We start from the raw sequence: 57,671 nt of genomic DNA, 5'->3' as shown, positions 1-57,671 counted from the left end.
AGTCAGAGGCGGGAATACTGTTTCCAATCGGGAAAATATCCCCTGCTTCATTAGCTTGGCGGTGTTGGGCATAGCGCCCTCTGCGACAAACTTTTTGACCAAGTCCGGCATAGCAGCGTCCAGACCAAGGAACAAAATTTTCTTTTCCATAATGCCCTCCTTTTCTGATCTGAGGCCTAATTTATATGGCCTCGTAGGTAGTTTATGGGGCAGCCTAAGCTGCCTGTTGATGTGGTGTTACGAAAGTTGCGTAGTGCAACACCTCCAAAAAACGGGCGCAATATTCGTCAAAATGCTTGGTTGATAAAGTTTTAACAATATATTTTCTGTAATATTAACGGATGAGTGGATAATATCACTGTTTTTTTCGTTTTGTCAATGAGAAAAAACGCAAACGTTTGCCTAACGATGCGTTGGCGTTGGTTGCCATCCTGGAAAGTTTGTAGTAAAATAAAACGCATAGTGCGGCGACAGTGTTGAAGCCGATTAGTAAAGGAGCATTTGGATGAGCATTAGAGAAATTGCGCGGCGGGCGGGAGTATCGCCCTCTACGGTCTCTCGCATTGTCAACAGCAAAAATGTTTCGGCGGCCAGCCCGCAGACACAGGAGCGGATCTGGGCAGCTGTACGGGAATTGGGTTATGTCCCCAATCAACATGCCAGACAGCTAAAGCGTCCAGAGCTGGATCAGAAGCCCCAGAATCAAAATCTGGACTGTGTCTATGCCCGTACTATTGGCCCCTATTTGGATCCCTTTTTTACGGTGCTAATGCGGGCAGCGGAGATTACCGCCTTTGATGCGGGGTATAATCTTCGCTATCATTACTCTGTGGCCGATATTCAGGATGGAAAAGCCCCGTTTACCGACACTAACTCTGACTCGGCCGTAGTCCTGGGCCGCATCGAGCCTCGTTCTCTCAGCCTGTTAAAAAAGTGGTATAAAAATATCGTCAATATTGGGCAGAACTCTGCGCCTGATGGGATCTTCGATCAGGTGATCTGCAGTGGTTACCAGGCAGTCCGCACCTGTGTGGAGTACCTGCGTTCGCTAGGCCATAAAAAGATCTGTTATATGGGGGAAACGGACAACGAGCAGCGATTTCAAAGCTATCTGGACGCCATGGCCGATCTGGAACTAGGTGACCTGACCCCCTATGTGGCACGCTGCTTGTTTAACCCAACCGATGGGTATGAGGCTACCAACCGGCTGCTGGACAGCGGGGTGGAGTTTACAGCCATTTTGTGTGCCAACGATATGAATGCTGTGGGCGCTATGAAAAGTCTGCGGGAGCATCGGCTGAAGGTTCCCCAGGATGTCTCTATTATCGGTATCAACGACATGGAAACTGTCTGCTATCTGGATCCTATGCTTACGACCATCCATGTCCCTCTGGAGGAGATGGGACATCTTGGAGTAAAACTGTTGATTGACCGCATTGAGGGCGGACATACATCATCAATAAAAGTGGACGTTCCGTTTACGCTGATTCAACGGGAGTCTTGCGGTCCGGCCAAAAAACGCTATTAATGGAAGAGGACCGGCCGTGGCGCTCTATTGCCCGGCTGCTCTGTATGAAGCAAAGAGGCAGCAATCAACTCCATATGTCTCCTTATTGTCCAGATCGCCTCTCTGCTATAGACTTTCACTACTGAATTTGTACCCGAAATCTCTCCCTGTTCCTGCGCATTATGATCGCCGGCAGGTGTAGGCGGCCGGTAGAACAAACCATCAAATGATAGGGAGAAAAATCATTTCGTTTTAAGAGCAATGGAAAAAGCGTGCCGTTTTTGCGGCACGCTTTTCCTCACTTTCGCCTTTTGATCTCGGTTATTTCACTATAAGATTATCTCGAACAAAGCGGCATACTGAATATACAAAGATTACATCCACACCTGTTGTGGACAGATGATTGGGAAGATCATAGGTTGCGAGAAGAAAATCAAACAGAGTATGAACACTCGGCAGAAGGCTTAAATTCAATACAACGATCTCTCGTATGTATAAGCGCAACTCAGAACGAAACATGGCACACACAGAATCCAAATGAAAAAGCCCCTGGCAGATACCGCATTTGCGGTATCTGCCAGGGGCTCAGACTCCTCGATAAATGTTCCCTTATATCAAGGGGTACCTGTCCGGTCCCAGGGTATATTTCACGCCTGTCCCGCCAAAGCGATGGCCCGGTCAAGGATGCGGCCCGCCGCCGCCTCTTTAGACAGGAGGGGAAGCTCCTCTACCCGGTCCCGTGTGATCAGGGTGATGACGTTGGTATCCACCCCAAAGCCGGCTCCATCCACCTTCAAATTATTGGCGCAGATCATATCCACGTTTTTCTTTTCCAGCTTGACCCGACTGTTTTCCAGCATATCGCGGGTCTCCATGGAGAAGCCGCAAATGATTTGGTCCGGGCGGCGGTGCTCTCCCAGGTGCTTTAAAATATCCTGGGTGCGTTTCAGCGGAATAGACAGATCGCCCTCTCTCTTTTTCACCTTGTCGTCGCTGTAATCCGCGGGGGTGTAGTCGGCCACGGCGGCGGCCTTAAAGATGAAGTCCGCCTGCTCCTGGCGGCTGGTCACAGCCTGGAACATATCTTGGGCGGATACTACCTCCACGACCTCCACAAAGGGGGGGGGGGAGATGGAGGTCGGACCGGACACAAGGGTGACCTGCGCCCCCCGGAGCATAGCCGTTTTGGCAATGGCGTAGCCCATCTTGCCGCTGGAGTGGTTGGTCAGATAGCGGACAGGGTCCAGAGCCTCCTGGGTGGGGCCGGCGGTGACCAGCACTTTTTTTCCCGTCAGGTCATGGGGCAGAGCGATGGCCCGCAGGATATGCTGGATCAGCAGATCAGGCTCAGGCAGCTTGCCAGACCCCACCGCCCCGCAGGCCAGCCGGCCGGAGGCGGGGGAAATGACTTCCCAGCCATAGTGACGCAGAAGGTCCAGATTGTCCTGAGTCACTGGGTTTTCCAACATATGGGTGTTCATGGCCGGAGCGATCAGCTTGGGGCAGATGCAGGCCAGCACCGTGGTAGTCAGCATATCGTCGGCCAGCCCGTGGGCCAGCTTGGCGCACACATTGGCGGTGGCGGGGGCGATGAGGACCAGGTCCGTCCGGTCGGCCAGGGCAATATGCTCCACCTGGTGGGCGAAATTGCGGTCAAAGGTATCCACCATACAGCGGTTGCCTGTCAGCTGTTCAAAGGTCAGGGGCGCGATAAATTGGGTGGCGTGCTGGGTCATCACCACCTCCACATTTGCGTGGAGCTTTACCAGGGCGGAAGCCAGATAGGCGGCCTTGTAGGCGGCAATGCCGCCGGTGACCCCAAGCAGGACGGTTTTTCCCTTCAGCATGGTGAACTCTCCTTTTGCGTTCAAATCAGTGTCTATTATACAAATTTCCTGCCGTGGTGTAAAGAGAAAAGGTCGGGAGAAAACGGAAAGGGACCGGGGGCGTATTCCTCCGCTCCGTCGGACAAAGTCCGTAAGTGCCTCACCCCCGGACCCTGTTATACGGGGGACGCACAGATGGGGGGCGGCAGCCCCTAGAGACCTTTGGCGCCTTTCCGTCTCTGAAAAGGCACCCAGCGGAGGTATGACAGGCTGTCAAAATTTTTCCAAGGCCCATCGGAGATACGGCAGGCGATCACATGGCGCCGCCTCTACAGCCTTATCAAATATCATATAGTCAAATAATTTTAAGCACTAATTATGCACTAAAAATAAATTTATAATAAGTTCAAAAGATATGCTTTGTTTATTAAATCAGAAAGTAGGCAAAGCATATGGCTGATAAAACCCATTTAAGCATCCGAATGGATGAAAAGCTACATGACAAGTTCAGATATGTAGCCGGAGCAGAGGGACGTTCTATGAGTGGTCAGATTTTGTATCTGATCCAAAAATGTGTTCGTGACTTTGAAAAAGAGCATGGCCCTATCCCTGAGGACGAGCTGAAGTGAGGGTGGGCGAGGCACTGCTGGACCTGCTCTTTCCGCCCAAATGCCCCTTTTGCCAGCGGCTGCTGCATGACCCACGGGCTCCCCTGTGTCCCAACTGCCAGGCCAGCCTGCCGTGGCTGACCGGAAGGGCGGGGGAGCGGCGGGTGGACTTTACCCAGGGCTGCTGGTCTCCGCTGGCCTACCAGGCCCAAGTGCGGGAGGCGGTCCAACGATATAAGTTTGCCCCGGCTCCGGCCTATGGCCGGCCCTTTGGCCTGCTGATGGCCCAGTGTGCCAGGGACCAGGGAGTGGAGGCGGAGCTGGTGACCTGGGCGCCCCTGTCCAAAAAGCGGCGGCGCAAGCGGGGCTTTGACCAGGGGGAACTGCTGGCCCGGACCGTGGGGGAATGCTTGGCGCTCCCTGTGCTCCCTCTGCTGGAAAAGAGCCGGCATACAGTCCCTCAGTCCAGTCTGCCCGATGGAGCGGCCCGTAGGGCTAACGCCCTGGGGGCCTATTCTCTGCTGCCGGGAGGGAGAATAGAGGGCGGGCGGGTGCTGCTGGTGGACGACGTGGTTACCTCCGGCGCCACCCTGAGCGAGTGTGCCCGTCTGCTGTGCCAAGGGGGTGCCAAGCAGGTCCTGTGCCTGACTTTAGCCCAGGCGGGAGAGGGTGGGGATAAATTAGAAAATAATAGAAATAATGGTTGAAAAGCCGGCGATCAGCCGTTATAATGATAGACGGCGGCAAATAGGTTTTGCCGATTTGGCTATACTATAATTGACAAAATAACTTGGCCCTGGCTGGCGGTCCGGGCCAGTGATGAATCAAGATAAGGTGGACGAAACTATGGGGCTATTTAGCAAAGATATCGGTATCGATCTGGGTACCGCTTCTGTTTTGGTATACATCAAGGGCAAGGGGGTCGTCCTGCGGGAGCCCTCTGTGGTGGCCATGGATAAGAACACCGGCAAACTGCTGAAGGTGGGTACCGAGGCCCAGGCCATGCTGGGCCGCACCCCCGGCAATATCGTGGCCATGCGTCCCCTGCGGGAGGGCGTCATCTCCGACTATGACATGACCGAGCGGATGCTCAAGGAGTTTATTAAGAAGGTGACCACCTTCTCCCTGTTTAAGCCCCGCCTGCTCATCTGCGTGCCCTCCGGCATCACCGAGGTGGAGGAGCGCGCCGTTGTGGACGCGGGCATCCAGGCTGGTGCCCGCAGAGCCTACCTCATTGAGGAGCCTGTGGCCGCCGCCATCGGCGCGGGTATCGACATCACCAAGCCTGATGGCCACATGGTGGTGGACATCGGCGGCGGCACCGCCGACATTGCCGTCATCTCCCTGGGCGGCGTGGTGGAGTCCGCCTCCATCAAAATCGCCGGTGACAAATTCGATGAGGCGGTTGTCAAGTATATCCGCAAGAAGCACAATGTCCTTATCGGAGACCGCACCGCCGAGGAACTGAAAATGACCATCGGCTGTGTCTTTCCCCGCCCGGAGGAGGTCACCATGGAGATCAAGGGGCGCTGCCTGATGACTGGTCTGCCCCGTGTATTCTCCGTGTCCTCCAGCGAGATGATCGACGCCTTTGAGGAGGTGTCCAGCCGCATCCTGGAGGCCATCCACGGTGTGCTGGAGCGCACGCCCCCGGAGCTGGTGGCCGATATCTCCACCAACGGCATCGTCATGACCGGCGGCGGCTCCCTGCTGTGGGGCTTTGACAAGCTGGTGGAGTCCCATACCGGCATCGAGACCCATGTGGCCGACGATGCCATCTCCTGTGTGGCCCACGGCACTGGCAAGAGCCTGGACAGCCTGGACCAGATGCAGGATGGCACCATGAACCTGTCCCGCCGCAAGCAGATGAACTATTGATGAGAATGAGTGTCCCCGGCCAGACTGGGCTGGCCGGGGATTTTCTAGCTCTTTTTTAGGCGGAGGAAGAGGACCGCGCACACCAGAGCGGCGGCCAACTCGGCGGCGGGCAGCGCCAGCCAGAGTCCCCATACACCCCAGAGGGCGGACAGGAGCAGGGCGGCCGGCACCACCAGGAACAGGCCCCGGAGCAGAGAGAGAAGCTGGGCGGGCAGGGCCTGCTGGGTGGCGGCGAAGTAGGTGGCGGCCATGATGTTGACGCCGGCCAGAGGGGCGGACAGGAAATAGAGCCGCAGTCCCTCCACCGCGGTGGCGGCCAGCACGGGGTCCCCCTCGCTGTTAAAGAGGGCGGCCACCTCCGGGGCGAACAGGGCCAGCAGGATATAGATGACCCCGGCCATCGCCAGGCAGGCGGTCAGGCCGTATCCCAGGACACGCCGGGCCAGGTCCGGCCTGCCCTGGCCGTGGGACCGGCTGATGAGGGGCTGGGCCCCCTGCGCCACCCCGGTAAAGACGGCAATGACCACCAGGGCCAGGTTGGCCACGATGCCGTAGGCCGCCACCCCCACGTTGCCCAGCAGGGACAGCATAAGGGTATTGAACACCAGCATGACGATGCCGGAGGACAGCTCGTTGACCAGGGAGGGGAAGCCCAGAGAGCAGGTGGCTCTGGCGGTTTTCCAATGGAGCCGGGTCCGAACCAGGTGGAAGCCGTTTCGACGGCGGAGCCGGTGGAGCAGCAGGATGGCCATACTGATGACAGGGGCGATCCCCGTGGCCAGCACAGCGCCGAAGATTCCCATATCCAGGGGGAAGATGAACAGATAGTCCAACAGGACATTGGACAGGCTGCCCACCAGCATGGCTAGGGAGGCCAACTGAGGCGCCCCGTCGTTCCGGACGAAGGCGAGGAGGGTGTGGTTCAGGATAAAGGCAGGGGAGAACAGGAGAATGACCTTCAGGTAGGTATGGGTCATGGCAAAGACCTGCTGATCCGCGCCCAGGAGAAGGGTCAGGGGACGGGAGAGGAACAGTCCGGAGGCCACATAGACCAGAGCGGCCGCCAGGGCCAGAAATAAGGTGTTGGTGAAGATGGCGCCCGCCTGCTCTCCACCGTCCCGCCCCCGGTGGACGGCGTATTGGATGGCACCGCCCATTCCCAGCATCATGCCGGTGCCCATCACCAGGCTGACGATGGGCAGGGCCAGATTCAGGGCGGCCAGGCCCTGGGTGCCCAGCCCCCTGGAGACAAAAAAGGTGTCGGCCAGGATATAGCAGGACAGCCCGACCATCCCGGCCACGTTCAGGGCGGCGTAGCGGAGAAAATCAGAAAAAAGTTCGGTGGTTTTCATCAGGTACCTCCTAAGACCGGGCCCGGCGGGGGGCACAAAAAAAGCGCCAGCCCCTTCTATCTTCAACGGCCTAACGATAGAAGGTCTGACGCTTACACTCTTCCCCGGCGGCAAGAGCAAAGTTAGATATCAGTGTGCTATGATACCAGATGGGAGGCCCTGTGTCAAGAGCCGGAGCCCGCTGCCCTTACAGCTCGCTTTTTGGGGAAAATTGTGTTATACTGAAACTCCCAGAACGGGAGAGACACCCCTCGGGGATTCTGTGACGAAGAGAGGCGCTGAGTATGGAGAATGTTCAAGAAGTCCTGTCAAACGTCGCCGGCACCTTGAACCTAAAGACCTTGTCCTGGGATGCGGCGCTCCGGGTGGTAGTGCTGGTCCTGGTGGGTATGGCGGTCATCCGTGTCCTGATGAAGCTGGTGGACCGCCTGCTGGAGCGGTCCAAGTCCCTGGCCTCCCTCCACGTGTATATCCGCTCCATGGTCCGTGTTGGGCTGTGGTTCTTGCTGGTGCTGATGGCAGCGGGGTCCCTTGGCATCGACGTGACCTCCATCATCGCCCTGCTGAGTGTGGCCGGACTGGCTGTCTCCCTGGCCCTGCAAAACACTCTGTCCAACCTGGCGGGAGGGATCATGCTGCTGGTGACCAAGCCATTTCAGGTGGGGGACTATGTGGAGGCGGACGGAGTCGGCGGGACCATCGCGGCTGTGGATCTGTCCTATACCACCTTTGTCACCGTGGACAATAAGGAGATCTTTGTGCCAAACAGTCAGCTGTCCGCCGCCAAGATCGTCAATTACTCCGCCCTGGGCCGGCGGCGGGTAGAACTGACCGTCAACGCGTCCTACGACGCGCCTACACAGACGGTCAAAGAGGCTATCCAAGAGGTGCTGGACGCGATTCCCCAGATACAGCCTGATCCCGCCCCGGCCATCTGGCTATCTGCCTACCAGTCCAGCAGTATCCAGTATGTGGTCCGGGTATGGACTGCTGCCGGGGATTACTGGGACGTGTACTACGCCATTCAGGAGGGCCTGCGGGAGTCCTTTACCCGCCACGGGATCGAGATGACCTATGACCATCTGAATGTCCATATCCTGGAGCGATGAACGCCGCTTAGGCCAGCCGCACCCCCAGTCCGCGGGGCCTTCAAGGCATAGCCAGCCCGTGGAGAAAGCCGTCCAGCTGGGGCGAGAGGACCTCGCCAGCGATGATGGTGTTTTTATAGATCAGCAGGTTTACCTGTACGCCGGCTTCTCCCGTCGGGTAGTTGGTGATCTCATAGGTATAACGCTTGGCCCGCTTTCCAGCGTACTTTTCCAGGTCAAAGCCCTGGCCGGACTGGAGGGCGAGGTACTCATTATAGCTCTCGTCCATCTCCTTGGGAATGAGCATCTCCTGGGTAGCGATAGGCTCTGGGGATACCTGCCAGCCAAAGTCGGCCAGATAGGCCACCCGGTCCTCGTTCGTCTTGACCCCTTTGGGGTCTGGGACAGAGGGCGAGGCCACCTCCCGGACGGCGGAGGTGCCCAGATTCAGCACCAGGGCGCAGCAGCAGGCCATAGCTGCCAGGGCCACCCCAAAGGCCAGCTTCCGCTTGGGGACCTTCGCGGTCACGATCAACACAGCGCATTTCTCCTTTCGTCGGCTCGTTCTCCCTTCACCATATGCGCCAAGGGACGAGGTTATACCCGAAAGGAGACAATAAGGGGCCCCAGCTTAGGATAGGGGCCTCCAGAGATTCACAGGACGGCTCTAACCGGCTCTGAGAGGCGGCGAGGCCCGGTACAGCCATAGGGGAGGGGAAGGATATGCCGCTGGAACGGCTGGATAAGATACTGGCCTCCACAGGCCGCTGGTCCCGGCGGGAGGTGAAGGACCTGGTCCGCCAGGGCCGGGTACAGGCGGGGGGGATGCCGGCCGCCCGGCCGGAGGACAAGTTCGACCCCGCCCGGGACGAGATATCAGTGGATGGGCAGGTGGTGGACTGCGCCCCCTTCGTCTATGTGCTGATGAACAAGCCGGCTGGTCTGCTGTCCGCCACAGAGGACCGGCGGCAGAGGACAGTGCTGGACCTGCTCCCGGAGCATCTGCGCCGCCGGGGGCTCTTTCCCGTGGGCAGACTGGATAAGGACACAGTGGGCCTGCTGCTGCTCACGGACGACGGCCCGCTGGCCCATGAGTTGCTCTCCCCCAAAAAGCATGTGGACAAGGTATACTACGCCCGGGTGGAAGGGCAGCTGAATGAGGAGGACCGCAAGGCCCTGGCCTCTGGTATGGTTTTGGGGGATGGATCACAGTGCCTGCCCGCCCTGCTGGAGCCCCTGGGGCGGGGGAACGAATGTCGGCTTACCTTGCGGGAGGGGAAGTACCACCAGGTGAAGCGGATGCTGGCCGCGCGAGGTAAACCAGTGGCCTTTCTGCGGCGCCTGTCTATGGGCCCACTCTCCCTGGGAGAAGAGCTGAAAGAGGGAGAATGGCGCCTTCTGACGGAGGCGGAAGTGGAGGCATTGCAAAGGATTCGGAGCGGCAGTTGAGCCTTTTGGTCGTTTTTCACAAAAAAATAGAGAAAACCTCTTGCCAAACAGGGGGGGCAGCCGTTATAATAGAAGCAGTGTTCAAAGAGATTTTAGGAGGGATCGATGTGTCAAGCAGGATGTTCCAGAGCGTCGTGCTCCAGATGAAGGACAGTGTCAATCGCACAGTGGGTGTCATCGACGCTGATGGGATGGTGGTCGCTTGCAGCGAATTGACCTGCATCGGAGAGCATTGGTCTGGCGCTGTGGTCGCCGTGAATGGGGCTGACAGCAGCATCGCCTATTTTGAGGGGAAGACCTTTAAGCCTCTCGCGGGCTGGGGAGCCCAGTTCGATTACGCTGCCTTTGTCAAGGGAGAGGACGAACTGGCCGCCTCCCTGTGCGCAATGGCGGTGGTGGCCTTTAACGGCGCAAAGACTTACTACGAGGAGAAGCATGACAAGGCTACCTTTGTCAAAAATATCATCTCAGACAACATTCTGCTGGGGGACATCTATACCCAGGCGAAGGAGCTCCACTTTGTATCTGAGGCGCCCAGGGCCGCTTTCCTGGTTCGCCAGTTGGGGCCTGCCGATGTTACCACCATCGACGTGATCCAGGGCCTGTTCCCCGATAAGCAGACCGACTTTGTCATCTCTATCAACGAGACGGATGTGGCCCTGATTAAGCAGCTGCCTGAGGGGGCCGATGCCAGAGAGCTGCAGAAAATCGCCAAACAGATCGCCACTGCCGTTACCCAGGAACTGGGTATCAAAGTGGTCATCGGCATCGGAACCGTGGTCAATCACATCCGAGATCTGGCCCGCGCCTATAAGGAGGCCGGGGTGGCTATTGACGTGGGTAAGGTCTTTGAGAATGAGAAGACCATTATTAACTATGAAAACCTGGGCATCGGCCGTCTAATCTATCAGCTGCCCACCATCCTGTGCCAGATGTTCCTCCAGGAGGTCTTTAAGAAGAACCCCATTGACGCCCTGGATCAGGAGACTCTGTTGACTATCAACAAGTTCTTCGAGAACAACCTGAACGTGTCTGAAACGGCCCGGAAGCTCTTTGTCCACCGAAATACCCTGGTGTATCGGCTGGAAAAGATTAAGAAGCTTACCGGACTGGACCTGCGGGAATTCGACGACGCTATCACCTTCAAGGTGGCCCTGATGGTCAAAAAATATCTTATTTCCCGGGGCATTGAGTCCTAAGAGAGCTGAGATAAAAAGCCGGGACCGACTTTTGTCGGTCCCGGCTTTTTATCCAATTCTTGCCCCACATGGGGCGGACGAAGAGTTGGGAAAAGACCCTCAAAAAATGCGGGGATAACCAGTCGGACGGGAGAGAAAGAAAGAAGAACTTTACTGATTTTGTCATTTACATAACACAGGATTTGTGGTACACTTTACTTTGATTACAACAGTCAGGGATGGAGATGGCGTTGCTTTTTTCTGTCGACTCTTGACAGGGAAAGGTTACAAGTGTAAACTATGAAGCGCGTCCCAACAAAATAGGCTGTCAAAGGTCTGGTAAAATATCCTCTGGAAAGAGGAGGAGCGGAGATAACATGATACGTCTGATCGATGTACATAAAGAATATGACAATGGAACTAAGGCGCTGAAGGGCGTGAATCTGCGGATTGACGACGGGGAGTTTGTCTTTCTAGTAGGGCCCTCTGGGTCGGGTAAGTCCACGGTAATCAAGCTGATCACGGCGGAGATTGCGGCCACTGAGGGGCGGCTAATGGTCAATGGCTACAATTTGAATAACATCAGTCCACGCCAAGTGCCCTATATGCGCCGGACGCTGGGCATCATCTTTCAGGACTTCCGCCTGATTGAAAAAAAGACAGTCCACGAGAACCTAGCCTTTGCCATGCGGGCCATCGGTGCCTCCAATCGGGAGCTGCGGCGGCGTATCCCCTATGTGCTCCAACTGGTGGGGCTGGAGCAGAAGGCTGACCGCTATCCTGGACAGCTCTCCGGCGGCGAGCAGCAGCGGGTGGCCATCGCCCGGGCGCTGGTCAATAACCCCAGCATGATCATTGCCGACGAGCCCACGGGTAACCTGGACCCCCAGCGATCCCTGGAGATCATGGTGCTGCTGGAGCGCATCAATGAGCTGGGTACTACCGTTTTGGTGGTTACCCATGAGAAAGCGTTGGTCAACCGCTTTGCCAAGCGGGTCGTGGCCATCGAGAACGGACGTATCATCAGCGACGAAACGGGTGGGTACTACAATGGCGAGAAAGTTTGACGCGGGATATTATTTTAGCGAGGGGTTCCACTCCATTTTCACCCACGGCTTCATGTCCTTTGCCGCTGTGTGTATGATCGTGGCCTGTCTGCTGATTATGGGCTCCTTCTCTCTGCTGGCGGTGAACCTGGACCATATGCTGGGTGACCTGGAGGCGGAGAATGAGATGCTGGCCTATATTGACGAGAACTATACGGAGGAGCAGGCTCGGTCCATCCAGCCGGAGATCGAGACACTGCCCAATGTGACAAAAGTCACCTTCGTCAGTCGGGAAGAGGCTCTGGAGGATTACAAAGAGGGACGGGAGAACAACCCCCTGCTGGACGACCTGCCTGACGAGGTGCTGCGGGACCGCTTCCGCATCCATGTGGAGAACCTGGAGCAGATGGAACAGACTGAAGCCGCGGTAGAGCAGGTCACGGGCGTGGCCAACGTTCGAGCGGCAATCGATATTGCCAACGGCTTTGTGCTGGCCCGGAATATCGCCACCGGTGTAGCTGTTGTGCTGATCGGGATTCTGTTGGTGGTGTCCCTGTTTATCATCGCCAATACCATCAAGTTAGCCACCTTCTACCGCCGGGAGGAGATCGCCATCATGAAGATGTGTGGCGCCACCGATGCCTTCATCCAGTGGCCCTTCGTAGTGGAGGGCCTGATCTTAGGCCTGACAGGGGCTCTGCTGGCCTTCTTTGCCCAGTGGGGCATTTACCAGCTGGTGGCAAAATTGATTATCCAGGGCAACGGGTTGTCTCTGGTGACAATGGTCAGCTATACCTCTATGATTCGATACATTCTGGCCATTTTCTGCGGCACCGGAGCCCTGATCGGCGTATGCGGTTCTCTGCTGGCCATCCGGAAATTTTTGCAGGTCTGAGATAGGAGAGAAACTTATGAAGCATCAGAAAAAGCAACGTATCATGATGGGGGTACTGGCCGGTTTTTTGGCCCTGATGATGCTGTTGCCAATCTTGGCTCAGATATTGATTCACTGAGCGGATAGACCTGGGAGGAAATACTGTGAATAAGAGAAAGACCGTATTTCGCCGGGTGGTGACACTGGCGCTAGCGTTGGCTATTCTGCTGCCCCTTACAGGGCCCTATTCGGTGCCTGAGGCGTCGGCCGTTACCCAGGATGAGATCGACGACCTGAAAGAAGACGCCAGCGCCCTGGCAAACCAGAAGAAAGATTTACAGGCCCAGCTGAAGGACGTTCGGGCGGACAAGAACGCCGCCCAGCAGCAGAAGGACCTGATCGAGCGGCAGATCAACGTGATTCAGGAAGAAATAGACAACATGACTGCTCAAATCGAGAAATACGGCCAGCTCATCCAGGAGAAGGAGGTGGAGCTGGCCCAGGCGGAGGCGGACGAGGCGGAGCAGTACGACCTGTTCTGCCGCCGTGTTCGCTATATGGAGGAGGAGGGCGAGGTGTCCTACTGGTCCGTCCTGTTTTCCTCCGCTGACTTCAGCGATTTGCTGGACAACTTCATGATGGTGGAAGAGATCATGGAGTATGATAACAAGGTCATGGACGACCTGATTGCCATCCGGGAGCAGATAGAGGTGGACAAGGCTGAACTGGAGCAGGCCAAAGCCGCCCAGGAGGAAGCCCGCAAGGAGCAGGAGGCCGCCAAGAAGGAGCGGGAGGCCCAGGAGGCAGAAGTAGATAAGCTCATTGGCGAGATCAGCTCCCAGGAGGATCAACTGGAGGCCATGGAGGCAGAGCTGCAAAAGGCCGCCAATGCTCTGGATGCGGAGATCAGAAGAAAAGAGAAGGAGATGGCCGCCCAGATATCTGGTGTGCAGAGCGAGTCCGGCTTCCTGTGGCCCCTGCCTGGGTACACAACGCTGTCGTCCCTCTTCGCCGGACGCATCCACCCCATCACCGGCAAGAGGCACAATCACACGGGCATCGACATCCCAGCGCCCAAAAATACCAAGATTCTGGCCTCCAAGAGTGGTGTGGTCACCACCTCCACCTATAACAGCTCCTACGGCAACTATGTGGTGGTCTCCCACAGCGATGGGACTAGCACCCTCTACGCTCATATGAATAAGCGGGGCGTCAGCGAGGGGCAGACGGTGAAGCAGGGAGATGTGGTGGGCTATGTCGGTACCACCGGTTCCTCCACCGGCAACCACCTACACTTTGAGATCCGGGTCAACGGCACCCGAAAGGACCCGGTCAACTACTTTAAGGATATCCCCCTCTATGTCCGGTCCGGGGGTACCACCAAACGGTTGAACTGACAATAAAAAGCCGCCTCCCGGTATCGGGAAGGCGGCTTTTTAGCGGCGCCGTGGAAAAATGGAAATTTTCCTTGCGCCTGGGGCCCCTATCCTGTATAATACCAACGATAAAATGGGAGGTACAGGGGACTTTATGGTCCTGTGGGAGCCATCCCAGATACGAGGTGGACAAACTATGCTCCTTGCCATAGATATCGGCAATAGCAATATCGTCATCGGAGGTATTCAGGACGACCGCATCGCCTTCGAGGCTCGGATCGCTACCGACCACATCAAAACCTCGGACCAGTATGGGGTGGAGATCAAAAATATCCTATCCCTCTTTGATGTGAAGCCGTCGGACATCGACGACTGCATCATCTCCTCCGTGGTGCCTCCAGTGTTCAACTCCGTACGAACCGGTGTGGTCAAGCTGATCCGCAAACAGCCCATGGTGGTGGGGCCGGGGATCAAGACCGGGCTGAATATCCAGATGGACGCCCCCGCCCAAGTGGGCAGCGACCGCATTGTGATCGCCGTGGCTGCCCTGGCGGAGTACGAACCTCCCCTGACCCTGCTGGACCTGGGCACCGCTACCACCATTGAGGTGGTGGACCGGGGCAATACCTATGTGGGAGGATGTATCATCCCCGGCGTTCGGGTATCTTTGGAGGCGCTGACCTCCCGCACGGCCCAGCTTCCTGGAATCCGGCTGGACCGGCCCAAGAAGGTCATCGGCAAGAACACAGTAGACTGTATGCGCAGCGGCATTATGTACGGCACCGCCGCCATGCTGGACGGGATGCTGGACCGGGTAGAGGAGGAACTGGGCTATTCTACCACCGTGGTGGCCACCGGAGGCATGGCGCAGTTTATCGCCCCCCTGTGCCGCAGAGAGATGACACTAGAGAAGGATCTGCTGCTGAAGGGGTTGAATATCCTCTACAAAAAGAATCTCCAGGAGCGGAGAAAAGGAGAGGAATGAGGTAGAAGGTCCCGACCGATTAAATTCTATGAACCTAGCGATGTGTGGCTGGGAGGGAGGCTTGTGTCAGCCACTGGCATCTCTACCAACGGGGGACCACTGCGAATCCGAAGAGAGCAGGATAAAGCGCCTCCCTTCGTCAAAGTGACGAAGGGAGGCGCTTTTTTACGCGAACAGATCGATAAAGTAATGTTTATTATACTTCTCTGATTGGAAAATATAAATAGCCTTTTCCTGTTGCTGGGTCAGTATAATCGTGAACTGCTCCGACCAGAGAAATGCCCTCCTGATTCATTTGTCCAATGATTTTTTCAAACACCCCCCTATGGTTTTCAGCAACTATATACTCATAACTTGGTATTGTCCATTTTACCCATCCATCAGGTGCTTCTGCGCTATCAACACATTCTACCCCTGCCAGATACAAGCCTTTACGAAAGCCATCTTCCCACGGCTTAAATGAGTGAGAAATATCAGACATAGCACCCCATATTCCCACAATACTCCCATTTGCGTCTCTCTTTGCCAGATGCGCTACCTCACTAAAATTACTATTTGCATCATTCCACAATTTTTGAATAAATCCTTCGCCGTCTAATGTTGAGCCCTCTTTTCCAATGACAACAAATTTTTCCTTTATTACTTTCATCATTCTGTATCTCCTCAGATTCAAAGTTATTGGCAAAACAATTCCATCCTTTGAATATCTGCGATTTTGATTGCCTCGCAACTGATAGGAATGGAGCTATTTTCATAAAATCCATTGCGTACAGAACCATCTTTGAAATATACTCTTACAAACTTGCCATACATATCTGCATATTGCTCATGGAATGCTTAATTTCAGAAATAGATTCGCGTCCAAATAGAGGTTTATCTTTTTGGTTACTTTATCATATTTTCCTGTTTTATTCAATTCATAGTGAAATCGACGGAGTCAGGTCCCATTTGTCCAAAGGGGAATAGGGATGAGAGAGCAGGCCCCTTGACAGATGGGGAGAAATCCCATATAATAGGGCCCAACAAAAGCGATGCGGAAGAGAAGTATCCGGGTAGAACGGTGCAGAGAGGGCGCGGCTGGTGAAAGCGCTCCGGGAACCCCGGTGAAGTGGCTTCCAAGCTCCGCCCCAGAACGGTAGTAAGGGGCGGCGGTCCCCGCCGTTATGGGATCGAGCGCGGGCGCTGTGCCCGAACTCAGGTGGTACCGCGGTTTTTGATCGCCCTGAGCCAACGGCTTGGGGCGTTTTTATATTCCGAAAGGAGCAGAGCTACGCATATGAAGATCACCAATGAGACTGTCTATGACTGGGGAGCTTATGTGGCCATGAACCGCATGGTAACCCGGGCCACCCACAGGGGTCAGAGCATCGCTCTCCGGGTCCTGTTCGCAGCTCTGGCCCTGCTCCTCCTGTTTGCCGCACGCTTCCAGTTTACCGGCATCCTCCAGGTCCTGCTGGCCCTGCTGGGCGCTGTAATTCTGCTGTGGACCCTGTTTTTAAATCAGCTGAGGGCCCTCCTCATGGTGAAGCTCATTATGAAGGGAGTGAAGGTGTTCACCAACACCTTTGACCAGGAGGGGTGGACCGTCGCCGGCGTGGGCGGCGGCGAGCAGCGGATGTCTTATGACGACATCGCCTCCATCCTGGAGGGGGACCGCTACTTCATCCTCCTGGAGGACAGCCGCCGGGGCTATATTCTGGACAAGAGGACCTTCGCCAGCGGCGAGCTGGAGCGATTCCGTTCCCTGATCCAGAGCAAAACAAAAAAGACCATTCAGAATGTCTGATTTTAGAAAGTAGGAGAAACGCTATGAGTATTGAACTGCCCAAGGTCTACGAGCCCCAGGAGGCCGAAGGCCGCATCTATGAGAACTGGGAAAAGGCGGGGTGCTTTAAGGGCCGCCGGGACCCGAAAAAGAAGCCGTTTACCATCGTCATGCCGCCCCCCAACGTGACAGGACAGCTCCATATGGGGCACGCCATGGACTGCACCCTTCAGGACATCCTCATCCGCTTCAAGCGGATGCAGGGCTATGCCGCCTTGTGGGTCCCTGGCACGGACCACGCCGGCATCGCCACCCAGATCAAGGTGGAGGAGGACCTGCGGGAGAACGAGGGCCTGACCCGCTATGACCTGGGCCGGGATAAGTTCCTGGAACGGGTGTGGGACTGGAAGGAGAAGTACGGCGGCCGCATCGTAGCCCAGCAGAAGAAGATGGGCTCCTCCTGCGACTGGGACCGGGCCCGGTTCACTATGGACGAGGGCTGCTCTAAGGCTGTCAGGGAGACCTTCTGTGAACTGTATGATAAGGGCCTGATCTACAAGGGGAGCCGCATCATTAACTGGTGCCCCCACTGTACCACCGCCCTCAGTGACGCGGAGGTGGAGTACCAGGACAAGCCCGGCCACCTATGGCATATGCGTTATCCCCTCTCTGACGGGTCCGGCTATTTGGTGGTTGCCACCACTCGGCCGGAAACCATGATGGGCGACACCGGCGTGGCCGTCAACCCCAATGACGAGCGGTACAAGCATTTGGTGGGCAAGACCTGCATCCTGCCCCTGATGGACCGGGAGATCCCCATTGTAGCCGATGACTATGTGGAGATGGACTTCGGCACTGGCTGCGTGAAGATGACCCCCGCCCACGACCCCAACGACTTCGAGGTGGGCCTGCGCCACAATCTGGACACCATCCGGGTGCTGGATGACAACGGTGTGGTCAACGCCAACGGCGGCAAGTACCAGGGGATGGACCGGTACGAGGCCCGGAAGGCGGTCATCGCCGACCTGGAGGCCATGGGCCTGTTGGAAAAAGTGGAGCCTTACTCCCACAACGTTGGCACCTGCTACCGCTGCCACAACGACGTGGAGCCTATCATCTCCGCCCAGTGGTTCGTCAAGATGGCCCCCTTGGCCAAGGAGGCCCTGCGGGTAGTCAACGAGGGTGAGGTCAAGTTTGTCCCTGAGCGATTTGCCAAGACCTACACCAACTGGATGGAGAATGTGCATGACTGGTGTATCTCCCGCCAGCTGTGGTGGGGACATCAGATCCCTGTGTGGTACTGCGATGACTGCGGCCACATGACCGTCAGCCGGGAGGACCCCACCGAGTGCGAGAAGTGCCACTCTAAGAAGATCCACCGGGACCCTGATGTGTTGGATACCTGGTTCTCCTCCGCTCTATGGCCCTTCTCTACCCTGGGATGGCCGGAGAAGACCCCCAATCTGGATTACTTCTATCCCACCGACGTACTGGTCACCGGCTATGACATTATCTTCTTCTGGGTGGCCCGGATGATCTTCTCCGCCTGTGAGCAGACCAAAAAGCCCCCCTTCCACACTGTGTTTATCCACGGCCTGGTCCGGGACGACAAGGGCCGAAAGATGTCCAAATCTCTGGGTAACGGCATCGATCCTCTGGAGATCGCCGAGAAGTACGGCGCTGACGCCCTGCGCTTCAATCTGGTCACCGGCAACAGCCCAGGCAACGATATGCGCTTCTACACTGAGCGGTGCGAGGCTATGCGGAACTTCGCCAACAAGATCTGGAACGCCAGCCGCTTCCTGAAGATGAACCTGACCATTGACAAGTGCCAGTTGCCCGACAAGCTGGAGCTGGAGGACAAGTGGATCCTGTCCAAGCTCAACCGGGTCATTCCAGATATCACCGACAACATGGACCGGTATGAGCTGGGCGTGGCCGCCCAGAAGATCTACGACTTCATCTGGGACGACTACTGTGACTGGTATATCGAGCTGACCAAAACCCGCCTTCAGGGCGAGGACCAGGACAGCAAGGTCCGGGCCCAGCAGGTGCTGTGCTATGTGCTCACCCAGATGCTGAAGCTGCTTCACCCCTTCATGCCCTTTATCACCGAGGAGATCTGGCAGGCGCTGCCCCACGGAGACGAGGTGGAGGAGGGTTCCTTCCTGATGCTCCAGTCCTGGCCCGAGCACAGGGATGAGCTGGACTTCCCCGACGAGGAGAAGGCCATGGAGCTCATTATGGATGCCATCCGGGCTGTCCGTACTCGCCGCAGCGAGATGAACGTGCCCCCCTCCAAAAAGGCCCACCTTACCGTAGCGACCGATGAGGCGGAGGTATTTGAGCTGGGCGTGCCCTTCCTGAAAAAGCTGGCCTACGCGGGTGAGGTGACCATTGTTCCCGCGGGCCAGACCTCTGAGGGAGCGGGACAGGTCACCGTAGTCACCCATGCCGCCCAGCTGTCCATGCCTCTGGCCGAGCTGGTGGATATGGAGAAAGAGAAGGCCCGCATGGAGAAGGAGCGGAAGAAGAACTTTGATGAGCTTCAGAAGCTGAATGCCAAGCTGGCCAACCCCGGATTTGTCAACAAGGCTCCTGCCCATGTGGTGGAGGCGGAGAAGGAGAGGGCTGTCAAGCTCAACGAGCTGGTAGCCAAGCTGGAGGAACAGCTGAAGAATATGTGAGAAAAAGAGCCGGACAGGGATAACTGTCCGGCTCTTTCTTAGATGGTTATGGGCTGATGCTGGGCGGTTTTTCCATTCTGGGAAAGGGAGCGCCGCGGAACCGGGAACGAATCGAATAAAGATACATCTGCCAACCATATCCCAGGACTATTCCGCATATCCTCCCACATAAGAGGTGAGGATATGATCGGACAACTGGTATTCGGCTCAGGCGGACCCAGACAGGGAGAGCGGGAAAAGCTCTACGGCCTGCCGGTGCTGCGGGTGCGCGCCGATATGGACAGCTTTTGGTGGGAGCGGCGTGTCAAGAAAGCGGGAAGGGCACTGTTTCGGGGCGGAGCCCGCCGGGTGCTGGTCCCCAGAGGGTTCCCCTGTTGGCCTCTGTTGTCGGAATATGGGCTAGCTCCAGTGGACCCAGGGCCTTTCCTGCGGGCCCAGTCACCGGCGCTGGCACTGGCGCTGCTGGAGCGGAGGGGAGCGGCGCCGGATCGGTCCACCGTGGTTTTATGCGGGGCGCGGGCAGACTGGGAGATGACCCGTGTCGCCGTAACGCTCTGTTCTCAAGTCCGGAACCTGGTCATCGACGCGCCCAAAGGAGGGGAGGAGCTGGCCCGATGGCTGCGCGGGGAGTTCGGTGTGCCTATCCTGCCACGGAGAGAAGGGGGGCAGGCGGCTCTTTGCTTTCATCCAGACGGGGCCAGGGGAGAGGAGCCTACGCTGGAGCTCTACGGACATGCACCGGATCTGGCGGGCCTGTCCCTGTCAGCTCCACATCTGGGGGAGGGAGATCGGGAGGATTTGGACCTGCTCGCCGCCCTGTATGAGTTCGGACGACTGAACAAAGAAGAGCTAAAAATCACTTGACAGCGGAGAATGGAGCACTTATAATGACACATACTGCATCAGTGTGCCCATTTCTTTATTATAATGTATGGCGGCCTGATAAGCTCGGAGCCGCCATTGGAAAGGTGTGCGAGGTATCATGGCAAAAGAGTATCGTTTGAGCCCGGAGCGGCTCAAGGAGCTACAGGATGAGATGAGCTACCTGAAGACCGTCCGGGAAAAAGAGGTGGCGGAGCTCATCAAGGAGGCCCGCTCCTTTGGCGACCTGTCTGAGAACAGCGAGTATGACGAGGCCAAGAACGAGCAGGGAAAGCTGTACTCCCGCATGGCTGAACTGGACGAGATCCTGTCAAACTATGTGGTCATCGAGGAGGAGGAGGACGGCGGCGATTACATCCGCATGGGCTCCTCCGTCACCGTGCTGGATAAGGAGTTTGGGGAGGAGGAGACCTATAAGATCGTGGGCTCCCAGGAGGCTGATCCCATGAAGGGCACTATCTCCGAGGACTCCCCCTTTGGCAAGGCCCTGCTAGGCAAGAACGCCGGGGATGAGATCACTGTGGACGCCCCCGCCGGTCCGGTAGAGTATAAGATCCTGAAGGTGGAGCGGTAATTTTCCAAGATACAGAGGATAGGAGTTGGCGATATGGCCGATCAGAATAACAAGAACAACCAGAGCGCCCCCCAGGAGGAGAACCTCTCCCAGCTGCTGAAGATCCGCCGGGACAAGCTGAAGGAGCTCCAGGAGGGGGGGAACGATCCCTTCCAGATCACCCGATTCGTAGTGGATAACGACTCCGCCAACATCAAGGGCAACTTCGACGCCCTGGAGGGGCGGCAGGTGGCCATCGCCGGCCGCCTCATGTCCAAGCGGGGGATGGGCAAGGTGTCCTTCTGCGACCTGCAGGACAAGTCCGGCCGCATCCAGCTCTACGCCAGGAAGGACGAGATGGATGAGGCGGAGTATAACCGCTTTAAGAAGTATGATATCGGCGATATCGTAGGAGTCCACGGCGTAGTTTTTCGCACCCAGCGGGGAGAGATGTCCGTCCGTGTTGTGACTGTGACGCTGCTCTCTAAGTCCCTGCTGCCCCTGCCGGAGAAATTCCACGGCCTGACCAACACCGAGCTGCGCTACCGCCAACGCTATGTGGATCTGATCGTCAATCCGGAGGTGAAGCGCAACTTCATCATTCGCTCCCAGTTCATCAAGCATGTCCGGGACTTTATGGACGGCCGTGGCTATATGGAGGTGGAGACCCCGGTGCTCAACACCATCTCCGGCGGCGCCACAGCCCGGCCCTTCATTACCCACCATAATACCCTGGACATCGATATGTATATGCGCATCGCCACTGAGCTGCCCTTGAAGCGGCTCATCGTAGGCGGCATGGACCGGGTATACGAGATCGGGCGCATCTTCCGCAACGAGGGGATGGACCCCAAGCACAACCCTGAGTTTACTACCATCGAGCTGTACCAGGCTTATGCCGACTTCAACGACATGATGGACCTGTTCGAGGATCTGCTTACCTCCGCTGCCCAGAAGATCCTGGGTACTTACCAGGTGGAGTGGCAGGGAGAAAAAATCGACCTGACCCCCGGCTGGCCCCGTATGCCGATGCACGAGGCCGTCAAGAAGTATTGCGGCATCGACTTTATGGCCATTACCTCCGACGAGGAGGCCGTAGCCGCCGCCAAGGCTATCGGGGTGGAGTTGCCTGAAACGGCGGACAAGACCTGGGGTAACGCCCTGTATGAGGTCTTTGACCAGCGGGTGGAGGAGAAGCTCATCCAGCCCACTTTCATTACCATGCACCCGGTAGATGTGTCCCCTCTGGCTAAACGTTCTCTTGTCGATTCCCGACTTACCGAGCGATTTGAGCTGTTCATCTGCCACAGTGAGATGGGCAACGCCTTCTCCGAACTCAACGACCCCATCGACCAGCGCCAGCGATTCCAGAAGCAGGTGGAACTGCGGGACAAGGGGGACGACGAGGCCGGCATGATGGACGAGGATTTCCTCACCGCCCTGGAGTACGGCATGCCCCCCACGGGTGGGCTGGGCATCGGCATCGACCGCTGTGTCATGCTGCTGACGGGCTCCGATTCTATTCGTGAGGTCATCCTGTTCCCCACTATGAAGCCTTTAGAATGAAACTGCGGCCGGCATACCAATGGGATTTTCCCATTGGTATGCCTTTCTGCACCTCCCGGCGGCCATAAGGCACGCCATAGAGAGGCGTCAACTGGGAAAAAGGAGCCGTTGTGAGTGTATATCCTGGCACAAAAAAAGCTAAACCCCACCCGATACATTGTCTTGGGCTTTGGGGGTATCATTTTGTTGGGGACGCTGCTGCTCCGGCTGCCCATCGCCGCCTGGGACGGGCAGGCCACTCCCTGGCTGGTGTGCCTGTTTACCGCCACCTCCGCCACCTGTGTTACGGGGCTGGTGCTGGTGGATACAGCGCTGCATTGGACGCCCTTCGGTCAAGGGGTGATGCTGGTGCTGGTGCAGCTGGGCGGCCTGGGCTTTGTCACCCTCATGTCCCTGGTGCCCTTCGCGCTGCACCGGAGGATCGGACTGTCCCAGCGGATGATGATGGCTTCCTCCCTCAATATGAGTGGGGTAGCCGGAGTGGTCCGGGTAGTGCGCCACGCCCTGATGGGCACCTTTCTGGCCGAGGGGCTGGGGGCGGCGCTGCTGGCCACAAGATTTGTCCCCATTTTCGGACTGGGTAGGGGGCTGTGGTTCTCTGTATTCCACAGTGTTTCTGCCTTTTGTAACGGCGGCTTTGATCTGTTCGGCGGGTACAGCGGACCTTACAGCAGCCTGGCGGCCTTCCGGGGGGACCTGCTGGTGATGGTGACCATCATGGCCCTTATCATTGTGGGGGGCCTGGGCTTTTTTGTATGGGAGGACCTGCTGGATGCTAGGTGCTGGCGTAAGCTGCGGCTGTATTCCAAAATGGTGCTGGGGATCACTGTGGCGCTGATTGGGCTTGGGACCCTGTTCTTCTGCTGTGCCGAGTGGGACAACCCAGCTACACTGGGGGCGATGCCCGTCTGGGAGCGGCCGCTGAACGCCCTCTTTCAGTCGGTGACCCTGAGAACGGCGGGGTATGCCACCTTTGACCAAGCCGGCCTGCGGGACAGCTCCGCGGTGCTGTCCATCATCCTGATGCTGATAGGCGGCTCATCGGGCTCCACGGCCGGAGGACTCAAGACGGTCACAATGGGGGTGCTGCTGCTGGCCCTGCGGGACGGCCTCCGAGGGCGGGAGGAGGTGGTGTTCCGCCACAGGACCATTCCACAGCGGCGGGTGATGGATGCCATGACCCTGGCGCTGACGGTGTTGCTGCTGTTCCTGACCGGTTCCATGGCGCTTTCTCTGATGGACCGGGTGCCCTTTGTCCAGGCGGCCTTTGAAGTGGCCTCCGGCATGGGGACGGTGGGGGTGACTATGGGAATCACCCCGTCGCTGACGGTGGGAAGCGCCCTGCTGATGGTCGCCCTGATGTTCCTGGGCCGGGTAGGAATCCTGTCCTTCTCCATCGCCTTCCTGACCAGGAAACAGGCAGAACATAAGATTTCGTACCCTGCTACTGACGTGATGATCGGGTAAGCGGGGAGGAGGGCCGCATGAAAAGTTTTCTGATTATTGGATTAGGCCGCTTCGGTGCCTCACTGGCAGTGGAGCTATGCGCTCAGGGCCACGAGGTGCTGGCGGTGGATATTCAGCCGGAACGAGTTCAGGCGGTGGCAGACCAGGTGACCCACTGTGTCGTGGGGGATGCCAGGGACCCGGAGGTGCTGCGAAGCCTGGGGGCTCGGAATTTTGACTGCGCCGTGGCAGCCGCCAGCGCGGATGTAGGGGTCAGCGCCCTCATTGTGCTGAACCTGAAGGAGCTGGGGGTCGCCCGCGTGGTGGGCAAGGCGAACAGCATGGTCCACCGCAAGGTGCTGGAGAAAATCGGGGCCGATCTGGTGATCTTCCCGGAACAAGAGATGGCCATCCGGCTGGCGCGGAGCCTGGCCAACGGTGATATTTTAAACTTTATCGAGCTGTCTGACGAGTTCTCCATTGTGGAGCGGCTGGTACCGGAGGACTGGGTGGGAAAGTCCATTCTGGAGCTGGATATCCGGGCCAAGTGGAGGGTTACCGTAATCGCGGTGCGCCGGGGAGAGCGCATGACCATCTCACCGGGCCGGGACTATGTGTTCCAGGCGCAGGATGACTGTATGGTGATCCTGGGGAGCAATGCGGATATCGACCGGTTGGAGAGAAGATGATGGAGCGGATTACGAGCCGGAAGAACCCCCTGCTGATGAAGATTCGCCGCCTAGCCTCTGGCGGGCGGCGGGAACGGCAGGCGGAGGGAGAATATCTGGGAGACGGGATCAAACTGCTGGAGGAGGCACTGCGGTGGAGCGCGCCCCTGACTGCGGCAGTGTTCGCCGACGGGGTAGAGCCCCCTGATCTGCCCAAGGAGGTCCGGGCGGTGCAGGTGCCTGGAGATGTGATGGAGAGCATCTCTCCAATGGCGGCGCCCCAGGGCGCGCTGTTTTTGGCCGCCCTGCCTCCGGCGGACCCGCCAGAGCAGCTGAAGGGGAGGCGGTATCTGGTTCTGGACGGCGTTCAGGACCCTGGTAACGTAGGCACCATCTGGAGGACCGCGGACGCCCTGGGAGCGGACGGCCTGCTGCTGGTCAACGGATGCGCGGACCCCTATGGGCCCAAAGTCGTTCGGGCCTCCATGGGGGCTTGCTTCCGTCTGCCGGTCTTTGAGGTGACCCCGGATGGGCTGGCCGGGCTGCTGAAAAAGGCGGAGCTGCCCCTGTACGCCACCGCCTTGGGAAAGGATACGGTGGACATCAAAACGGCGGACCTGAGCCGGTCCGCCGTGGTGATTGGAAGTGAGGGGCGGGGAGTGTCCCGTCCTTTGCTGGAGCGATGTGAAAAGACACTGAAGATACCCATGCGCCAGCGGTGCGAGTCCCTCAACGCGGCGGTGGCGGCCTCTATCGTCCTGTGGGAGATGGGGCGGTGATCTTCTCAACGCGGCGGCCGGCCGCCGATCCCCAGACAGTGGTAAATGACTTGGATGATCAGGGCCGCGGCCGCCAGGGTCACAGCAAAGAGCGCATAGGCCGGCACATAGCTGCCAAACCGGTCTGCAAGGATGCCGGGCAGGGGGCCAAAAAGAAGGACCCCCGCTGTATAGGACATGGTGATGGAACGCACGTACTTGCCATAAGTGCTGTCCGAGGACAAATCAGCGGCCCACACCGAGGGGGACACAGCGGAAACAGGTAGCCCCATTCCCAATAGTGTGATGGACAGAAAGGGGAGGGCGAGGCCGCCCAGAGGGGCCAGACAGCAAAGAACAAAGGCTCCCAGAAGTGAGCCGAAGGAATAGTAGTTACCCCACCGGCTGCCCATCCGGTCATAGACCTGGCCACAGAGAATCTTGCCGATACAGATGGCCAGTCCGGCATAGGACATTAGAGCGGCGATGAGGGCCTGATCGTAGCCCTCGCTGGTGTAGAGCACGGTCAGATGGGAAAAACCGGGGCCCCCAGGGCCGCCTACTAAAAAGGCGGCGAAAAGGATCAGGAGCAGATAAGACCGGCGCATCCCTCGGGGGGCCTGTCTGGGCGGGGGCGGAGGATCGTCCTCTCCCCCCAGATGATAGGGCTCCAACCCCAGTTCTGCCGGGGTGTTTCGGATCAGCTTCCAGGCCAGTAGAGCGGTGATAAGGATAAAGGCCCCCTCCCACAGAAAGGCGGCCCGCAGGCCCTGATGCTGGATGATCCAGGTGATGATGACAGGGGCAAAGATGGTGGATACCCCGCTGCCCGCGGAAGCCAGCCCCAGGGCCAGCCCACGCCGGTCTCGGAACCAGGCGCCGATGACCAGAGAGAGGGGGACCATGCCCCCATAGCAGTAGCCAAGCCCGGTCAGGGCGGCGGCCAGACAGTAAGTAAAAAAGCTGGTGGCCAGACCAAAACAGAAGTAGGACAGGGATAGCAGCACCACCCCCAGGGTCATGACCAGACGCAGTCCGAGCCGCTGACACAGCTGATTGACTGTCAGCAGAGCGGCCAGGATGAACAGACTGCGCGTGGTGGTGATCCAGGAGCCCTGCGCATTGGAAAAACCATTGGCCAGGATGATCTCGGGCTGGTAGATGGTGAAGACATTGACACCCAGTCCGATGGTGGAAAACAGGACCAGGGCGCTGCCCAGACAGACCATCCAGGCGTAATGTGGACGTTTCATGAAAAAACTCCCTCCCCTGCCTATACAATAGCGCCGGAGAGGAGATTTGTAAAGGGAAAGTTCCGGAGTGAAGGAGATGAGAGAATGTCGGCCTTGAGATACTGGATCTGGCTTACCACCCGCCATGATCTGGGCCCAGCGGGAGTGCTAGGGGTGTTGGAGCACTTCATCACTCCAGAGCGGGCCTATTACGCAGACCCGGAGGAATATGACTTTCTTCCTCTCCCCGCTGCTGCTAAAAGGAGCCTGTTGGACAAAGGCACGGACCGGGCGGAGGAAATTTTGGCGGACTGTGAGCGGCTGGGCGTACGTATTATGACATTGCAGGACGCCGACTACCCCGGCCGCCTGCGGCAGATCGCTGACCCGCCCGTGATCCTCTACATTCGTGGGCGGTCCTTCCACTTTGATGAGGAGGCGGCCATCGGTGTGGTGGGCGCCCGGGAGGCTACCGCCTATGGGACGCTGTATGCCGAGCGGTTCGGGATGGAGCTGGCGGCGGGCGGCGCTCTGGTGGTATCCGGTATAGCTGAAGGCATAGACTGCCATGCTGTCAAGGGTGCCCTGAAGGGCGGGGGACCGGTGGTTTCCGTGCTGGCCGGCGGAGTGGATGTGCCCTTTCCGCGGGAACACCGCTATCTGTATGAGGATGTGGCGGCTGCCGGGTCCCTGATCTCTGAGCATCCTCCTGGCACACCCCACAAGGGAAGCCACTTCTCACAGCGCAACCGGATCATCAGCGGCCTCTCCCTGGGTGTGCTGGCGGTGGAGTGCAGGAAAAAGAGCGGCACCATGCTCACGATGAACCACGCCATGGAGCAGGACAGGGACATCTTTGCTGTCCCCGGCCCCCTAGATGCCCCACTCAGCGAGGGGACCAACTACCTGATCCAGCAGGGGGCCAAGCTGGTCACCTGTGGCGGCGACATTCTATCCGAGTATTGGGCCCGCTTCCCCAGAAGGCTGGCGGCCTCCGCCCCGCTGACGCCAGAGGCCGCGCAGGCCCGGCTGGACAGTCTGGCCCAGGACAGGGAGGAAAAGCGCCGCACTGAGCCCGCCCTGGAGGAAGTACCCAGCCGGGAGTTTATCCCCCGGAGCGGGCAGCGGGAGCGGTTCACCGACGATGAGCTGTCCCTCCTCAACGCCCTGGAGGACAGGACCCTGTCGCCGGACCAACTGGTGGAGCTGACCCAGATCCCGGCCAAGCGGGTGCTGTCCGCCCTGACCATGCTCCAGATACAGGGGGCGCTGGAGGAGCGGCCAGGCAGGCGGTATGCCTCCCTGGTGCGGCTGGAGGAGTAGCCCCCACCCTGATTCCATGTGACCTTCGGGAGCGGAATGTTCCCTTGATTTTTCCATCATCTAATTTGGAGGTATTCCAATCGTGCCAAATAAAACGGATCTAGTGATCGTCGAGTCCCCGTCCAAGGCCAAGACCATCGGCAAATACCTGGGGCCGGGCTATGAGGTAAAGGCGTCTATGGGCCACGTCCGGGACCTGCCCAAGAGCAAGCTGGGCGTGGATATCGAGAAGGGCTTTGTTCCCGACTACCAGCCCATCAAGGGCAAAGAGGATGTTATCAGTGACCTGAAAAAAGCCGCCAAGAAGAGCGGCCGTGTCTACCTGGCCACCGACCCGGACCGGGAGGGGGAGGCTATCTCCTGGCATCTGAAGGAGCTGCTGGGCATCCCGGATGACAAGACCTACCGGGTTACCTTCAACGAGATCACCCGGAATGTGGTCAACCAGTCTATCGCCGCCCCACGGGCCATTGACCAGGACCTGGTGGACGCCCAGCAGGCCCGCCGCATCCTGGACCGGATCGTGGGCTATGAGCTGTCCCCACTGCTGTGGAAGAAGATCCGCCGGGGTCTGTCCGCCGGGCGGGTCCAGTCCGTGGCCACCCGGCTGGTGGTGGAGCGGGAGGAGGAGATCCGGGCCTTCGTCCCCCAGGAGTACTGGTCCATCGAGGCCGATTTGGCCCGTGTCGCCCCCAATTTGGGCAGCTTTAAGGCCCAATTCCACGGCCGGGACAAGAAAATGGAGCTCCACAGCCGGGAGGAGGCCGAACAGGTGCTGGCCACTGTCCGGCAGGGCAGTTTCTCCGTGGCCAAGGTAAAGCGCCAGGAGAAGTCCCGCCAGCCCGCCCCGCCCTTCACCACCTCTACCCTCCAGCAGGAGGCGTCCCGCAAGCTGAATATGTCCCCGGCCCGTACTATGTCCATTGCCCAGCAGCTGTATGAGGGCGTGGAGCTGTCCGGACAGGGGGCCGTGGGCCTCATCACCTATATGCGTACCGACTCCCTCCGCCTGTCGGAGGAAGCTCTGGCTGCCGCCAAGGACTTTATTCAGCATCGGTACGGCGGGGAATATTATCCCGCCCAGACCCGGCGATTCAAGGCCAAGGGCAACGCCCAGGACGCCCACGAGGCCATCCGCCCCTCTGATGTCACCCTGGTCCCGGACGAGATCAAGAAGGACCTGACGAGCGAGCAGTACAAGCTGTACAAGCTGATTTGGAGCCGGTTCCTCTCCTGCCAGATGGCAAACGCCGTCTATGACAGCCTGTCTATCGACGTGGAGAACAGCGGATATATTTTCCGGGCCAGCCACTCCAGCCTGAAGTTCTCCGGCTTCACCGCCGTCTATGAGGAGGGGAAGGACGAGGACGAGGAGGAGAAGACCTCCCCCCTGCCTGACCTGAAGGAGGGGGAGCCACTGGACTGCCGGGGGCTGAAGGAGGACCAGCACTTTACCCAGCCCCCCGCCCGCTATTCTGAGGCGTCCCTGATCCGGGCCTTGGAGGAGAAGGGTATCGGCCGGCCCTCCACCTACGCTCCCACCATCACCACCATCCTCAATCGGGAGTATGTGGTCAAGGAGGGCAAGGCCCTTCGTCCCACCCCTCTGGGGGAGGTGGTCACCGGGCTGATGAAAGACAAGTTCAACGACATTGTGGACTATGCCTTCACCGCCCAGATGGAGGAGCGGCTGGACAAGGTGGAGGAGGGCGATGTGAACTGGAAGGCCCTTCTGAATGACTTTTACGGCGATTTCTCCGCCGAGCTCCATAAGGCCGAGCAGGAGCTGGACGGGGAGCGGATCAAGGTGCCAGACGAGGTGTCGGAGGAAATCTGTCCCCAGTGCGGCCGGAACCTAGTGGTCAAATCCGGCCGCTTCGGTCGATTTCTGGCCTGTCCCGGCTGGCCGGAGTGTGACTTTACCATGCCTCTGGTGGTGGAGATGCCCGGCAAGTGCCCCAAATGCGGCGGCCGCCTGCTCAAGCGGACGGGAAAGAGCAAAAAGACAGGCAAGCAGTACACCTACTACTGCTGTGAGTGGGTGAACAGCAAGGACGAGGCCCGCAAGTGTGACTTCATGACCTGGGATGTGCCGGTGAAGGACAACTGCCCAGTCTGTGGCTGGACCATGTTCAAAAAGCCAGGCAAGGGCGCCAAAAAGCCCTATTGCATCAACGAGGTGTGCTCCAACTTTACCCCGGAGGAGAAGCGGGGAGGCTGGAAGCCCAAGCCGGCCGACTCCGCCGACACCGGGGAGGAGAAGGCGGAGAAGAAGCCGGCGGCCAAAAAGACAGCGGCTAAGAAGACCGCCGCCACAAAAACGGCCACTGCCAAAAAGACAGCCGCGAAGAAAACAACGACAGCGAAGAAGTCTACGGCCAAGAAATCTGGGGCTGAAAAAGCCGAAGGATAGGCGTAGAAGTGCCCCCCTCAGCCGGCATAGCCATGACGGAGGGGGGCAGCACACCGCTATCGAAAGGATAGACAAGCACCCAGGAGGTACCCATGGAATCTGTTATTGTGATCGGCGCCGGGCTGGCGGGGAGCGAGGCGGCCTGGCAGCTGGCCCGGCGGGGCATCCCCGTGGAGCTGCGGGAAATGAAGCCCCAAAAAATGACCCCCGCCCACCATACGGAGTATTTTGGGGAGCTGGTGTGTTCCAACTCTCTGCGTTCCGACCAGATGGAAAACGCGGTGGGTCTGCTGAAGGAGGAGCTGCGCCGGTGCTCCTCGCTCATCATGTCCTGCGCCGACGAGCATCGGGTGGAGGCGGGGGGTGCCTTGGCGGTGGACCGTCACGCCTTTGCCCAGGCCATCACCGAGAGGATCAAGAGCCATCCCAACATCACAGTGGTGGAAGGGGAGGTCACAGAGATCCCGGAGGCGGGGAACGTCATCCTCGCCTCCGGCCCATTGACATCAGAGGCCTTATCGGAGGCCATTTCCCGGCTGTTTCCCGGCAGCAGATACCTGAATTTCTTTGATGCCGCCGCCCCCCTGGTCACCTTCGAGAGCGTGGATATGGACAGCGCCTGGTTTGCCTCCCGGTATGACCGGGGGACCCCGGACTATATCAACTGCCCCCTGACGGAAGAGGAGTACGACGTCTTCTGGCGGGAGCTGATCCACGCCCAGGAGGCGGAGGTCCACGGGTTTGAGGATGCGGGCGTGTTCGAGGGCTGTATGCCCGTGGAGGTCATGGCCCGGCGGGGGAGGGATACCCTGTGCTACGGTCCGCTGAAGCCTGTGGGGCTGAAAGACCCTAAAACGGGGAAGGAGCCCTTTGCCGTGGTCCAGCTGCGCAAGGACAATGCCCAGGGGACCATTTATAACATCGTGGGCTTCCAGACCCATTTGAAGTGGGGGGAGCAGAAGCGGGTGTTCTCCATGATCCCCGCCCTGAAAAACGCCGAGTATGTCCGCTATGGCGTGATGCATCGGAACACCTTTTTGGACTCGCCCCGGTTGTTGGACCGGTACTACCGGGTCCGGGGTCAGGAGCGGCTGATGTTTGCCGGACAGATCACCGGGGTGGAAGGCTATGTAGAATCCACCGCCTCCGGAGCCCTGGCAGCCATCGAGCTGGCCCGCCGGCTGGAGGGCAAGGAGCCTGTCAACTTCCCCCGTGAGACGGCCATAGGCGCTCTGGCTCTTTACATCAGCGACCAAAGTGTGGTAAACTTTCAACCAATGAATATCAACTTCGGACTGATCCCCCAGTTGGGCTACCGGGTAAAGGGGAAACGGAACAAAAACGCTGAAATTTCCAAACGGGCTCTGGAGGCACTGGGGAAATTGGATTTAGAGCCGTGACCGCTTGTCCTGCAAGCGATCAGCGCACCGAAGGGGCTCGTCTCGCCGCCCATCGAAGGCTGCGTCATACCCGGCGGACGGCCAAAGTGTTTCCGCTTGGGCGAGGGAGGACTGATACTCCCCGTCGCGGCCGAAATCCAGATGGGCTTGGTCAGTTTCCCAATTATAGAGATTCTCCAAGTATTGATTCATAATGATGCCACCATTAAAATGCTCATAGAAATATAATAATGCTAAAAGATATATTTTGCCAAGTGGGGAGCCCATGCTTCATAAGGACATTTTTTGCATAAGAGTGAAGAAGCTGAGAAAAGGCCGTGGAGAACAGCAAAAGGATCTGGCAGAGGCAATCGGAGCGGCACAGGTTTCCATCAGCGATATAGAAAATGGCCGTAAGGCGACCTCCTTTGACAAACTGGCCGCCATTTGCAGGCATTACAATGTGTCCGCGGACTATCTGCTGGGCCTTACCGACGAGGCCAGACCACTGGACCCGGAAAAGAAAGAAGGTACTGTATGAAGATCATCGTAGACGCCATGGGCGGCGACAATGCCCCCAAGGCCCCTGTGCTGGGCGCCATCCAGGCCAACCAGGAATACGGCGTGGATATTATCCTGGTGGGCCGCGGGGAGGAGATTCTGAAGGTGATGGAGGAGAGCGGGATCAAGGACCTGCCCGCCGGGGTGGAGATCGCCCACGCCAGCGAGGTAGTGGAGATGTGCGACAACCCGGCCACCGCCTTCCGGGAGAAGAAGGACTCCTCTCTGACCCAGGGGCTGAACCTGCTGAAAAACGGAGAAGGAGACGCCTTCGTGTCCGCCGGCTCCACCGGCGCCCTGCTGGCTGGAGCCACTTTGGTGGTCAAGCGCATCAAGGGTATCCGCCGGGCGGCCCTAGCTCCCGTGGTACCCACCGGAAACGGGGGAGCTGTCCTTATCGACTGCGGGGCCAACGCCGAGTGTCCCCCGGAGTACCTGCTCCAGTTCGCCTACATGGGCTCCTATTACGCCGAGCATGTGCTAGGCCGTCCAGAGCCCAAAGTGGGTCTGCTGAACATCGGGGCGGAGCCCTCAAAGGGCACCTCCCTTCAAACCACAGTCTATCCCATGCTGGAGGAGGCGTCCAAGGCCGGCCGCATCAACTTCGTAGGCAATGTGGAGGCTCGGGAGGCAGTGGAGGGCGCGGTGGATGTCATCGTGTCCGACGGCTACTCGGGCAACATCTTCCTCAAGACCATGGAGGGCACCGGCCTGTTCCTGGCCAGGGAGATGAAGCGGATGTTTAAGAAGAACCTGGCCACCAAGCTGGCTGCCCTGTTGGTCTCCGGAGGGCTGAAGGAGTTTAAGAAGATTATGAGCTCCGACGAGGTAGGGGGCACCGCCCTGCTGGGCATCTCCCGGCCCGTTATCAAGGCCCACGGCTCCTCCGACGCCTACGCCATTAAAAACGCCGTCCGCCAGGCCCGGCAGTGCGTATCCTCCGGCATCGTGGACAACATTTCCGCCAACGTGGATGTGATGCGTCTGGAGGCGCCGGCGGTCCACGGAGAAGAATGATTTTACACAAAGACGCACAAAATGGGAAAACCCTATTGACAGTAAGGAAGTTTCTGCATATAGTAAGGACAGAAAAAGTGCCTGGGGCACGAACAAAAGGAGCACCGAGATATGATCTTTGAAAAACTGTGCGCGCTCATTGCGGAGCAATTCAATGTGGATGCGGACACTATCACGATGGAGACCTCTTTTGCCGACGATTTGAACGCCGATTCGGTAGATATCGTGGATCTGTCCATGGCCATGGAGGAAGAATTCGGCATCGACGAGCTGGGGGAGGAGGAAGCTGCCTCCATCACCACGGTTGGAGATCTGGTTCGGTTCCTGCAGAACAAGGTCGACTGATCGAGAAAACGCGAAACTCCGCCGAAGGCGGAGTTTTGCCTTGTAACGGGCCAGAAAGACTGACCCCTTGAAGGAGTTTGGAATGAAAAGTTTGGAGGAAAAGCTGGGCTATACCTTTCAGGACCGGGGACTGCTGGACAACGCCCTGACCCACAGCTCCTGCGCCAATGAGAGCCGGGGAAAGCTCCAGAGCAACGAGCGGCTGGAGTTTTTGGGGGATTCCATCCTGGGGATGGTGGTGGCTGACCACCTGTACCGCAACCACCCGGACCTGCCGGAAGGGGAGCTGACCCGGACACGGGCCGCCCTGGTATGCGAGGAGAGCCTGGTAGAGGTAGCACAGGAGTTGGGCCTGGGGGAGTATCTCCGCCTGGGTCGGGGGGAGGAGAGCGGCGGAGGCCGCCGCCGGCCGTCTATCCAGGCCGACGCTGTGGAGGCGGTGCTGGCCGCCGTCTATTTGGACGGAGGCATCGGATCGGCCCGTAAGATCATCCAAAAGTATATCCTAAGCCGGGAGGTGGCCGGGCTGACCAAGCCCAGGGACTACAAGACCGCCCTCCAGGAGCTGGTCCAGCGGGAGAGTGGACAGGTCCTACAGTATCGGCTGACCGGCCAGGAGGGCCCTGACCATGACAAGCGGTTCTTCGTGGAGGTGGATCTGAACGGCGCCCCTCTGGGCGCTGGCACCGGCCGGAGCAAGAAAGAGGCAGAGCAGATGGCGGCCCACGCCGCCATCCAGGCCTTAAAAAAAGAATGAGAAACGAGGCAGCGAGAGCTGCCTCGTTTTTCTATTGTTTCCAATTCCGATGAAAAAATGGAAGCTCATTTTTTGAACAGCTTGAGGGCCTTTTTCAATAGGCCCTTCTCCTGTTTAGGAGCCTCCTGTCCAGAGGTCCCCTTGGCAGAGTGGCCTTTTTCCAGCCGCTCCTTGGCGTCCTTACTTCCACCGTCCGCGGCCTGGTGATACAGCTCCATGGCCCGGGACAAGTCCTTGGCCACGCCCTGACCGTGCTCGTAGCACTGGCCCAACAGATACTGGGCCCTAGCGTTGTCCTGGTCTGCGGCCTGTTGAAACAGCTCCGCGGCCTTGGTATAATCCTGCTTGACAGAGATGCCGTGGTAGTAGAAGAAGCCCAGGTTGCACTGGGCCCGCGCGTTGCCGTGGTCGGCGGCCTGGCGGTAGAGCTGGGCGGCCCTTCCCTTGTCCTCCTCTACGCCTCGGCCTAATTCGTAACACAGGCCAAGAGAACAGGTGGCGGCTGCGTTTCCTCGCTCATGGGCGCTGGTATACAGCTCCACCGCCTTGGTGATATCCCGCTCTACCCCGTAGCCATTTTCATAGCACTCGCCTAGCAGCATTTGGGCTCTTGGGTAGTCCTGGTCCGCGGCCTTTTGGAACCACTGGGCGGCCTGGCTGTCATCGACCGACACGGAGATGCCATGGTAGTAGAAGAAACCCAGATTACACTGTGCCCTGGCATCTCCGCAGTCAGCGGCCTGGCGGTAGAGCTGGGCGGCTTTGGCCTTGTCCTGCTCCACGCCCCGGCCCATCTCATAGCACAGGCCCAGAGAGCAGGTGGCTGGAGGATAGCCTCCCTCATGAGCCTTGGTATACAGCTCCACAGCCTGGGCCATGTCCCGTTCGGTACCATAGCCGTTTTCCCGGCACTCTCCTAACAGCATGACCGCCCGAAGGTAATTTTGCTCGGCAGCCTTCTGGAACCATACAACAGCCTGGCTGTCGTCCATCTCTATGCCAATGCCTTGATAATAGCAGAAGCCCAGGTTGCACTGTGCTCTGGCGTCCCCCTGTTCAGCGGCCTGGCGGTAGAGCTGAACAGCCTTGGCCTTATCCATCTCCACGCCGGTGCCCAGCTCGTAGCACAGGCCCAGGGAACAGGCGGCGGAGGGATAGCCCGCCTGCTGTGCCCTGGTGTACAGCGCTACGGCCTGTTGCTCGTCCCTGTCCAGGCCATAGCCGTACTCATAACACTCTCCCAGCAGGTAGACGGCCCGGAGGTAGTCCTGGTCGGCGGCCTTCTGGAACCACTCCGCTGCCTGCTTGTCGTCCGCCTCCACGCCGATGCCCTGGTAATAGCAGAAGCCCAGGTTGCACTGTGCCCTGGCGTCCCCCTGCTGGGCGGCCTGGCGATAGAGCTCTACCGCCTTGACCTTGTCTATCTCTACCCCTGTCCCTATCTCGTAGCACAGGCCTAGGGAGCAGGCGGCGGGGGGATAGCCGGCCTCGTGGGCCTTGGTGTATAGCTCTATGGCCCGATTCACGTCCTTCTCCAGACCATAGCCGTATTCATAGCACTCGCCCAGCAGGTAGATGGCCCGGCGGTAGTTCTGGTCGGCGGCCTTTTGGAACCACTCCGCCGCCTGCTTGTCGTCCGCCTCTACGCCGATGCCCCGATAGTAGCAGAAGCCCAGGTTGCACTGGGCGCGGGCGTCCTCCTCCTCGGCGGCCTGGCGATAGAGCTGGACGGCCTTGGCCTTGTCCACCTCAACGCCTGTCCCCACCTCGTAGCACAGGCCCAGGGAACAAGTGGCGGGAGGGTGTCCGGCCTCATGGGCCTTGGTATACAGCGCCACCGCTTTCGCGGCATCCCTATCTATTCCATAGCCATTCTCATAGCACTCACCCAGCAGCATCATTGCCCGCGGATACTCCTGGTCGGCGGCCTTTTGGAACCACTCCACCGCTGTTTTGTCGTCCGTCTCTACGCCGATGCCCTGGTAGTAGCAGAAGCCCAGGTTGCACTGGGCGCGGGCGTTGCCCTGCTGGGCGGCCTGGCGGTACAGCTCCACCGCCTTGGCCTTGTCCTGTTCCACGCCGGTGCCCAGCTCGTAACATAGGCCAAGGGCACAGGTGCCGTCACTGTAAGAACGATGGTGGGCGGCCTGATAGAGGGCCACCGCCTTTTCCAAGGACTTCTCAACGCCATAGCCAAATTCGTAACAGTGTCCCAACAGGTACTGGGCCCGGGGATACTGTTGCTCCGCGGAGCGGGAGAACCAGAGGACTGCCTGTGCCAAGTCCTTCTCTACCCCGATGCCCCAGTAGTAGAAGAAGCCCAGATTGCATTGTGCCCTGGGGTCCTCCTCCTCGGCGGACTGAAGATAGAGGCGCGCGGCGCGCTCCTTGTCCTCCTCTACGCCTTTGCCCAGCTCATAGCACAGGCCAAGAGAGCAGGTGGCGGGGGGATACCCTCCATCGTGGGCTTTGGTATACAGCTCCACAGCATGGGCCATGTCCGCCTCCACACCAAAGCCCAGGTCATAGCATTCGCCCAGCAGGAACTGGGCCCTTGGATACTCCTGTTCAGCGGCCTGGGAGAACCAGTAGACCGCCTCGCTGTCGCTTTCCTCCACGCCGATGCCCCGGTAGTAGAAGAAGCCCAGGTTGCACTGTGCCCTGGCGTCCCCCTGCTGGGCGGCCTGACGGTAGAGCTCGGCAGCGCGCTCCTTGCTCTCCTCCACCCCGGTACCCATCTCGTAGCACAGACCAAGTTCACAGACGGAAGGGAGGTAGTCCTGATCTGCGGTAGAAGTGATCAGCTCCAGTCCCCTGGGGATATCCGCTTCCGTTCCGATGCCCCGCAAGAAGCACACCCCCAACTGGTATTGGGCGGCGATGTGGTCACCGTCTGCGGCACGTTGGAACCACTGAAAGGCAAGCTCCGAATCCTTGGAGGTGCCACGGCCATTGGCGTAGCTGAGGGCCACCTGATAGGCGGATTCCAAATCGCCCTCCTGGGCGGCGGACAGCAGCTCCTGAAAGTTGGCCGCCTTTTGGGCGGCTACGTCCGCTAGCCCCTGCATCAGATGGGGATCTATGTATACCATGACAGCATCCTGGTCAAAGGACTGCCGGTCCTCATTTTTTTCTTCTATCATTTCCATTCCCCCTCTATGAAAGATTTTAGTGAAAAAAAGCCATGAGGACGCCTGTGGGCGCCCTCATGGAACCACAATCATCGAAATGAGCCTTGGCTCAACGCGGCTGCCAGCACCAGGAGGACCTGGGAGGGGCTGCGGGACGGTGCACTTCATCCCAGCTTTGGAGCGGAGCGGCGAAAGCGCTTTTTCCAATCTTACAATGAAATGGAGGTTTTGTCAAACACAGATATCGGGACGCCGTTTTACCCTTTAGACCGATTTAGGATAAAACAACCTCCCTTCGCCAAAATAGCGGAGGGAGGTGCGCCTTCATGCGGACAGCCCAATAAATTAGAAGTTAGCTTTCTAAACAGCTTATGATTTCTTCTATTTCCATACAAGCGTCCTCAACCCTGATCTCTGTTTCTTCGTTAAAGAAGCGACTCCCTCCTGCTAATTGGTCAATCAGACTAATTAACGCTTCAACATCACAATTCAAAACAAACCCTTGTGTTTTCCATTTTGGTGTTTCAATTAAAATTTCATTTTTAATATCTAAATATTTCTCTTCATCAAAGGTGTTTTCACATCTTAACCTTACAAGAAACCCATCTTCTGCATTGATTAAGTCACTTAATTTTGACATCATAAACTCCCGTCAAATTCCAGTTTAACTTTTTGTTCACTTTATCATATTTTTCTGTTTCATTCAGTGCACAGCGAAATTAACAGAGTTGAAAATAATCAGTCAAAAAGTAAAAAGGAAATGGCGGGGCGCCTCCACTCACGCGCCCCGCCGATGGTGTTTTAAGGACCGCTGAAAACCGGTCAGTTTAAAAAGTCCTTCAGCTTCTTGCTCCTGCTGGGATGGCGCAGCTTTCGGAGGGCCTTGGCCTCGATCTGGCGGATGCGCTCCCGGGTGACGTTGAATTCCTTGCCGACTTCCTCCAACGTGCGGGTCCGTCCATCTTCAATGCCGAAGCGCAGTTTGAGCACTTTTTCCTCCCGGGGGGTGAGGGTGGACAGCACCTCTACCAGCTGTTCCTTCAGTAAGGTGAAGGAGGCGGCCTCGGCGGGCTCGGAGGCGTCCTCATCGGGGATGAAGTCGCCCAGATGACTGTCCTCCTCCTCGCCGATGGGGGTTTCCAGGCTGACAGGTTCCTGAGCGATTTTCAAGATTTCACGAACCCGCTCCACAGGCATATTCATCTCGGCCGCGATTTCCTCAGGGGTGGGGTCGTGGCCCAGTTCCTGGAGGAGCTGGCGGGACACCCGGATGACCTTGTTGATAGTTTCCACCATATGAACCGGGATGCGGATGGTCCGGGCCTGGTCGGCGATGGCACGAGTGATGGCCTGGCGGATCCACCAGGTGGCGTAAGTGGAGAACTTGAAGCCCTTAGTGAAGTCAAACTTCTCCACAGCTTTGATAAGACCCAGATTACCCTCCTGAATCAGGTCCAGGAATTGCATCCCACGGCCCACATACCGCTTGGCGATAGAGACCACAAGACGCAGGTTGGCCTCAGCCAGCCGCTGCTTGGCCCGCTCCCCCTTCTTGATGGCCTGAGTCAACTCCACCCGGACCTCGTCGGGGATATCCTCACCAGCTTTCTCTAACTCAGCCAGCTGCTCAGAGGCCGCGTTTCCCGCCTCCATGATCTGGGCCAGCTCGATCTCCTCGTCGGAGGTGAGCAGATTCACCTTGCCGATCTCCTTCAGATACATCCGCACTGGATCGTCGGTGCCAAGGGAGTCGGCCATGGAGTTGGGGTCTACGATTTCCTCCTCGGGCAGATCCTCGATGGCCTCAATGGTTGGCTCGACGTCATCGGGCAGGTCGGGGATGTAGTCCTCGCCCACAGTGTCAATACCCAGGTTTTCCAGCGTGTCGTAGATCTTGTCCATCTGCTCGGCGCCCAAGTCCATATCCTCCAGCACATCCATCAGCTCGGAGGAGGAAAGATTGCCTTTTTTCTTGCCCCGCTCGATCAGCTCTCCCAGCTTTTCCGCGCCGGGTATGCCGCCCACGACCTTCATGACCTCGACCTTGCCCGCCTCCATGCGGGACTGAATGTCGGGCTGGGAAACGGCAGCTTCCTGATTCTCCACCGCTTCAGCGGTCTTGGGGCTCACATTCTTGTTGGTGTTCATGGTTTCTCCTCCATATATGCTTTCTTTTCCTGATATTTTCTCTGTGCCGCCAGCAGCAGGGAGTCCTCCTGTCCGGCGCCGCGCCGGAGGGCCTCCCGCTGGATGACGGATATGTAGTCCCGGATGGACTGTTGAGAGTGGGCCAAGGACTCCGGCTGACTGACCACATAGGCCAAATGGTCCATCTCCTCCCCACTCAGATGGCCGGAGAGGGCGGAGAGCTGGGTGGACAGCCCCTCATTAGCTCGGCGGAGGAGCAGGTCAAAGACCTTGCCCAGCAGGGGGGAGGAAAATCCCTCCCCCGTGATCCCGCCCATCTGTCCCGCCAGGGATGGGTCCAGCAGCAGCAGGCGGACAAGGCCCTCCTCCGCGCGGGCGGAGCGGATATTGTCATATCGGAGCGATCTGGCCTGGGGCTGGAGCTGGCTGGCCGGAGACAGGTCTATACGCTCCTGGCGCTTTTTCTCCTTGCGGAGCCGAGCTGAGAAGGCACGCTTGATTTCCTGAGCCATGGCTTCCGGGGTGATTCCGGCGGTCTGGGCGGCGTGGCCGCCGTAGATCTCCCGCTCTACGGCGCTGGACAGAGAAGCGATAAGCTGGGCCGCCTCCTGAAGAAAAGCCACCTTCTGCCCATCGTCGGTCAAATCATATTTTTTTTGAATCTGAGCCAGGCGGTAGTCCACCTGGTTCTCGCTGCGCTCCAGCAGCTTGGCGAAGGCCTCCCTGCCAAAACGCTTGATAAACTCGTCCGGGTCCTTGGCGCCCTGCATCCGCAGTACCTTTACTTTCAGGCCGGCCTTTTCCAGCAGGGGGATAGCCCGCTGGGCGGCCGCCACTCCGGCCCCATCGCCGTCATAGGAGATGATGGCCTCCTGAAAATACCGGGCCAGCAGTTGGGCGTGCTCACTGGTGAGAGAGGTGCCCAGAGAGGCCACAGCACAGTCAAAGCCTGCCTGGTGAAGGGAGATAGTGTCCATATACCCTTCGGTGAGAATGACCCGCCCGGCCTTGGAGGTCTTGGCAATATTCAGGGCAAAGACGTTCCGGCTTTTGTTGTATACCGGTGTGTCCGGGGAGTTGAGGTATTTAGGGGTGGAATCGTCCATTACCCGGCCGCCAAAGCCAATGACGTTTCCACGGACGTCAATGATGGGGAACATGACCCGATTGCGGAATCGGTCATAGATGCGGCCGTCCTTGTTGTTGACGGCCAGACCGGCGTCCAGCAAATCCCGCTTGTCATAGCCCTGATCGGCCAGGGCCTGGATCAGGGCGTCCCAGCTGTTGGGAGCGAAGCCCAGCCCGAAGTTGGTCAGGGTGGAGCGGGACAGCCCACGCTTTTGCAGATAGGCCAGTCCCTCCGCCCCCTCGGGAGCGTACAGCCACTTGTGGAAGGTCCGGGCGGCCTGCTTGTTGAGTTCCAGCAGTTTTTCCCGCCGCTCCCGCATCCCGGCGGAGGGGCCGCTGTCTGGCACCTCCATTCCGACCCGCTTGGCCAACACCTCCACCGCCTCTCGAAAGGAGAGGTTGTCCAGCTCCATCACAAAATTGATGGCGCCGCCTCCCTTGCCGCATCCAAAGCACTTGAAGATGCGCTTGTCAGCGGATACGGAGAAGGAGGGAGTCTTTTCACTGTGGAAGGGGCACAGGCCCCAGTAGTTCCGGCCCTTTTGTGTCAGCCGGACGGACTCGGACACCAGATCTACAATATCGGTGCGGTCCAGAAGCTCGTCCAAGAATGGTTCTGGAATGGCCAATGCGCTCCTCCTCTCTCGAAAAATAGGGGAATCCCTCTATTTTTAACCCCTTTTTATCAGAATTATCCCTCTGGAGGCCCAGACAGAGAGCAAGTCCTAGAGAACAGTCCAGCCTTTTGGAATGAAGAGCTCCTTATACTTCTCTACCGCGAAAGGATCGGTCATTCCGGCGATATAGTCGCATACGGCCCGGTCTACCCCATCCTCCAGGCGGATGGTCTGGAAGTCGGAGGGCAGTTCATCTGGATTTCCCTGGTAATACTGGAACAGGGCCTGAAGCATATTCTGGGCCTTTCCTTCCTCCCCCTTGGCCAGGGGATTGGTGTATACGCTGGCGAACATAAAATCTTTCAGAGCCAGCATGGCCTCCTCCACCGGATGGGACTGGACAATATGATCCTGTCCCTGGCTGGCGGTGATAGCGTCATGAACTAGGGTGTTGATCCGGTCGCCGTGGGTGAAGCCCAGAACGTTGGATACCTCCAGGGGGATGTCCATGGGAAAGATGACACCACCGCGGAGGGCGTCCTCGATGTCGTGATTGATATAGGCGATGTGGTCGGCCAGACGGACCACCTGGCCCTCCAGCGTAGCGGCCGGGGTGCCCTTGGTGTGGCAGAGGATGCCGTTGCGGACCTCCCAGGTTAGGTTTAGTCCCTGGCCATTTTTTTCCAGCCGGTCCACCACACGCACGGACTGCTGGTAGTGGGCAAAGCCCTCCGGCATCAGCTGGGCCAGCATTCGCTCCCCAGCATGGCCAAAGGGGGTGTGGCCCAGATCATGCCCTAGGGCAATGGCCTCGGTCAGATCTTCGTTGAGATCCAGGGCACGGGCAATGGTCCGGGCGATACGGGATACCTCCAGGGTGTGGGTCATCCGGGTCCGGTAGTGGTCTCCCTCCGGCTGAAGAAAGACCTGGGTCTTATGCTTCAGACGGCGGAATGCCTTGGAATAGACGATCCGGTCGATGTCTCGTTGGAAGGGAGTGCGGATATCGCACTCCTTCTCCTGCCGTGCCCGTCCACGGGACTGGGCGGAGCGGCAGGCAAAAGGGGAGAGGAGGCTGTCCTCCCGGCGCTGTGTCTGTTCACGCAAGGTCATCCCACGGCCCTCCTTTTTCTCTCTCTTTCTGGTCGATGGAGCTGATGGGTGTACGGGGACATGAAACCCCTTATATATAAATACGAAATTTCTCCTTAAATTCCTTCTAAAAGGTCAAAAAAATTTCAAATATTTTTTCCTGCTTCTGCTGATTTCTGCTAGGCGGCGCAAACCCGCATTATATCTCACTTTCTCAAAATTAAGCGTGGGCAACTTCAAACGTTAAGGACTAACTTTCAGCACAAATAAAGACCAAGCAAAGACCAAAAGTAAAGGCGCGTTTCCATACAAGATAAGGCAGGGGACCGACTAGAACAGTCGGCCCCCTGCCTCTTTATTCCTATGCCCCGCAGGGCATCAAAGCGACGCAATTCCCACGGGCGGGCGGCAGAGGTCTGCGCCCAGGTCGCGGCGAGGGAATTGCATGGAGCGGAACCAACCTTGTTCCCCGCCCTTTGCCCGGCCCCATCACCCGCCGAGGCTCCGCCCGTGGCGGGCCACCTGGCCTTCAAAATAGATGACGGCTCACTCTAAACAACAAAACCCGGAACTTGGCAGCAAGACCGCTTCAAGCTTCTGGGTTCTTCTTTGGCTTGTTATCATCAGGAGAAAAACTGATTATGTCGGAAAGGTCACATTCTAATATGTTACATAAGGCATTGAGTGTGTATGTTGATACTGATTGGTCACTCATCAAGCGTTGGATAGTCTTGCTATCCATATTATAATCTCCGCACTTATTTCGTAAAAAATAGGTGCTGATTTTTCGTTCTGATAGTAATTTGCGAAGTGGTGCAAAGGAAATCATGGACAAGGCCCCTTGACTTTTTGTCCATTATCACATAGAATTACGAATGCGAATATGAGGAATATTCCTCATATATCTTGTGAAGCAGATATGGAGGAAAGGGTTATGGGGAATTGCACTGGTGGCGGCTGGGATACTGCCATAGAAGCTCAAGACTATGTACCTGGCGGCGGGACACCTCCCAAAGGGAGAAACAGTATTTTTGTAGACCAAAGCGAGAGTATTGTGTCCACGATTGGCACGAACTATTTGCAGAATTTCCTCTCGGGTGGAGCGGTGGAAAAAGGTGTCGGAGTTTTGACACAGAAGCGGTTTTACTATAAAGGGAAGAATTTCAGTGGGGCCGGGAAGGACACAAAATCTGCCACCGAGGAAGGTATTGTTTCTATCGAAGATATTACATTTACCAAGTTTACCCACTTTCGTCATACTGGCTTTTTGGCTTTTGCGGTTTTATTGACCGTGGCGGCCCTTGTGTTGATGGTATTCCCTGCTCTGCCGCTATCTCCTATCTTTTTTATTGCTGCGGTACCTTTCTATATCCTATATTTTGTCAAGCGGGAGAGCATGTTCCTGGTGGCCTTTCCTGGTGGCGGCTTTGCGTTTGATATTCGCTGGTATCCGATTTCTGATATTCGAGATTTTCAGCGTCAGCTTCATCTTTTGAAAGCTCACAGCAAGGAGGATTGTTCAGAATGATGGAAAAATATCCTTTTTTCCGGGAAGAAGATGAACGGACGCAAGCTGTTATTGGCGAAGATGCGATTGCCTCTGACTTAGAGGGAACTTATCAAAAACCCTATGCGGTTTTAACGCAAAAAAGGCTTTATTGTAAAAATGAGCAAGGAAACTATATTATTGATACGCGCTCTATTGCTTCAGCAACAAAAGAAACCGTAAACATACATAGTAAGATTTTTTGGATAACTGCAATTGTTTTTTTCGTGCTATTCATTTTGATTTACTTCACGAAACAAGTATATGTTAGTTATGGATATGAAGTGGAAAATTTGATGGATGAATATGGTCATGCTGAAATTATTGAAGGGATTTATGGATTTAGTATTTCAGATATTAACGGCATGCTAAGAGGTTTCCGTTTTGCTAATACAATATTGATATTATGTGGAGCAATATTTGTTCTATTTTTGGTGCTTGGATTCAGGAAACTCCACAAATGTGCTTCTCTTATAGCTTCTCTAGGCGGTGCAGTCGGTTCGGCCTGGTATCTTCTGGAATCACCTTTCTTTAAACAGTGGCCAAATTCAAAAATTTTTGGATATGTTTGTTTGGTTTTTTCGATTGCTGTTCTGTCATTGGGGTTGATATATTTTCTACAAAGTCGCAAAATATTTAATACGTTCAATATTTATCATTCAACAGGTGTTTTTCCATTTCGCTCTACTTTGTACTCTGTGGAGGAATTGAAAAATTTTGAAAGACAAGTAAAGGCTCTTCGAGGTAGTAAAACATGAACGGAAAAGCTACCTTTTTACTGCCTGGGTATTTCTGTTCTTGTACTCTGTCCGAAGCAGTCATAACTATTACCGGGAACTACTACCGCTACGACCTCCACAAGCGGCGCAGGGTGTCCGGGACTGTTACGGTGGACTTGCTCAATGTGCTGCGGGTTGGGCTGACAAAGACGTATTCCCGGCTGGTGTTTCTATTCCCTATGTGCTTCGGCTTCGCCGCCTTGAGCATTCGGGCGCTGCCCTCTGTCGGATACGAGAAAGAAATCATAGAGGACGTGTATTCCGTAGGCTTTACCCTTTGGAATGTACCGTTTCAGGAAACAGCCTGGAAGCTGTGCGCCGTACTGTGTCTGCTCACCATTCCCCTCTATTGGCTGAGTTACCACAACGACCTGGAAATCAATACAACGAAAGGCCGTTTTCTACTACCCCGCAAGGGCATGAAGGCCCAGGATATAGCGAACTTTCAGCAAGCATTTAGCGCACTCAAGGCGGAACGACTAAAAGCCTCAAAAACTTAATAAAACAACGCCATAAGCGGCGGGTGAGCTAATAGTCACCCGCCGCTTTTTCTATCCCTTCAAGACTTAAAGAGTGTCCAGCTCAGAATACATTACTTGCTCGTAAATGTCCTTGTGGTGAGCCGCTTGGTCACTATCGTCATAACCGTCTAAGAACTGTTCGGCTCGCTCACCCAAGGCACAAAATTCCGCGTATACAAGGCTTTTGGAAAGGACTTCAAAATAAGAAATCAGCCGTTCCAGGTCTGATAAACTGTATTGCACCTCTCCTGCCTCTATCTGCCCTTTTATCACATGAAGGACCTCTTGGTGCTTGAGTACCATGCGCTTAAACTGTTCCGCCACATGGCGGTCCTCTGTGATTCTTAGCACGGCTTCATCCTTGGTGTGTGTGAGCAATACCAATATTTCACGGGTGCTTATAAAATCAGTTTTTCTTAGTCCGTTTTTTCTGGTGCTGGTATAAATCACGCCTTGCTGCTTCGTGGTCACGGCGGATGGCTTCTTAGTCCCACAGCTCCCTAAACTGCTTAGTGCCTCCCAGCGTGGACTACAACAGTCAAACAAAAATGTCATATAATTGTTGTATGATACAAGCCCCAAATATCTGCCGTTATATGTAAATATATCATCTACAAAACGGCTCCAGGTCTTAAACTGAACTGTGTCCGAAAGCGGTTCCGGGGTATCAAAAAACAGTATGCTCTCCGGCCTAACTTCTAGGATTGACGATAGGATTTTTAGCTTGTCGGCATAGATGTAGGCGTCTCCCTTTTCGTACTTTTGAATATCTGAAACAGAGAAACCTTTCTTGCCAGGGGCAGTTTTAGCATAGACACAGCTTGCTTTTTCGGACAACTTTTCAACGGACAAATCGGCCCATTTGCGGGCCGATTTTAGTTTATCGGCGTCAATCCGATATTTCTTCCGCTCGCTCATGTGAACCCACTCCTATCTTTCAGTACATTTTTTCGTACTTCGACCTATCACTTTTCAGCGTGTAAAATTGGCATTGTCCCTGAGTTGCAAGCAACCCGAATCGGCGGAGGTCGGTACACCCTCTCGCCATGCTCGGAAGTCTCAAATCGTGTCCGGGATGATTGGAGGCTTCCGTGGAAAGGAGGGCACATATGCCTAATAAGTTCAACCTCAAGCTAAGTGCTGAGCAAGCCACAGGAACACCAACCCCAATCGTGGGAGACGTCAAGGACGACGTAGCATGGGAGACCGGTACGGATGGGAAACGTCACCCCGGCCCGAGGGTGGGCACCTGTTACACGGTACTCATGCAACAGAGCGGGCTGGCCCCGCTCACCGTCAAGACCCCGGAAGCCGTACCTGCCGTCAGCGCGGAGGAAGTTGCGGCGGCCTGCCTCTCCGGGCAATTCATCCGGGTGCGCTTCGAGGGCTTCACCGCCGACCCATACCAGGGCAAAAACGGCCTGGGTATCAGTGCCACCGCAGACAAGGCTGTGGTGGTGTCTGCCCCCTCCGGCGTGAAGAAGGAGGGGTAAGGCATGGAACTTTGGAGTAGAACGGTGGAGTTCCTTACCTCGTGGTGGAATGTCCTCTGTGTCCTCTGGGCGCGGCACTTTTACGTTCGGGCTGTGCTGACTTTCCTTGCCCTCCCCGTGGGGATAGCCGGGGCACTGGTACTGTTCTGGACGCTGTTCGGGCTGGCCGTTGGCTTTCTGGCCCTCCACTGGGCGGACATAGCCTTACTAGTCGGCGTCCCGGTCTGCTTCTTCTCTTGGCTTGCCACACGCAAGCCGGGGGAGGAAGTGACGGGGAAGAAGCCCCTCCCCCACCCTGATAAGCTGGTGCTTGAACGAGCCAAGCAAGGTTTGGTGGCCCTGGCGGAAATCGTGTGCGCCGTCCTCCAGGACCTAGCGGAGTATATGCCAATCGTCCGCCCCGGAAGTTTGAGCAAGCTGTACTGCCCGACCAAGAGCCAGTGCATTGAAGTAAGCAACGGGGTCGCCGTGATTTCCTTTATGGTCTACTTCAACGCGGACAACAGCGGCAAGCCGTTCGATAGCAAGGAGTTCGTGGAGATGTTCAATCTGCGCATGGGCCAGCGGCTGGACGCGAGGGACCTTCCGGGGCAGCCCGCCCCCCTGTTCTACGATTCCAGAAACAATCCCCACACCTCCATCCAGGCCATTGGGTGCTTTCCCTGCGGAAAGTATTTCAAACTGGACGTGGTGCGCGTCAATGAGAAAGCCGTTGAACTCATTGAGGCAATCGAGCTTGCCAAGACCGACGACGACGGCACCCCGCCCGCTCCGCCCGTCAGCCCCTACTTTTGAGCCGATGGGAGCGCCGAAGATACCCTTCCTGCTGGACCGCCGTATGCTTGCGTACGGCGTCCAGCGTTGGATTGAGATTGACCTCACCATGCCGGGGGTCCTTATTGTTGGCCCCTCGGGCTGGGGAAAATCGACTGCGGCGGCCTCCGCCGTCGGGACCCTAGCTGTCCTTTACCCGGACGTGCGCGTGTGGGTGATGGATGGAAAGGGAGACCCGGCCTTTCGCTTCTTGCATGATGTGCCGGGGGCGCGGTACTACCCATACCGGGCGGCGCTGGACGGTCTACGGGAGCTGAACCAAATCTTGCAGGATAGAATGGCCGGGACCATTCCGTTGCCTCCATTTTGCTTTGGCTGGCTCGACGAGTTGATGGGGTTGTTGCTTCTGCTCCCGAAGAAAGAGCAAGAGGAAGTCAAGGGTATGGTGACCTCCATCCTGCTCCAAGGCAGGGCTATGGGGGTGCAACTGCTCCTGTCTGTTCAGAGGCCCGACGCCTCCATGTTTGCCTCTGGCGGCGCGGCTCGGGAAAGTCTCAATCACACTCTGGTTCTCGGCCCCATGTCGGCGTCCATGGCCTCCATGGTCGGGGATATGGACACCGCCCAGCTTATGCCCATCCCCGCCGGGACTGTAGGCGCGGGCCACCTCCTGACGGCTGGAAACAATCTCCGAGCGGTCCAAGTGCCGATGGTTCGAGACTGGAAAAAGCTAGAGAAGGCCCTTATCCACGCTGTTACCAACTGACAGCGGAAGCACGGGGGCGGGGCGGCGACGCAGATCGCCGTCACGCCCCGGTTGCCGCCCCGCAGGGGTGGCAACCTATTTGATTTAATATATATGTAACTTTGACAGAAAGGGTCACGATGGAAATTAAGCGAATACCTGATGTTCGGCCAGAGACACCAGACACGGAAGTAACCTTAAAGGTGGCCGGGAACGTGAGCGAAATCCGCTGGTCCCGTTCCGCACCAAGTATACCAGTCCGCAAGCTAGATAAGGACCACGGCTTGGACCTCCGCACGGGCGAGGTCATAGACTACGAGCATATCACCAACCGGGCCGAGGACACAGCAAGTGTGAAGAGGTCCCTCCTCAAGCTCCGAGACCTCATTAACGCGAACCTAACGAACCCGGAAACTGCGCTGTGGGTCACACTGACCAATGCCAAAAACGAGGTGGATGTTGCCCGGGTATATGAGAACTATCGCCGCTACTGGCAACGGCTCCGTTACTACCTGGGCAAGCGCGGCCACCCATCCGTCGAGTACATAGCCGCCATAGAACCCCAGGGCCGGGGAGCATGGCACTTTCACTGTTTGTTCTTTTTTCCTGGCAAAGCCCCCTTCATCCCTAACGACGAGATGGCGCGGATATGGGGCCACGGCTTCACCAAAACCCAAAGCCTCAAAGGGGTGGGCAACCCTGGCGTTTACCTCACCTCGTACCTGGATGGGCTAGAGTTGGCCGGGGCGGTCAGCGCGGGTGTACTCGACGGCGGGCGGCTGACGGAGGTAGAGGGCCGCGACGGGACCCGGAAAGCGGTTGTCAAAGGCGCACGGCTCCGACTGTACCCACCTGGGCTAAATATCTACCGCCATTCGCGGGGGGTAAAGCTCCCGGAGGTGTTCAAGACCACCGAGGGGGAAGCCATGGCCGCTGTGGGTGACGCACCGTTGACCTACGAAAAGACCATCTCCATCACCGACGAGGCCGGAGAGGTCAAGAATATCATCAATTATAGGACATTTACAAGAGGAGTGCAAGACGATGAACAATCAGAGAATTAGGAAACTGGACCTTGCGGACCTGGGGCGGCGGTGCCGCCCGTATACTGGCCCGGAAGCAATGAAGAAGGTCCGGGATGCAATTACCGGGGGCGGGTGTGCCTATTTCGGCGTGGTAAAGGAGCAAGGCAAGCTCCGCCTGATTTCGGCTGAGGTGTCCCAGGAGGCTGACTTGCTCCATCTGCTGGACCGCATGGAGCTTTTCAGAGTGTACGCCGAGGGTGGACTGTCCCCCAGGGAAACGGGCCTGACGGCCTCCCAGGTGATGGACTTAGTTTGCTATGGCTACGGCTTCGCTGTGCTGCTGGACATGGAGGACCGAATGGTCTACACCTACTATCTGCCCAAGGAAAGCGACAGTCCCGTCCGGTGCGTGAAGAAGCTCCCTATGGGGGCCGCTCCCCTGGGCTGTGCGTAGGAGGAGACTATGGATAAGACGAGTAGAAAGCCCCGCCTTTTGACCTTGAAAGAGGCGGCGAAGCTGATTGACGGCCTGAGTGAATACCGGGTGCGTATGATGTGCATAAAGGGCAAAATCAAGTATCACAAGTTCGGGAATAAATACATGATTTCGGAACGCGAAATACTCAAATATTTCGATGAAATCGCTTAAATAATCGAAAAATGGCGCTGTTTTCCTTGTGTTTTGATACCTTTTGTGGTATACTTAACACATGGAAAACGCGCCGTTTTTAATGCAGGAGGAATTAAAAATGGCAACGATTACAAAGCGCGGCAATACATATAGAATTAGAACGTCCTGCGGGTACAGCGTGGACGGAAAGCAAGTCGTAAAGTCCATGACATATAGGCCGCGAGAGGGTATGAGCGAACGGCAAATCGAAAAGGAAGTCAATAAGCAGGCGGTCTTGTTCGAGGAAAGCTGTAAGAAAGGCCAGACTGTGACGGCGGCGAAGTTTGAGACCTTCGCCCGTGAGTGGTTCAAGGACTACGCCGAGTTGAAGCTAAAGCGGCTCACCCTCTGCGCCTACCACAACATGGAGAAGCGCACATACGCCGCCCTGGGGCATATCCGGGTTGACAGGATTTCACCCCTGGACATTCAGAAGTTCGTGAGCACGCTCAACAGTGACGGACTGGTGCCGAGCACCGTCAAGAACTATGTGCGGTTCGTCTCTGTCATCTTGAACTATGCTGTCAAGAAACGTATCATCACCTATAACCCGTGCGTTACCGTGGACTATCCAGAGGCCCAGGAGGCCGAGCGCGAGTTCTACACCATAGAGGAGGTCAAGAAGCTGTTAAGCCTCCTGTGGGCCGCTGACGAGGCCAAGAGGCCCTTTGCGGTGTTCTTCACACTGGCGGCGTACCTGGGCTGTCGCAAGGGTGAATTGTTGGGGCTGGAATGGAAGGACGTAGACTTTCGGAACAATGTTATTTCCATTCGGAGGGCTTACTATTACAGTTCCGCCGAGCATACTTGTTACACCGACACGCCAAAGACAAAGAGAAGTCAGCGGAGCTTGAAGGTGCCCGACAATGTGATGGACGCACTAAGGGCGTTGAGGGCGTGGCAGGACAGACAGCGGGCGGTGTGCGGTAGCTCCTGGGTGAAATCCGACAGGCTGTTCACCAAACTAGACGGCTCGCCAATGTCCACGACGGCCCCGTACAACTATTTACAGACCTTCACCAAACGTATGGGCCTGCGCAAGGCTACCGTCCATTCCTTCCGCCACTTCAACGCGAGCGCGTTGATAGACGCCGGGGTGGACGTGGTGACGGTACAGACGGCGCTAGGGCATAGCACGGCGGCAACGACCTTGAACATCTATTCCCACGCTTTCAGCAATGCCCAGACCCGCGCTATGGAGGCCATAGCAAGCGCCATCAACTTTTAGCAGATTGCACCGCCTCCCGCTAGGCCCTACTAGAAAATCTGGACCAAACAAAGACCAAAACGGGAGGTATGGGTTAAGGCAATACGCAAAAAAGCCTTACACCGCAAGGATTAGCGGACACAGGGCAGAAAATATAAATAATTTTCAAAATATTTTTTCAATAGGCAAAAAAGCAGCCGCAGCCAGAGCTACGGCAGCTTTTTTTCAGTATGATGCAGTGGGAGAAGATCAACCCTTTGCATTCTTGCCGGCCCCCACCAGGATGTAGACGATTGAGGCTACAGCCAGCAGATAGGGGTAGAACAGGTTGGGAATGATCTCAAAAGCGGAGATGCCGGAGGCGGACACCGCAATCAGCATCTGGGCGCCATAGGGAATGATGCCCTGGAAGATGCAGGAGAAGGTGTCCAAAAGAGAGGCCGACTCCTTGGGGCTGATGCCATATTCCTCACTGATCTCCTTGGCAATGGGGCCAGCCATAACAATAGCTACAGTGTTGTTGGCGGTAGAGATATCCATGGCACCCACCAGCAGGCCTACGCCCAGCCGGCCGCCCACACGGCCCTTGAATACCCGGCGGATGAAGGCCAGCAGGGCCTCAAAGCCGCCATTCTCCCGGATGAGGGCACACATAGCGGACACTAAAACGGTGACCAGGATCGTTTCGAACATACCAGAAGCGCCATCCCGCATGGCTTTCAGCAGCTCCAGCACATCCGCGCCAGTAGCGATGGTGCCAGCGGCCAGACCGGTGCCTACGGTGATGGCCAGGCCGGATATGATGCCTATAATCAGTACCACAAATACGTTGACGCCCAGAAGGCCGCCAACCAGAACCAGCACATAGGGGATGAGGAGCAGCAGATTGATTTCCGGAATCTCGATCTGTCCCACGCCGGAGTTGAAGGATACCGCCAGAATGACCGCCAGGGTGGCGATGGCGGCGGGAAGGGCAATCTTCACATTGGCACGGAACTTGTCACGCATCTCACAGCCTTGGGTGGAACAGGCGGCGATGGTGGTGTCGGAGATGAAGGACAGGTTATCCCCGAACATGGCGCCTCCCATGACTGTGCCTACACACAGGGGCAGGGAGAACCCGGACACCTGGGATACGGCCACGGCAATGGGGGTGATCAGGGTGATGGTGCCGGTAGAGGTGCCCATAGCGGTGGACACAAAGCAGGCGGCGACGAACAGAACCGCCACAGAGGCCCAGGCAGGGGCGATGGACAGCAGAAAATAGGCCACGGCCTCGGCGCTGTTCCGCCCGGTCACGCCCACAAACACACCGGCGACCAGGAAGATGAGGATCATAGTGATAATATTTTTGTCGCCTACGCCCCGGCCCATCAGAACCAGCTTCTCGTCAAAAGAGAGCTTTTTGTTCTGTAAGCACGCCACCAACAGGGCAACCATGAAGGTGACTACGATGGGGATATCATAGAATGCCATGTTGATGCCGATGCCGTATTCAAAAATCAGTCCCATACCCAGATAAAGTACCAGAAATATCAGGATGGGCAGCAACGCGCTGGGGTTGCTGTTCAACTTTTTCTCCCTCAGTTCCACAAAATGACCTCCTTTTATACACAAGCCTTATTGTAAAAGATATTTCGCTCTGTGTCAACGATGTTTCTATGCGGGGGCACCCGGAAACGGCCCGGAGCATAGGATGGAGCGTCCCCGGTTGGGGACGCAGAAGCGAAGGAGGGCATATGGAACTTGATCTGACCCAACAGTTTTTGACAGAGAATGACTGCTATCAGGCAGGGCGGACCATTGTGCCCAAAGGAATTATGGTCCACTCCACCGGGGTAGCCCAGCCGGACCCGGAGGTGTTCATCCGCCGGTGGAACAAGCCGGGCGTAGAAAAGTGCGTCCACGCGTTCGTGGCACGGGACAGAGCCATTCAGACACTGCCCTGGATCATCCGGGGCTGGCATGCGGGTACAGGCACCTCCGGCAGGAGCGCGAACAACACTCATATTTCTTTTGAGTGCTGTGAGCCTGCCGGACACACCTACCGTGGCGACGAGATGGTGGGGTATGATGTAGCGGCCAATCAGGCCTATTTTGATGACATCTATCACAACGCGGTCCAGCTCACTGCCCTGCTGTGTCGCCAGTATTCTCTGGACCCCCTGGAGCCCGGCGTGGTCATCTGCCACGCCGAGGGCTACGACCTGGGTATTGCCAGCCAGCACGGCGACGTGCTCCAGTGGTGGCCCAAACACGGGGTAACTATGGACCAGTTCCGCCAGGACGTGGCCGAGGCCATGCTGACTGACGGCGAGCATGAGGAGGAGCCTATGACGCAGGAGCAATTTGACCGTATGATGGACGCCTATCTGGCTAAACGGGCCAGATGGTCTCCTAGCGACTGGTCGGCCCAAGCCCGGAAATGGGCGGAGGAATCCGGCATCGTGGCCGGAGACGGAGAGGGCAACCAGCGATACCAGTCCTTCACCACCCGGGAGGAAACCGTACAGATGCTGTACCGCCTGGACCAGATATGGTCCGGGGCAGGCGGCCAACCTGAAGCGGAGTAAACACAGGGACCGGCCCGCAGCGGGCCGGTCCCTCCTGTTTATGTGTAAAAATTTGTTGGACGAGGCAGAAAAGATATTGATAATAGTTGCGGTTTTCCTGCTTCTATTATATAATAATCTCAAAACAGGACGAAAGCGGGACCCGCTTTCTGTTTGTCCCCCCAAAGGGGACAAACATTTCCCTTGCCCCGGGGGAGCGGACCCGCCTCCGACTGTATTTTTAGGTAAAGGAGAATCGGATGTGAAGCGAAAAATTTTATCCTCGATTATGGCTCTAGTGATGATAGTGTCGATGCTTCCCTTCTCTGTGTTTGCGGAAGAGGGGGACACATGGGCGGAGAGCGCCAGCACGGAGTGGTATACAGGAGATGGGGACGAGTATACTATCTCCTCTGCCGCCGACCTGGCGGGTCTGGCCCAACTGGTCAATGGGGGGACTTCCTTCCAAAAAAAGACTATCAAGTTGGGGGAGAATATCGACCTGGAGGGGAAGGAATGGACGCCCATCGGGAGGAATGGGAAGCCATTTCAGGGGACCTTTGACGGCCAGGGGAACACTATCTCCAATTTGAAAATCACAGGAAATAGCAGTGATGCCGGCCTGTTCGGATTTACAACAGGCGGCGAAATCAAAGACTTTACGCTGAACAACGCACAGGTAGAGGGCTACCTGGATGTTGGCGCTGTGGCCGGAACGCCCCATACCTCAAAATACACCAATATCAACGTGACCGGCCTGATTCAGATAGACGGCTATTCCTATGTGGGCGGCGCGTTCGGGAAGAATGCCTATGCGAATATCACCAATGTGGATGTGACTGGCGGCGATGGCAGCTATGTAAAAGCGGAATCCGAGGAATACCGCACCTATGTAGGCGGCCTCGTCGGCTTCATGGGTGAGGGTAACATTACGATCAGCGGTTGTGATGTGAAGATCGACGTCATCGGCTCCACCTCTGACGTGGGCGGGCTCCTGGGCATCCTCCACTACGGCAACACGATGACGAACTGCACCTACGAAGGAAACCTGACCATAACAAACCCGGACAGCGAGGTTGGCGATGAATTTGGCGCGCTGGTCGGTACGGCTATGAATAGCGCTGCGGGAAAGACTACGATTAGCGATTGTACAGCGACTGTGAATCAGGCCCTTTCAGGCGGCAGGGATGTCACAGATTCGATTACCCCTCATGGCGATTTTTACAATGATGTTACGACCAATAATGCCGGTACAGTTGATATCCAGGCGACTGTCAATGATAAGGAAGTTACTGTTGACAACAGCGTGGCGTATGTGGGCGACAACAAATATGTGTCCCTCGCAGAGGCGCTGGAGGCTGTCACCGCCGAAAGCGACAACAAAACGGTCACCATCACCCGCTCTGGTACATATGAGCCCTTCTCCATTGCGGTGAGCGGCGTTACCGTCCAGACTGCCGATGGCGTGACCGCCACAGTCAAGACCGACAAAGACAGCAAGGTGGCTGTGACGGCGGCGGATGTTACCCTGAAGGGCCTCGACTTTGTGTCCGAGGACGGGACCGCGGTCATCAGCGGCGGAGCCTGCGATGGACTTACCTTGGACAACTGTTCTTTTGAAAATAAAAAGGACGATTTGAAGGATACGATTGCCTTATACATCCATCAGCCCAGCATCACAGTTCAAAACTGTGACTTCACCAACTGGGAGCGGGGCTATTACACCTGTGGCGACAACAGCGCGGCGGGAGCCATCACCTTTGAAGGAAACACCTTCACCAATGTCCGTGTGCCCTTCGACGGCTACTGGGGCAAACCCGCCACAGAGGAGACTGATATTCAGATCACCGGCAATACCTTTGATTCCGGCGACTGGGACGCCGCCTATATCCAGCTGTGGGACTATGCCCAGTATCAGTACTGGCTGGACGGCGAAAATTCCAAGCTGAACCCCGAGGGGAAGTCGGCCCTGAAGGCCACGATCAGCGGCAATACATATAAGGGCAATGTGGTCATCTACAAGACCCACTGTGACTGGAATACCGCAAGCGCTGTGACCATCGAAGATACTGACGTAAAGGTGGTCAACCGCAACTTGATCGTGCTGGACGGCCTGACCGAGAATGACAAGGTCACCGTGACCAAGGCGGACGGCAGCCCCATTACTGCGTTCAACGATTTTGATACAGCGGTCAAGAAGGGGGAAAAATATGTCATTTATTCCCTGTCCGAAGGGGATTATACCTTCCATGTATCCCAAAAGGCGGACAACTCTAGTGATACCATTGTAACAGAGATTCCCGTTACTGTTGCCCCTCCTAAGGTTGGCGAGGTACAGGAAGTTGAAATTGTCCCCATTGCTGAGGAAGAGAAATTTGTTGCCCAGGTAGAGGGTGGGGAGAAGTACACTTCTGTGAAGGCCGCCATCGATGCTGTTGGTGAGGAAGGTACTGTGAAATTACTGCGGAATGTGACCCTCGGTGATTCGCTCTCTGTCGGAAAAACCATGACCTTGGATTTGAACGGCCGGACCATCACGGCCCCCGAAGGAAGCCATATCCTGCTGGTCACGGCAAATACCTTTACCCTGAAAGACAGCAGCGGCAGCAATGCCGGTAAGCTCACTGGAGGTGTTGGCAGCAATGCCCGCGGCGGCGGTGTGACGATACAAGGCGGCGCTACCTTTGTTATGGAGGGCGGCACGATCACTGGAAATAACGGTAGCAAGAAGAGCGCTGGCGGTGTCCACTTGATCGGCAACGCAAAATTTATCATGAATGGCGGCGTGATTACTGGAAATACTTCCGGGACCCTTCGGGGTGGCGTCTACGCCGATATGGGAAGTGTCCAGGTATCCGGTACGGCCACCATCCTCGGCAACAAAGGAACCGATGGAGGGAAAGGGATCAATTCCGACCTCTGGCTCAATACAGTCTCCAATGTCCTGCTGACCATTGGAGAAGGGGGACTGTCGCAGGATGCAAAAATCGGCATCTATATCAACTCCTCGCCCGAACTCAGTAAAGAATTTACCGCTCCCTATGAGAGCGGAAGAGCGTCTGTCAACAACTTTGTTGATAACCGGGCGAAATATCAGATTGTAGAACAGGATGCAGAAGACGGACAAAAACAACTGGTTATGATGCTGCAAAAGGCCGCGGCCCCCGTTGCTTCTCCGGCGGCGGGCACCTATATTGGTACTCAGACCGTAGAGTTGTCTACCACAACTCTGCCTGAATTTTCCAAGATTTATTATACTCTGGACGGCTCTGATCCCACCGCATCTGACACGAGTCAGGAATATACCGGAGCCTTGACGATTAGCTCCAGCACTACTGTAAAAGCCTATACCAAGGGCCTGTATAAAGACTCTCTTGACAGCGATGTGGCGGAGTTCGTCTATACGATCAATAGCGCTGGCGGCGGTGGAGGCGGCGGCTCCAGCAGCTACTCCATCAGCGTGGACAAGAACATTGACAACGGCAGCGTGACCGTGTCCCCCAGGAGCGCCTCCAGCGGCCGGACGGTGACCATCACCGTCAAGCCCGACGAGGGCTATGAGCTGGACGAGCTGACCGTCACCGACAAGAACGGGGACGAGATCAAGCTGACCGACAAGGGCGACGGCAAGTATACCTTCAAGATGCCCCGGTCCAAGGTGACCATTGAGGCCTCCTTCGTGGAGATCGACCACCAGGATACCTGCCCCTCCGCCGGCTTCCGG

General features: G+C 57.0%; 53 protein-coding genes and 1 other annotated feature (1 of these 54 running past the window's edge). Of the genes, 38 read left to right on the top strand and 15 right to left on the bottom strand.

All coding sequences use genetic code 11. The annotated features are described in order from the left end of the window. On the bottom strand, positions 1-150 hold the 5' portion of the coding sequence (locus H8S11_RS07295; protein ID WP_147570643.1) for an alkaline phosphatase family protein. Its footprint begins 1,806 nt before the window's first position; 150 of the gene's 1,956 nt are visible here — the first part of the coding sequence; it begins with the start codon at positions 148-150; its stop codon lies off the left edge, out of view. A 355-nt stretch (positions 151-505) separates the two neighbouring features. On the opposite strand from H8S11_RS07295, the gene H8S11_RS07290 reads away from it, so the two are divergent. Beyond that, positions 506-1,528, top strand: a complete 1,023-nt coding sequence (locus H8S11_RS07290) for a LacI family DNA-binding transcriptional regulator (protein WP_147570642.1) — start codon at positions 506-508, stop codon at positions 1,526-1,528. Between the two features lie 626 nt (positions 1,529-2,154). Here H8S11_RS07290 and coaBC read toward each other — a convergent pair. Beyond that, positions 2,155-3,354 carry a bifunctional phosphopantothenoylcysteine decarboxylase/phosphopantothenate--cysteine ligase CoaBC gene (gene coaBC / locus H8S11_RS07285; RefSeq protein WP_147570641.1) on the bottom strand — a complete coding sequence of 400 codons (1,200 nt, stop codon included), beginning with the start codon at positions 3,352-3,354 and terminating at the stop codon, positions 2,155-2,157. A 431-nt stretch (positions 3,355-3,785) separates the two neighbouring features. Between coaBC and H8S11_RS07280 the strand changes: the two genes are divergently transcribed. The 3 genes from H8S11_RS07280 (at position 3,786) to H8S11_RS07270 (ending at position 5,819) form a co-directional block, all read left to right on the top strand. Then, on the top strand, positions 3,786-3,962 hold the full coding sequence (locus H8S11_RS07280) for a type II toxin-antitoxin system antitoxin (RefSeq protein WP_186852689.1): 177 nt from the start codon (positions 3,786-3,788) through the stop codon (positions 3,960-3,962). After that, on the top strand, positions 3,959-4,648 hold the full coding sequence (locus H8S11_RS07275) for a ComF family protein (protein WP_147570639.1): 690 nt from the start codon (positions 3,959-3,961) through the stop codon (positions 4,646-4,648). Before H8S11_RS07280 ends, H8S11_RS07275 begins: the two co-directional genes overlap by 4 nt. Positions 4,649-4,760: 112 nt before the next feature. Continuing rightward, entirely contained in the window at positions 4,761-5,819 is a 1,059-nt protein-coding gene (locus tag H8S11_RS07270; protein WP_374740038.1) for a rod shape-determining protein, read from the top strand. A gap of 44 nt (positions 5,820-5,863) precedes the next feature. On the opposite strand, the gene H8S11_RS07265 is transcribed toward H8S11_RS07270, so the two are convergent. Then, a complete protein-coding gene (locus tag H8S11_RS07265; protein WP_186852688.1) occupies positions 5,864-7,171 on the bottom strand; it encodes an MATE family efflux transporter in 1,308 nt (435 codons plus the stop codon). Between the two features lie 284 nt (positions 7,172-7,455). On the opposite strand from H8S11_RS07265, the gene H8S11_RS07260 reads away from it, so the two are divergent. Then, a complete protein-coding gene (locus H8S11_RS07260; protein ID WP_147570637.1) occupies positions 7,456-8,280 on the top strand; it encodes a mechanosensitive ion channel family protein in 825 nt (274 codons plus the stop codon). Between the two features lie 40 nt (positions 8,281-8,320). Here the strand turns inward: H8S11_RS07260 and H8S11_RS07255 are convergent, their stop codons facing one another. Further along, positions 8,321-8,797 (bottom strand): DUF4830 domain-containing protein, encoded by a 477-nt coding sequence (locus H8S11_RS07255; RefSeq protein ID WP_366460902.1) that lies wholly within the window; start codon positions 8,795-8,797, stop codon positions 8,321-8,323. A gap of 185 nt (positions 8,798-8,982) precedes the next feature. Between H8S11_RS07255 and H8S11_RS07250 the strand changes: the two genes are divergently transcribed. From H8S11_RS07250 to H8S11_RS07225, 6 genes are all read left to right on the top strand, one after another. Further along, the gene (locus H8S11_RS07250; protein WP_186852687.1) at positions 8,983-9,708 is read left to right on the top strand and encodes a pseudouridine synthase; all 726 of its coding nucleotides are present in this window, start codon (positions 8,983-8,985) and stop codon (positions 9,706-9,708) included. Between the two features lie 107 nt (positions 9,709-9,815). Continuing rightward, positions 9,816-10,907: a PucR family transcriptional regulator gene (locus tag H8S11_RS07245; protein WP_147570636.1), complete on the top strand. Its 1,092-nt coding sequence runs from the start codon at positions 9,816-9,818 to the stop codon at positions 10,905-10,907. A 356-nt stretch (positions 10,908-11,263) separates the two neighbouring features. Continuing rightward, positions 11,264-11,953 carry a cell division ATP-binding protein FtsE gene (ftsE, locus tag H8S11_RS07240; protein ID WP_147570635.1) on the top strand — a complete coding sequence of 230 codons (690 nt, stop codon included), beginning with the start codon at positions 11,264-11,266 and terminating at the stop codon, positions 11,951-11,953. Then, a complete protein-coding gene (ftsX, locus tag H8S11_RS07235; RefSeq protein ID WP_147570634.1) occupies positions 11,937-12,827 on the top strand; it encodes a permease-like cell division protein FtsX in 891 nt (296 codons plus the stop codon). The genes ftsE and ftsX overlap by 17 nt, the downstream gene beginning before the upstream one ends. Before the next feature lie 143 nt (positions 12,828-12,970). Continuing rightward, a complete protein-coding gene (locus H8S11_RS07230; RefSeq protein ID WP_240287152.1) occupies positions 12,971-14,203 on the top strand; it encodes a murein hydrolase activator EnvC family protein in 1,233 nt (410 codons plus the stop codon). A gap of 175 nt (positions 14,204-14,378) precedes the next feature. Beyond that, complete coding sequence (locus H8S11_RS07225) at positions 14,379-15,167, top strand: type III pantothenate kinase (protein WP_147570632.1); 789 nt, start codon at positions 14,379-14,381, stop codon at positions 15,165-15,167. Positions 15,168-15,363: 196 nt separating this feature from the next. Here the strand turns inward: H8S11_RS07225 and H8S11_RS07220 are convergent, their stop codons facing one another. Beyond that, positions 15,364-15,819, bottom strand: coding sequence for a GyrI-like domain-containing protein (locus H8S11_RS07220; protein ID WP_186852686.1), 456 nt, complete (start codon positions 15,817-15,819; stop codon positions 15,364-15,366). Positions 15,820-16,189: 370 nt separating this feature from the next. Continuing rightward, positions 16,190-16,395, top strand: a binding site (T-box leader). 48 nt (positions 16,396-16,443) lie between these two features. Here H8S11_RS07220 and H8S11_RS07215 point away from each other — a divergent pair. From H8S11_RS07215 to H8S11_RS07180, 8 genes are all read left to right on the top strand, one after another. Then, a complete protein-coding gene (locus tag H8S11_RS07215) occupies positions 16,444-16,953 on the top strand; it encodes a YcxB family protein (RefSeq protein WP_186852685.1) in 510 nt (169 codons plus the stop codon). 23 nt (positions 16,954-16,976) lie between these two features. Further along, positions 16,977-19,619: a valine--tRNA ligase gene (locus H8S11_RS07210; RefSeq protein WP_186852684.1), complete on the top strand. Its 2,643-nt coding sequence runs from the start codon at positions 16,977-16,979 to the stop codon at positions 19,617-19,619. A gap of 183 nt (positions 19,620-19,802) precedes the next feature. Continuing rightward, on the top strand, positions 19,803-20,483 hold the full coding sequence (locus H8S11_RS07205) for a hypothetical protein (RefSeq protein WP_147570628.1): 681 nt from the start codon (positions 19,803-19,805) through the stop codon (positions 20,481-20,483). A 118-nt stretch (positions 20,484-20,601) separates the two neighbouring features. Further along, entirely contained in the window at positions 20,602-21,075 is a 474-nt protein-coding gene (gene greA / locus H8S11_RS07200) for a transcription elongation factor GreA (RefSeq protein ID WP_147570627.1), read from the top strand. Positions 21,076-21,108: 33 nt separating this feature from the next. Further along, entirely contained in the window at positions 21,109-22,620 is a 1,512-nt protein-coding gene (gene lysS / locus H8S11_RS07195) for a lysine--tRNA ligase (protein ID WP_186852683.1), read from the top strand. Between the two features lie 114 nt (positions 22,621-22,734). Continuing rightward, positions 22,735-24,087 carry a TrkH family potassium uptake protein gene (locus H8S11_RS07190; protein WP_147570625.1) on the top strand — a complete coding sequence of 451 codons (1,353 nt, stop codon included), beginning with the start codon at positions 22,735-22,737 and terminating at the stop codon, positions 24,085-24,087. A 17-nt stretch (positions 24,088-24,104) separates the two neighbouring features. Then, the gene (locus tag H8S11_RS07185; protein WP_147570624.1) at positions 24,105-24,755 is read left to right on the top strand and encodes a potassium channel family protein; all 651 of its coding nucleotides are present in this window, start codon (positions 24,105-24,107) and stop codon (positions 24,753-24,755) included. Beyond that, positions 24,752-25,513: a TrmH family RNA methyltransferase gene (locus tag H8S11_RS07180; RefSeq protein WP_243200979.1), complete on the top strand. Its 762-nt coding sequence runs from the start codon at positions 24,752-24,754 to the stop codon at positions 25,511-25,513. The genes H8S11_RS07185 and H8S11_RS07180 overlap by 4 nt, the downstream gene beginning before the upstream one ends. A gap of 5 nt (positions 25,514-25,518) precedes the next feature. On the opposite strand, the gene H8S11_RS07175 is transcribed toward H8S11_RS07180, so the two are convergent. After that, complete coding sequence (locus H8S11_RS07175) at positions 25,519-26,745, bottom strand: MFS transporter (RefSeq protein WP_186852682.1); 1,227 nt, start codon at positions 26,743-26,745, stop codon at positions 25,519-25,521. 84 nt (positions 26,746-26,829) lie between these two features. On the opposite strand from H8S11_RS07175, the gene dprA reads away from it, so the two are divergent. The 3 genes from dprA to trmFO all read left to right on the top strand — a co-directional run bounded on the left by dprA (position 26,830) and on the right by trmFO (position 31,860). Continuing rightward, the gene (gene dprA, locus H8S11_RS07170; RefSeq protein ID WP_186852681.1) at positions 26,830-28,047 is read left to right on the top strand and encodes a DNA-processing protein DprA; all 1,218 of its coding nucleotides are present in this window, start codon (positions 26,830-26,832) and stop codon (positions 28,045-28,047) included. A gap of 82 nt (positions 28,048-28,129) precedes the next feature. Next, on the top strand, positions 28,130-30,460 hold the full coding sequence (gene topA / locus H8S11_RS07165; protein ID WP_186852680.1) for a type I DNA topoisomerase: 2,331 nt from the start codon (positions 28,130-28,132) through the stop codon (positions 30,458-30,460). Between the two features lie 92 nt (positions 30,461-30,552). Further along, the gene (gene trmFO, locus H8S11_RS07160) at positions 30,553-31,860 is read left to right on the top strand and encodes a methylenetetrahydrofolate--tRNA-(uracil(54)-C(5))-methyltransferase (FADH(2)-oxidizing) TrmFO (RefSeq protein ID WP_186852679.1); all 1,308 of its coding nucleotides are present in this window, start codon (positions 30,553-30,555) and stop codon (positions 31,858-31,860) included. Here trmFO and H8S11_RS07155 read toward each other — a convergent pair. Further along, positions 31,849-32,052, bottom strand: coding sequence for a hypothetical protein (locus tag H8S11_RS07155; RefSeq protein WP_147570618.1), 204 nt, complete (start codon positions 32,050-32,052; stop codon positions 31,849-31,851). The genes trmFO and H8S11_RS07155 overlap by 12 nt on opposite strands. Before the next feature lie 103 nt (positions 32,053-32,155). On the opposite strand from H8S11_RS07155, the gene H8S11_RS07150 reads away from it, so the two are divergent. The 4 genes from H8S11_RS07150 to rnc all read left to right on the top strand — a co-directional run bounded on the left by H8S11_RS07150 (position 32,156) and on the right by rnc (position 34,519). Further along, entirely contained in the window at positions 32,156-32,380 is a 225-nt protein-coding gene (locus H8S11_RS07150; protein ID WP_366460892.1) for a helix-turn-helix domain-containing protein, read from the top strand. Beyond that, on the top strand, positions 32,377-33,417 hold the full coding sequence (gene plsX, locus H8S11_RS07145; RefSeq protein WP_147570616.1) for a phosphate acyltransferase PlsX: 1,041 nt from the start codon (positions 32,377-32,379) through the stop codon (positions 33,415-33,417). Before H8S11_RS07150 ends, plsX begins: the two co-directional genes overlap by 4 nt. A 111-nt stretch (positions 33,418-33,528) precedes the next feature. Further along, a complete protein-coding gene (gene acpP, locus H8S11_RS07140) occupies positions 33,529-33,762 on the top strand; it encodes an acyl carrier protein (protein WP_147570615.1) in 234 nt (77 codons plus the stop codon). Positions 33,763-33,844: 82 nt separating this feature from the next. Next, entirely contained in the window at positions 33,845-34,519 is a 675-nt protein-coding gene (gene rnc / locus H8S11_RS07135; RefSeq protein WP_147570614.1) for a ribonuclease III, read from the top strand. Positions 34,520-34,584: 65 nt separating this feature from the next. Here rnc and H8S11_RS07130 read toward each other — a convergent pair whose 3' ends face one another. The 6 genes from H8S11_RS07130 to H8S11_RS14235 all read right to left on the bottom strand — a co-directional run bounded on the left by H8S11_RS07130 (position 34,585) and on the right by H8S11_RS14235 (position 43,464). After that, on the bottom strand, positions 34,585-37,662 hold the full coding sequence (locus H8S11_RS07130) for a tetratricopeptide repeat protein (protein ID WP_186852677.1): 3,078 nt from the start codon (positions 37,660-37,662) through the stop codon (positions 34,585-34,587). Between the two features lie 340 nt (positions 37,663-38,002). Further along, positions 38,003-38,293 (bottom strand): hypothetical protein, encoded by a 291-nt coding sequence (locus H8S11_RS07125; RefSeq protein WP_147570612.1) that lies wholly within the window; start codon positions 38,291-38,293, stop codon positions 38,003-38,005. A gap of 179 nt (positions 38,294-38,472) precedes the next feature. Beyond that, complete coding sequence (gene rpoD, locus H8S11_RS07120; RefSeq protein ID WP_243200990.1) at positions 38,473-39,684, bottom strand: RNA polymerase sigma factor RpoD; 1,212 nt, start codon at positions 39,682-39,684, stop codon at positions 38,473-38,475. Positions 39,685-39,794: 110 nt separating this feature from the next. Beyond that, entirely contained in the window at positions 39,795-41,555 is a 1,761-nt protein-coding gene (gene dnaG / locus H8S11_RS07115) for a DNA primase (protein ID WP_186852676.1), read from the bottom strand. Positions 41,556-41,651: 96 nt separating this feature from the next. After that, positions 41,652-42,656 carry a deoxyguanosinetriphosphate triphosphohydrolase gene (locus tag H8S11_RS07110; RefSeq protein ID WP_147570610.1) on the bottom strand — a complete coding sequence of 335 codons (1,005 nt, stop codon included), beginning with the start codon at positions 42,654-42,656 and terminating at the stop codon, positions 41,652-41,654. A gap of 568 nt (positions 42,657-43,224) precedes the next feature. Beyond that, entirely contained in the window at positions 43,225-43,464 is a 240-nt protein-coding gene (locus H8S11_RS14235) for a helix-turn-helix domain-containing protein (RefSeq protein WP_186852675.1), read from the bottom strand. A gap of 105 nt (positions 43,465-43,569) precedes the next feature. On the opposite strand from H8S11_RS14235, the gene H8S11_RS07100 reads away from it, so the two are divergent. Genes H8S11_RS07100 through H8S11_RS07090 form a run of 3 tightly spaced genes read left to right on the top strand, consistent with a single transcriptional unit; the run spans position 43,570 to position 45,460 of the window. Continuing rightward, positions 43,570-44,163 (top strand): hypothetical protein, encoded by a 594-nt coding sequence (locus H8S11_RS07100; RefSeq protein ID WP_186852674.1) that lies wholly within the window; start codon positions 43,570-43,572, stop codon positions 44,161-44,163. Then, positions 44,160-44,939, top strand: coding sequence for a hypothetical protein (locus H8S11_RS07095; RefSeq protein ID WP_186852673.1), 780 nt, complete (start codon positions 44,160-44,162; stop codon positions 44,937-44,939). Before H8S11_RS07100 ends, H8S11_RS07095 begins: the two co-directional genes overlap by 4 nt. Further along, complete coding sequence (locus H8S11_RS07090; protein WP_186852672.1) at positions 44,936-45,460, top strand: hypothetical protein; 525 nt, start codon at positions 44,936-44,938, stop codon at positions 45,458-45,460. The genes H8S11_RS07095 and H8S11_RS07090 overlap by 4 nt, the downstream gene beginning before the upstream one ends. A gap of 66 nt (positions 45,461-45,526) precedes the next feature. On the opposite strand, the gene H8S11_RS07085 is transcribed toward H8S11_RS07090, so the two are convergent. After that, positions 45,527-46,399, bottom strand: a complete 873-nt coding sequence (locus H8S11_RS07085) for a helix-turn-helix domain-containing protein (protein ID WP_186852671.1) — start codon at positions 46,397-46,399, stop codon at positions 45,527-45,529. 191 nt (positions 46,400-46,590) lie between these two features. Between H8S11_RS07085 and H8S11_RS07080 the strand changes: the two genes are divergently transcribed. The 7 genes from H8S11_RS07080 (at position 46,591) to H8S11_RS07050 (ending at position 51,416) form a co-directional block, all read left to right on the top strand. After that, positions 46,591-46,974, top strand: coding sequence for a hypothetical protein (locus tag H8S11_RS07080; protein WP_186852670.1), 384 nt, complete (start codon positions 46,591-46,593; stop codon positions 46,972-46,974). Between the two features lie 3 nt (positions 46,975-46,977). After that, positions 46,978-47,769, top strand: coding sequence for a hypothetical protein (locus H8S11_RS07075; protein WP_186852669.1), 792 nt, complete (start codon positions 46,978-46,980; stop codon positions 47,767-47,769). 43 nt (positions 47,770-47,812) lie between these two features. Beyond that, positions 47,813-48,514, top strand: coding sequence for a hypothetical protein (locus tag H8S11_RS07070; RefSeq protein WP_186852668.1), 702 nt, complete (start codon positions 47,813-47,815; stop codon positions 48,512-48,514). Positions 48,515-48,708: 194 nt separating this feature from the next. Beyond that, complete coding sequence (locus tag H8S11_RS07065) at positions 48,709-49,557, top strand: rolling circle replication-associated protein (RefSeq protein ID WP_366460885.1); 849 nt, start codon at positions 48,709-48,711, stop codon at positions 49,555-49,557. Then, positions 49,538-49,972: a hypothetical protein gene (locus H8S11_RS07060; protein ID WP_186852666.1), complete on the top strand. Its 435-nt coding sequence runs from the start codon at positions 49,538-49,540 to the stop codon at positions 49,970-49,972. The genes H8S11_RS07065 and H8S11_RS07060 overlap by 20 nt, the downstream gene beginning before the upstream one ends. Positions 49,973-49,981: 9 nt before the next feature. Further along, the gene (locus H8S11_RS07055) at positions 49,982-50,167 is read left to right on the top strand and encodes a helix-turn-helix domain-containing protein (RefSeq protein ID WP_186852665.1); all 186 of its coding nucleotides are present in this window, start codon (positions 49,982-49,984) and stop codon (positions 50,165-50,167) included. Between the two features lie 211 nt (positions 50,168-50,378). Beyond that, positions 50,379-51,416 (top strand): tyrosine-type recombinase/integrase, encoded by a 1,038-nt coding sequence (locus tag H8S11_RS07050; RefSeq protein WP_243200978.1) that lies wholly within the window; start codon positions 50,379-50,381, stop codon positions 51,414-51,416. A 228-nt stretch (positions 51,417-51,644) separates the two neighbouring features. On the opposite strand, the gene H8S11_RS07045 is transcribed toward H8S11_RS07050, so the two are convergent. After that, positions 51,645-52,988: a Na+/H+ antiporter NhaC family protein gene (locus tag H8S11_RS07045; RefSeq protein WP_340405197.1), complete on the bottom strand. Its 1,344-nt coding sequence runs from the start codon at positions 52,986-52,988 to the stop codon at positions 51,645-51,647. Between the two features lie 146 nt (positions 52,989-53,134). On the opposite strand from H8S11_RS07045, the gene H8S11_RS07040 reads away from it, so the two are divergent. Beyond that, positions 53,135-53,968, top strand: coding sequence for a peptidoglycan recognition protein family protein (locus H8S11_RS07040; RefSeq protein WP_147570609.1), 834 nt, complete (start codon positions 53,135-53,137; stop codon positions 53,966-53,968). A gap of 241 nt (positions 53,969-54,209) precedes the next feature. Next, positions 54,210-57,671, top strand: a 3,462-nt coding sequence (locus H8S11_RS14230; RefSeq protein WP_186852663.1) for a chitobiase/beta-hexosaminidase C-terminal domain-containing protein, incomplete at its 3' end; no start/stop codon positions are given.

Origin of the sequence: Flintibacter hominis (assembly GCF_014287965.1) — a bacterium.
Classification (GTDB): Bacteria; Bacillota; Clostridia; order Oscillospirales; family Oscillospiraceae; genus Lawsonibacter; species Lawsonibacter aceti.
Note: the sequence above shows the minus strand (reverse complement) of the source record. Positions and strands in the feature narration are given on the sequence as shown.

Excerpts from the sequence above, each read along its gene's own strand:
- acpP (WP_147570615.1), top strand. The coding sequence starts at position 33,529 with ATGATCTTTGAAAAACTGTGCGCGCTCATTGCGGAGCAATTCAATGTG.
- H8S11_RS07270 (WP_374740038.1), top strand. The coding sequence starts at position 4,761 with ATGAATCAAGATAAGGTGGACGAAACTATGGGGCTATTTAGCAAAGAT.
- H8S11_RS07265 (WP_186852688.1), bottom strand. The coding sequence starts at position 7,171 with ATGAAAACCACCGAACTTTTTTCTGATTTTCTCCGCTACGCCGCCCTG.
- H8S11_RS07250 (WP_186852687.1), top strand. The coding sequence starts at position 8,983 with ATGCCGCTGGAACGGCTGGATAAGATACTGGCCTCCACAGGCCGCTGG.
- H8S11_RS07110 (WP_147570610.1), bottom strand. The coding sequence starts at position 42,656 with ATGACCTTGCGTGAACAGACACAGCGCCGGGAGGACAGCCTCCTCTCC.
- H8S11_RS07290 (WP_147570642.1), top strand. The coding sequence starts at position 506 with ATGAGCATTAGAGAAATTGCGCGGCGGGCGGGAGTATCGCCCTCTACG.
- H8S11_RS14235 (WP_186852675.1), bottom strand. The coding sequence starts at position 43,464 with ATGATTTCCTTTGCACCACTTCGCAAATTACTATCAGAACGAAAAATC.
- H8S11_RS07280 (WP_186852689.1), top strand. The coding sequence starts at position 3,786 with ATGGCTGATAAAACCCATTTAAGCATCCGAATGGATGAAAAGCTACAT.
- H8S11_RS07260 (WP_147570637.1), top strand. The coding sequence starts at position 7,456 with ATGGAGAATGTTCAAGAAGTCCTGTCAAACGTCGCCGGCACCTTGAAC.
- ftsE (WP_147570635.1), top strand. The coding sequence starts at position 11,264 with ATGATACGTCTGATCGATGTACATAAAGAATATGACAATGGAACTAAG.
- H8S11_RS07175 (WP_186852682.1), bottom strand. The coding sequence starts at position 26,745 with ATGAAACGTCCACATTACGCCTGGATGGTCTGTCTGGGCAGCGCCCTG.
- H8S11_RS07155 (WP_147570618.1), bottom strand. The coding sequence starts at position 32,052 with ATGAATCAATACTTGGAGAATCTCTATAATTGGGAAACTGACCAAGCC.
- H8S11_RS07060 (WP_186852666.1), top strand. The coding sequence starts at position 49,538 with ATGAACAATCAGAGAATTAGGAAACTGGACCTTGCGGACCTGGGGCGG.
- H8S11_RS07100 (WP_186852674.1), top strand. The coding sequence starts at position 43,570 with ATGGGGAATTGCACTGGTGGCGGCTGGGATACTGCCATAGAAGCTCAA.
- H8S11_RS07075 (WP_186852669.1), top strand. The coding sequence starts at position 46,978 with ATGGAACTTTGGAGTAGAACGGTGGAGTTCCTTACCTCGTGGTGGAAT.
- H8S11_RS07130 (WP_186852677.1), bottom strand. The coding sequence starts at position 37,662 with ATGATAGAAGAAAAAAATGAGGACCGGCAGTCCTTTGACCAGGATGCT.
- H8S11_RS07085 (WP_186852671.1), bottom strand. The coding sequence starts at position 46,399 with ATGAGCGAGCGGAAGAAATATCGGATTGACGCCGATAAACTAAAATCG.
- H8S11_RS07070 (WP_186852668.1), top strand. The coding sequence starts at position 47,813 with ATGCTTGCGTACGGCGTCCAGCGTTGGATTGAGATTGACCTCACCATG.
- H8S11_RS07205 (WP_147570628.1), top strand. The coding sequence starts at position 19,803 with ATGATCGGACAACTGGTATTCGGCTCAGGCGGACCCAGACAGGGAGAG.
- H8S11_RS07095 (WP_186852673.1), top strand. The coding sequence starts at position 44,160 with ATGATGGAAAAATATCCTTTTTTCCGGGAAGAAGATGAACGGACGCAA.
- H8S11_RS07125 (WP_147570612.1), bottom strand. The coding sequence starts at position 38,293 with ATGATGTCAAAATTAAGTGACTTAATCAATGCAGAAGATGGGTTTCTT.
- H8S11_RS07180 (WP_243200979.1), top strand. The coding sequence starts at position 24,752 with ATGATGGAGCGGATTACGAGCCGGAAGAACCCCCTGCTGATGAAGATT.
- H8S11_RS07210 (WP_186852684.1), top strand. The coding sequence starts at position 16,977 with ATGAGTATTGAACTGCCCAAGGTCTACGAGCCCCAGGAGGCCGAAGGC.
- coaBC (WP_147570641.1), bottom strand. The coding sequence starts at position 3,354 with ATGCTGAAGGGAAAAACCGTCCTGCTTGGGGTCACCGGCGGCATTGCC.
- H8S11_RS07185 (WP_147570624.1), top strand. The coding sequence starts at position 24,105 with ATGAAAAGTTTTCTGATTATTGGATTAGGCCGCTTCGGTGCCTCACTG.
- dprA (WP_186852681.1), top strand. The coding sequence starts at position 26,830 with ATGTCGGCCTTGAGATACTGGATCTGGCTTACCACCCGCCATGATCTG.
- H8S11_RS07090 (WP_186852672.1), top strand. The coding sequence starts at position 44,936 with ATGAACGGAAAAGCTACCTTTTTACTGCCTGGGTATTTCTGTTCTTGT.
- trmFO (WP_186852679.1), top strand. The coding sequence starts at position 30,553 with ATGGAATCTGTTATTGTGATCGGCGCCGGGCTGGCGGGGAGCGAGGCG.
- rpoD (WP_243200990.1), bottom strand. The coding sequence starts at position 39,684 with ATGAAGGTCGTGGGCGGCATACCCGGCGCGGAAAAGCTGGGAGAGCTG.
- H8S11_RS07055 (WP_186852665.1), top strand. The coding sequence starts at position 49,982 with ATGGATAAGACGAGTAGAAAGCCCCGCCTTTTGACCTTGAAAGAGGCG.
- H8S11_RS07050 (WP_243200978.1), top strand. The coding sequence starts at position 50,379 with ATGAGCGAACGGCAAATCGAAAAGGAAGTCAATAAGCAGGCGGTCTTG.
- H8S11_RS07080 (WP_186852670.1), top strand. The coding sequence starts at position 46,591 with ATGCCTAATAAGTTCAACCTCAAGCTAAGTGCTGAGCAAGCCACAGGA.
- plsX (WP_147570616.1), top strand. The coding sequence starts at position 32,377 with ATGAAGATCATCGTAGACGCCATGGGCGGCGACAATGCCCCCAAGGCC.
- H8S11_RS07215 (WP_186852685.1), top strand. The coding sequence starts at position 16,444 with ATGAAGATCACCAATGAGACTGTCTATGACTGGGGAGCTTATGTGGCC.
- H8S11_RS07040 (WP_147570609.1), top strand. The coding sequence starts at position 53,135 with ATGGAACTTGATCTGACCCAACAGTTTTTGACAGAGAATGACTGCTAT.
- H8S11_RS07225 (WP_147570632.1), top strand. The coding sequence starts at position 14,379 with ATGCTCCTTGCCATAGATATCGGCAATAGCAATATCGTCATCGGAGGT.
- lysS (WP_186852683.1), top strand. The coding sequence starts at position 21,109 with ATGGCCGATCAGAATAACAAGAACAACCAGAGCGCCCCCCAGGAGGAG.
- rnc (WP_147570614.1), top strand. The coding sequence starts at position 33,845 with ATGAAAAGTTTGGAGGAAAAGCTGGGCTATACCTTTCAGGACCGGGGA.
- ftsX (WP_147570634.1), top strand. The coding sequence starts at position 11,937 with ATGGCGAGAAAGTTTGACGCGGGATATTATTTTAGCGAGGGGTTCCAC.
- greA (WP_147570627.1), top strand. The coding sequence starts at position 20,602 with ATGGCAAAAGAGTATCGTTTGAGCCCGGAGCGGCTCAAGGAGCTACAG.
- H8S11_RS07220 (WP_186852686.1), bottom strand. The coding sequence starts at position 15,819 with ATGATGAAAGTAATAAAGGAAAAATTTGTTGTCATTGGAAAAGAGGGC.